Source organism: Corynebacterium sp. HMSC036D03, assembly GCF_001836185.1.
Taxonomy (GTDB): domain Bacteria; phylum Actinomycetota; class Actinomycetes; order Mycobacteriales; family Mycobacteriaceae; genus Corynebacterium; species Corynebacterium simulans.
The window spans coordinates 1-53,812 of record NZ_KV827739.1 but is presented as its reverse complement, the minus strand read 5'-3'; the positions used below and the strand labels follow the sequence as shown (position 1 = coordinate 53,812).

General features: G+C 59.0%; 64 protein-coding genes, 2 tRNA genes, 1 other RNA gene and 1 pseudogene (1 of these 68 cut by a window edge). 49 read left to right on the top strand and 19 right to left on the bottom strand.

Translation table 11 applies throughout. From position 1 onward, the window contains the following. From HMPREF2692_RS07105 to HMPREF2692_RS07095, 3 genes are all read left to right on the top strand, one after another. Positions 1-64, top strand: the final stretch of a protein-coding gene (locus HMPREF2692_RS07105) for a trimeric intracellular cation channel family protein (protein ID WP_070823218.1). It extends 1,073 nt beyond the left edge of the window; the window shows 64 of its 1,137 coding nt (coding positions 1,074-1,137); the start codon falls outside the window, past its left edge; the stop codon is at positions 62-64. A 131-nt stretch (positions 65-195) separates the two neighbouring features. Then, the gene (locus HMPREF2692_RS07100; protein ID WP_070823215.1) at positions 196-1,782 is read left to right on the top strand and encodes a peptide ABC transporter substrate-binding protein; all 1,587 of its coding nucleotides are present in this window, start codon (positions 196-198) and stop codon (positions 1,780-1,782) included. 58 nt (positions 1,783-1,840) lie between these two features. Further along, a complete protein-coding gene (locus tag HMPREF2692_RS07095; RefSeq protein ID WP_070823212.1) occupies positions 1,841-3,454 on the top strand; it encodes a mechanosensitive ion channel family protein in 1,614 nt (537 codons plus the stop codon). 153 nt (positions 3,455-3,607) lie between these two features. On the opposite strand, the gene HMPREF2692_RS07090 is transcribed toward HMPREF2692_RS07095, so the two are convergent. Further along, positions 3,608-5,314 (bottom strand): alkaline phosphatase D family protein, encoded by a 1,707-nt coding sequence (locus HMPREF2692_RS07090; protein ID WP_070823209.1) that lies wholly within the window; start codon positions 5,312-5,314, stop codon positions 3,608-3,610. Between the two features lie 129 nt (positions 5,315-5,443). Here HMPREF2692_RS07090 and HMPREF2692_RS07085 point away from each other — a divergent pair, with 129 nt between their 5' ends. Continuing rightward, positions 5,444-6,247 carry a serine hydrolase domain-containing protein gene (locus HMPREF2692_RS07085; protein WP_070823208.1) on the top strand — a complete coding sequence of 268 codons (804 nt, stop codon included), beginning with the start codon at positions 5,444-5,446 and terminating at the stop codon, positions 6,245-6,247. Positions 6,248-6,506: 259 nt separating this feature from the next. After that, positions 6,507-6,905 (top strand): hypothetical protein, encoded by a 399-nt coding sequence (locus HMPREF2692_RS07080; RefSeq protein ID WP_070733112.1) that lies wholly within the window; start codon positions 6,507-6,509, stop codon positions 6,903-6,905. Between the two features lie 16 nt (positions 6,906-6,921). On the opposite strand, the gene HMPREF2692_RS07075 is transcribed toward HMPREF2692_RS07080, so the two are convergent. Further along, the gene (locus HMPREF2692_RS07075) at positions 6,922-7,704 is read right to left on the bottom strand and encodes an HAD-IIA family hydrolase (protein ID WP_061923793.1); all 783 of its coding nucleotides are present in this window, start codon (positions 7,702-7,704) and stop codon (positions 6,922-6,924) included. Between the two features lie 2 nt (positions 7,705-7,706). Next, positions 7,707-8,006, bottom strand: coding sequence for an acyl carrier protein (locus tag HMPREF2692_RS07070; protein WP_062043805.1), 300 nt, complete (start codon positions 8,004-8,006; stop codon positions 7,707-7,709). A gap of 56 nt (positions 8,007-8,062) precedes the next feature. On the opposite strand from HMPREF2692_RS07070, the gene HMPREF2692_RS07065 reads away from it, so the two are divergent. Continuing rightward, complete coding sequence (locus HMPREF2692_RS07065; protein WP_070823205.1) at positions 8,063-9,073, top strand: alpha/beta fold hydrolase; 1,011 nt, start codon at positions 8,063-8,065, stop codon at positions 9,071-9,073. A 348-nt stretch (positions 9,074-9,421) separates the two neighbouring features. Here the strand turns inward: HMPREF2692_RS07065 and aceE are convergent, their stop codons facing one another. Beyond that, positions 9,422-12,178, bottom strand: a complete 2,757-nt coding sequence (gene aceE / locus HMPREF2692_RS07060; RefSeq protein WP_070823202.1) for a pyruvate dehydrogenase (acetyl-transferring), homodimeric type — start codon at positions 12,176-12,178, stop codon at positions 9,422-9,424. 196 nt (positions 12,179-12,374) lie between these two features. On the opposite strand from aceE, the gene HMPREF2692_RS07055 reads away from it, so the two are divergent. Together HMPREF2692_RS07055 and HMPREF2692_RS07050 are read left to right on the top strand one after the other, a co-directional pair. Further along, entirely contained in the window at positions 12,375-12,800 is a 426-nt protein-coding gene (locus tag HMPREF2692_RS07055) for a DUF3052 domain-containing protein (protein ID WP_061923928.1), read from the top strand. A gap of 65 nt (positions 12,801-12,865) precedes the next feature. Continuing rightward, positions 12,866-12,941: transfer RNA gene (locus HMPREF2692_RS07050), tRNA-Val, on the top strand. A 200-nt stretch (positions 12,942-13,141) separates the two neighbouring features. On the opposite strand, the pseudogene HMPREF2692_RS13545 reads toward HMPREF2692_RS07050, so the two are convergent. From HMPREF2692_RS13545 to HMPREF2692_RS07040, 3 genes and pseudogenes are all read right to left on the bottom strand, one after another. Continuing rightward, a pseudogene (locus HMPREF2692_RS13545) lies at positions 13,142-13,243 on the bottom strand (rhodanese-like domain-containing protein); the annotation flags it as partial. Positions 13,244-13,398: 155 nt separating this feature from the next. After that, entirely contained in the window at positions 13,399-14,388 is a 990-nt protein-coding gene (locus tag HMPREF2692_RS07045) for an SURF1 family cytochrome oxidase biogenesis protein (protein WP_061923781.1), read from the bottom strand. A 9-nt stretch (positions 14,389-14,397) separates the two neighbouring features. After that, positions 14,398-14,886, bottom strand: coding sequence for a low molecular weight protein-tyrosine-phosphatase (locus HMPREF2692_RS07040; RefSeq protein ID WP_070823200.1), 489 nt, complete (start codon positions 14,884-14,886; stop codon positions 14,398-14,400). A 115-nt stretch (positions 14,887-15,001) separates the two neighbouring features. On the opposite strand from HMPREF2692_RS07040, the gene HMPREF2692_RS07035 reads away from it, so the two are divergent. The 5 genes from HMPREF2692_RS07035 (at position 15,002) to HMPREF2692_RS07015 (ending at position 19,645) form a co-directional block, all read left to right on the top strand. Next, the gene (locus HMPREF2692_RS07035; RefSeq protein WP_061923775.1) at positions 15,002-15,832 is read left to right on the top strand and encodes a Nif3-like dinuclear metal center hexameric protein; all 831 of its coding nucleotides are present in this window, start codon (positions 15,002-15,004) and stop codon (positions 15,830-15,832) included. 34 nt (positions 15,833-15,866) lie between these two features. After that, positions 15,867-16,580 (top strand): zinc ribbon domain-containing protein, encoded by a 714-nt coding sequence (locus tag HMPREF2692_RS07030; RefSeq protein ID WP_061923772.1) that lies wholly within the window; start codon positions 15,867-15,869, stop codon positions 16,578-16,580. After that, entirely contained in the window at positions 16,580-17,758 is a 1,179-nt protein-coding gene (locus tag HMPREF2692_RS07025) for a bifunctional RNase H/acid phosphatase (protein ID WP_061923769.1), read from the top strand. Before HMPREF2692_RS07030 ends, HMPREF2692_RS07025 begins: the two co-directional genes overlap by 1 nt. Positions 17,759-17,773: 15 nt before the next feature. Continuing rightward, an RNA gene (gene rnpB / locus HMPREF2692_RS07020) (RNase P RNA component class A) lies at positions 17,774-18,214 on the top strand. Between the two features lie 27 nt (positions 18,215-18,241). After that, complete coding sequence (locus tag HMPREF2692_RS07015; protein WP_061923766.1) at positions 18,242-19,645, top strand: ribonuclease catalytic domain-containing protein; 1,404 nt, start codon at positions 18,242-18,244, stop codon at positions 19,643-19,645. 23 nt (positions 19,646-19,668) lie between these two features. Here HMPREF2692_RS07015 and HMPREF2692_RS07010 read toward each other — a convergent pair whose 3' ends face one another. Continuing rightward, positions 19,669-20,937, bottom strand: coding sequence for a galactokinase family protein (locus HMPREF2692_RS07010; RefSeq protein WP_070587742.1), 1,269 nt, complete (start codon positions 20,935-20,937; stop codon positions 19,669-19,671). A 201-nt stretch (positions 20,938-21,138) separates the two neighbouring features. On the opposite strand from HMPREF2692_RS07010, the gene HMPREF2692_RS07005 reads away from it, so the two are divergent. Then, entirely contained in the window at positions 21,139-21,324 is a 186-nt protein-coding gene (locus HMPREF2692_RS07005) for a hypothetical protein (RefSeq protein ID WP_070587739.1), read from the top strand. Between the two features lie 9 nt (positions 21,325-21,333). On the opposite strand, the gene HMPREF2692_RS07000 is transcribed toward HMPREF2692_RS07005, so the two are convergent. Beyond that, positions 21,334-23,100: a CYTH and CHAD domain-containing protein gene (locus HMPREF2692_RS07000; protein ID WP_070587736.1), complete on the bottom strand. Its 1,767-nt coding sequence runs from the start codon at positions 23,098-23,100 to the stop codon at positions 21,334-21,336. Between the two features lie 96 nt (positions 23,101-23,196). After that, positions 23,197-24,282 (bottom strand): DUF2786 domain-containing protein, encoded by a 1,086-nt coding sequence (locus HMPREF2692_RS06995; RefSeq protein WP_062043853.1) that lies wholly within the window; start codon positions 24,280-24,282, stop codon positions 23,197-23,199. Between the two features lie 181 nt (positions 24,283-24,463). Here HMPREF2692_RS06995 and HMPREF2692_RS06990 point away from each other — a divergent pair, with 181 nt between their 5' ends. The 6 genes from HMPREF2692_RS06990 to HMPREF2692_RS06965 all read left to right on the top strand — a co-directional run bounded on the left by HMPREF2692_RS06990 (position 24,464) and on the right by HMPREF2692_RS06965 (position 30,831). After that, on the top strand, positions 24,464-25,795 hold the full coding sequence (locus tag HMPREF2692_RS06990) for a glutamine synthetase family protein (RefSeq protein WP_070456096.1): 1,332 nt from the start codon (positions 24,464-24,466) through the stop codon (positions 25,793-25,795). A 22-nt stretch (positions 25,796-25,817) separates the two neighbouring features. Further along, on the top strand, positions 25,818-28,889 hold the full coding sequence (locus HMPREF2692_RS06985) for a bifunctional [glutamine synthetase] adenylyltransferase/[glutamine synthetase]-adenylyl-L-tyrosine phosphorylase (protein WP_061923750.1): 3,072 nt from the start codon (positions 25,818-25,820) through the stop codon (positions 28,887-28,889). A 59-nt stretch (positions 28,890-28,948) separates the two neighbouring features. Next, positions 28,949-29,308, top strand: a complete 360-nt coding sequence (locus HMPREF2692_RS06980) for a hypothetical protein (protein ID WP_061923747.1) — start codon at positions 28,949-28,951, stop codon at positions 29,306-29,308. A 33-nt stretch (positions 29,309-29,341) separates the two neighbouring features. Further along, positions 29,342-29,767, top strand: a complete 426-nt coding sequence (locus tag HMPREF2692_RS06975; protein WP_061923745.1) for a hypothetical protein — start codon at positions 29,342-29,344, stop codon at positions 29,765-29,767. Positions 29,768-29,883: 116 nt separating this feature from the next. Continuing rightward, positions 29,884-30,102 carry a hypothetical protein gene (locus tag HMPREF2692_RS06970; RefSeq protein ID WP_070432644.1) on the top strand — a complete coding sequence of 73 codons (219 nt, stop codon included), beginning with the start codon at positions 29,884-29,886 and terminating at the stop codon, positions 30,100-30,102. Between the two features lie 9 nt (positions 30,103-30,111). Then, entirely contained in the window at positions 30,112-30,831 is a 720-nt protein-coding gene (locus HMPREF2692_RS06965) for an AAA family ATPase (RefSeq protein WP_070456094.1), read from the top strand. On the opposite strand, the gene HMPREF2692_RS06960 is transcribed toward HMPREF2692_RS06965, so the two are convergent. Next, positions 30,828-32,129: an MFS transporter gene (locus HMPREF2692_RS06960; RefSeq protein WP_061923739.1), complete on the bottom strand. Its 1,302-nt coding sequence runs from the start codon at positions 32,127-32,129 to the stop codon at positions 30,828-30,830. The two genes, HMPREF2692_RS06965 and HMPREF2692_RS06960, sit on opposite strands and share 4 nt — an antisense overlap. A gap of 38 nt (positions 32,130-32,167) precedes the next feature. On the opposite strand from HMPREF2692_RS06960, the gene thrC reads away from it, so the two are divergent. The 5 genes from thrC to HMPREF2692_RS06940 all read left to right on the top strand — a co-directional run bounded on the left by thrC (position 32,168) and on the right by HMPREF2692_RS06940 (position 37,125). Continuing rightward, positions 32,168-33,616 carry a threonine synthase gene (gene thrC, locus HMPREF2692_RS06955; protein WP_070456118.1) on the top strand — a complete coding sequence of 483 codons (1,449 nt, stop codon included), beginning with the start codon at positions 32,168-32,170 and terminating at the stop codon, positions 33,614-33,616. A gap of 21 nt (positions 33,617-33,637) precedes the next feature. After that, entirely contained in the window at positions 33,638-33,790 is a 153-nt protein-coding gene (locus HMPREF2692_RS13150) for a hypothetical protein (RefSeq protein ID WP_162839576.1), read from the top strand. A gap of 28 nt (positions 33,791-33,818) precedes the next feature. Beyond that, positions 33,819-34,718 (top strand): trypsin-like serine protease, encoded by a 900-nt coding sequence (locus HMPREF2692_RS06950; protein WP_246815615.1) that lies wholly within the window; start codon positions 33,819-33,821, stop codon positions 34,716-34,718. A gap of 48 nt (positions 34,719-34,766) precedes the next feature. Then, positions 34,767-35,297, top strand: coding sequence for an NUDIX hydrolase (locus tag HMPREF2692_RS06945; RefSeq protein ID WP_061923922.1), 531 nt, complete (start codon positions 34,767-34,769; stop codon positions 35,295-35,297). A gap of 193 nt (positions 35,298-35,490) precedes the next feature. Beyond that, positions 35,491-37,125, top strand: a complete 1,635-nt coding sequence (locus HMPREF2692_RS06940; protein WP_070456092.1) for a CTP synthase — start codon at positions 35,491-35,493, stop codon at positions 37,123-37,125. Positions 37,126-37,620: 495 nt separating this feature from the next. Here the strand turns inward: HMPREF2692_RS06940 and HMPREF2692_RS06935 are convergent, their stop codons facing one another. From HMPREF2692_RS06935 to HMPREF2692_RS06910, 7 genes are all read right to left on the bottom strand, one after another. Continuing rightward, positions 37,621-38,850: a hypothetical protein gene (locus tag HMPREF2692_RS06935; RefSeq protein WP_070823197.1), complete on the bottom strand. Its 1,230-nt coding sequence runs from the start codon at positions 38,848-38,850 to the stop codon at positions 37,621-37,623. Then, a complete protein-coding gene (locus HMPREF2692_RS06930; RefSeq protein WP_070823194.1) occupies positions 38,847-39,404 on the bottom strand; it encodes a DUF4365 domain-containing protein in 558 nt (185 codons plus the stop codon). The genes HMPREF2692_RS06935 and HMPREF2692_RS06930 overlap by 4 nt, the downstream gene beginning before the upstream one ends. Before the next feature lie 514 nt (positions 39,405-39,918). After that, positions 39,919-41,085: a tyrosine-type recombinase/integrase gene (locus tag HMPREF2692_RS06925; protein WP_070823192.1), complete on the bottom strand. Its 1,167-nt coding sequence runs from the start codon at positions 41,083-41,085 to the stop codon at positions 39,919-39,921. Between the two features lie 188 nt (positions 41,086-41,273). After that, positions 41,274-41,438, bottom strand: a complete 165-nt coding sequence (locus HMPREF2692_RS13145; RefSeq protein ID WP_168168026.1) for a hypothetical protein — start codon at positions 41,436-41,438, stop codon at positions 41,274-41,276. 74 nt (positions 41,439-41,512) lie between these two features. After that, positions 41,513-41,902: an ImmA/IrrE family metallo-endopeptidase gene (locus tag HMPREF2692_RS06920; RefSeq protein ID WP_246823434.1), complete on the bottom strand. Its 390-nt coding sequence runs from the start codon at positions 41,900-41,902 to the stop codon at positions 41,513-41,515. Continuing rightward, positions 41,892-42,350 carry a hypothetical protein gene (locus HMPREF2692_RS06915; protein WP_070823186.1) on the bottom strand — a complete coding sequence of 153 codons (459 nt, stop codon included), beginning with the start codon at positions 42,348-42,350 and terminating at the stop codon, positions 41,892-41,894. The genes HMPREF2692_RS06920 and HMPREF2692_RS06915 overlap by 11 nt, the downstream gene beginning before the upstream one ends. Before the next feature lie 238 nt (positions 42,351-42,588). Continuing rightward, positions 42,589-42,924: a hypothetical protein gene (locus HMPREF2692_RS06910; protein ID WP_070823183.1), complete on the bottom strand. Its 336-nt coding sequence runs from the start codon at positions 42,922-42,924 to the stop codon at positions 42,589-42,591. Positions 42,925-42,992: 68 nt separating this feature from the next. On the opposite strand from HMPREF2692_RS06910, the gene HMPREF2692_RS06905 reads away from it, so the two are divergent. Genes HMPREF2692_RS06905 through HMPREF2692_RS06895 form a run of 3 tightly spaced genes read left to right on the top strand, consistent with a single transcriptional unit; the run spans position 42,993 to position 44,278 of the window. Further along, positions 42,993-43,217: a hypothetical protein gene (locus HMPREF2692_RS06905; protein WP_070729969.1), complete on the top strand. Its 225-nt coding sequence runs from the start codon at positions 42,993-42,995 to the stop codon at positions 43,215-43,217. A 53-nt stretch (positions 43,218-43,270) separates the two neighbouring features. After that, a complete protein-coding gene (locus HMPREF2692_RS06900) occupies positions 43,271-44,032 on the top strand; it encodes an antA/AntB antirepressor family protein (protein WP_070823181.1) in 762 nt (253 codons plus the stop codon). After that, on the top strand, positions 44,033-44,278 hold the full coding sequence (locus HMPREF2692_RS06895; protein ID WP_070823178.1) for a hypothetical protein: 246 nt from the start codon (positions 44,033-44,035) through the stop codon (positions 44,276-44,278). An 82-nt stretch (positions 44,279-44,360) separates the two neighbouring features. Here HMPREF2692_RS06895 and HMPREF2692_RS06890 read toward each other — a convergent pair whose 3' ends face one another. Next, complete coding sequence (locus HMPREF2692_RS06890; protein WP_070823176.1) at positions 44,361-44,840, bottom strand: hypothetical protein; 480 nt, start codon at positions 44,838-44,840, stop codon at positions 44,361-44,363. A gap of 328 nt (positions 44,841-45,168) precedes the next feature. Here HMPREF2692_RS06890 and HMPREF2692_RS06885 point away from each other — a divergent pair. From HMPREF2692_RS06885 to HMPREF2692_RS06790, 21 genes are all read left to right on the top strand, one after another. Further along, positions 45,169-45,241, top strand: a tRNA-Lys gene (locus tag HMPREF2692_RS06885). Between the two features lie 175 nt (positions 45,242-45,416). Then, entirely contained in the window at positions 45,417-45,611 is a 195-nt protein-coding gene (locus HMPREF2692_RS06880) for a helix-turn-helix domain-containing protein (RefSeq protein WP_070823174.1), read from the top strand. A gap of 79 nt (positions 45,612-45,690) precedes the next feature. Further along, positions 45,691-45,912, top strand: a complete 222-nt coding sequence (locus HMPREF2692_RS06875) for a hypothetical protein (protein ID WP_070823171.1) — start codon at positions 45,691-45,693, stop codon at positions 45,910-45,912. Continuing rightward, positions 45,891-46,154, top strand: a complete 264-nt coding sequence (locus tag HMPREF2692_RS06870) for a hypothetical protein (protein ID WP_070823168.1) — start codon at positions 45,891-45,893, stop codon at positions 46,152-46,154. Before HMPREF2692_RS06875 ends, HMPREF2692_RS06870 begins: the two co-directional genes overlap by 22 nt. 5 nt (positions 46,155-46,159) lie before the next feature. Continuing rightward, positions 46,160-46,351 (top strand): hypothetical protein, encoded by a 192-nt coding sequence (locus HMPREF2692_RS06865; RefSeq protein ID WP_070732700.1) that lies wholly within the window; start codon positions 46,160-46,162, stop codon positions 46,349-46,351. Beyond that, complete coding sequence (locus HMPREF2692_RS06860; protein ID WP_070823162.1) at positions 46,329-47,249, top strand: YqaJ viral recombinase family protein; 921 nt, start codon at positions 46,329-46,331, stop codon at positions 47,247-47,249. Before HMPREF2692_RS06865 ends, HMPREF2692_RS06860 begins: the two co-directional genes overlap by 23 nt. A 10-nt stretch (positions 47,250-47,259) precedes the next feature. Then, the gene (locus HMPREF2692_RS06855; RefSeq protein ID WP_070732601.1) at positions 47,260-47,874 is read left to right on the top strand and encodes a DUF1281 family ferredoxin-like fold protein; all 615 of its coding nucleotides are present in this window, start codon (positions 47,260-47,262) and stop codon (positions 47,872-47,874) included. A gap of 18 nt (positions 47,875-47,892) precedes the next feature. Next, positions 47,893-48,831, top strand: coding sequence for a hypothetical protein (locus HMPREF2692_RS06850; RefSeq protein ID WP_070732604.1), 939 nt, complete (start codon positions 47,893-47,895; stop codon positions 48,829-48,831). After that, positions 48,831-49,070 carry a hypothetical protein gene (locus HMPREF2692_RS06845; protein WP_070732606.1) on the top strand — a complete coding sequence of 80 codons (240 nt, stop codon included), beginning with the start codon at positions 48,831-48,833 and terminating at the stop codon, positions 49,068-49,070. The genes HMPREF2692_RS06850 and HMPREF2692_RS06845 overlap by 1 nt, the downstream gene beginning before the upstream one ends. Continuing rightward, positions 49,067-49,489 carry a single-stranded DNA-binding protein gene (locus HMPREF2692_RS06840; RefSeq protein ID WP_070823160.1) on the top strand — a complete coding sequence of 141 codons (423 nt, stop codon included), beginning with the start codon at positions 49,067-49,069 and terminating at the stop codon, positions 49,487-49,489. Before HMPREF2692_RS06845 ends, HMPREF2692_RS06840 begins: the two co-directional genes overlap by 4 nt. 9 nt (positions 49,490-49,498) lie before the next feature. After that, entirely contained in the window at positions 49,499-49,672 is a 174-nt protein-coding gene (locus HMPREF2692_RS13140) for a hypothetical protein (RefSeq protein WP_168166296.1), read from the top strand. A 70-nt stretch (positions 49,673-49,742) separates the two neighbouring features. Continuing rightward, positions 49,743-50,015, top strand: a complete 273-nt coding sequence (locus HMPREF2692_RS06835) for a hypothetical protein (protein WP_070823159.1) — start codon at positions 49,743-49,745, stop codon at positions 50,013-50,015. Beyond that, positions 50,012-50,155, top strand: coding sequence for a hypothetical protein (locus tag HMPREF2692_RS13135; protein ID WP_168166297.1), 144 nt, complete (start codon positions 50,012-50,014; stop codon positions 50,153-50,155). The genes HMPREF2692_RS06835 and HMPREF2692_RS13135 overlap by 4 nt, the downstream gene beginning before the upstream one ends. Before the next feature lie 496 nt (positions 50,156-50,651). Continuing rightward, positions 50,652-50,969, top strand: coding sequence for a hypothetical protein (locus tag HMPREF2692_RS06825; RefSeq protein WP_070823153.1), 318 nt, complete (start codon positions 50,652-50,654; stop codon positions 50,967-50,969). Between the two features lie 205 nt (positions 50,970-51,174). Beyond that, positions 51,175-51,357: a hypothetical protein gene (locus HMPREF2692_RS12970; RefSeq protein ID WP_141755989.1), complete on the top strand. Its 183-nt coding sequence runs from the start codon at positions 51,175-51,177 to the stop codon at positions 51,355-51,357. A gap of 10 nt (positions 51,358-51,367) precedes the next feature. Continuing rightward, entirely contained in the window at positions 51,368-51,775 is a 408-nt protein-coding gene (locus HMPREF2692_RS06815) for a hypothetical protein (protein ID WP_070823147.1), read from the top strand. After that, a complete protein-coding gene (locus HMPREF2692_RS06810) occupies positions 51,772-52,203 on the top strand; it encodes a hypothetical protein (protein WP_070823144.1) in 432 nt (143 codons plus the stop codon). The genes HMPREF2692_RS06815 and HMPREF2692_RS06810 overlap by 4 nt, the downstream gene beginning before the upstream one ends. Further along, positions 52,200-52,409 (top strand): hypothetical protein, encoded by a 210-nt coding sequence (locus tag HMPREF2692_RS06805; RefSeq protein WP_070823141.1) that lies wholly within the window; start codon positions 52,200-52,202, stop codon positions 52,407-52,409. The genes HMPREF2692_RS06810 and HMPREF2692_RS06805 overlap by 4 nt, the downstream gene beginning before the upstream one ends. 4 nt (positions 52,410-52,413) lie before the next feature. Next, complete coding sequence (locus tag HMPREF2692_RS06800; RefSeq protein WP_070823139.1) at positions 52,414-52,950, top strand: hypothetical protein; 537 nt, start codon at positions 52,414-52,416, stop codon at positions 52,948-52,950. Further along, positions 52,947-53,372 carry a hypothetical protein gene (locus HMPREF2692_RS06795; RefSeq protein ID WP_070823136.1) on the top strand — a complete coding sequence of 142 codons (426 nt, stop codon included), beginning with the start codon at positions 52,947-52,949 and terminating at the stop codon, positions 53,370-53,372. The genes HMPREF2692_RS06800 and HMPREF2692_RS06795 overlap by 4 nt, the downstream gene beginning before the upstream one ends. Continuing rightward, entirely contained in the window at positions 53,369-53,713 is a 345-nt protein-coding gene (locus tag HMPREF2692_RS06790; RefSeq protein WP_070823133.1) for an HNH endonuclease, read from the top strand. Before HMPREF2692_RS06795 ends, HMPREF2692_RS06790 begins: the two co-directional genes overlap by 4 nt. The last annotated feature ends 99 nt before the right edge of the window (positions 53,714-53,812 follow it).

The following is a 53,812-nucleotide window of genomic DNA, read 5'->3' as shown; positions in this document are numbered from 1 at the left end:
GGATGAAAAGCTGACCGATGAGTTGGTGGAGCACTTAGTCCAGCGCCATAAGAAGCAGAATTAAAAAGTGGGTAATTAAGTGTAAAAACTCACCTTTTCTTCTGCTTTAGCTGGGCACTCATATAAGCTTATGCGGTGGAATCTTTCAGGATTTTCCGAGGCGATTCCTTATATAAGTGGAAAGGGGGAAACGTCATGTTAAAGCGCGTATTTAGCGTTAGCGCAGCCGCCACCCTGGTATTGGCATTATCGGCGTGTGTTCCCCCGGACCAAACCCCGGATATCTCGGGCGTTGACTTCATCACCACTGACGGCGCTGAGCCGCAGAACCCGCTGTTGCCAGCGGATATCAACGATGTGCCGGGCGCGACCATCGTTAATCTCATCTACTCCGGCTTGGTTTACCTCAACGAGGAAGGCGAGGCGGAATACGACGTCGCGCAGAAGATTACCCAGACCTCGCCTACTGAATACGACGTCGTCTTGCGTGAGGATGCGAAGTTCTCCGACGGCTCTTCAGTTCGTGCGCGTGACTTCGTGGATTCCTGGAACGCAGCTGTTCAAAACAACATGCTTTCCTCCTACTTTTTCAAGCCGATTCTGGGATTTGGGGAGGGCGAGCCCACCATGCGTGGTCTTAAGGTAACAGGCGATAGAACCTTCCACATTGAGCTGGCCGAGCCTACCGCGGACTTCGTGAAACGTCTAGGCCATTCGGTCTTTTTCCCCATGCATCCTTCAGCCAAGAAGGGCTATGACGCATATGGCATGAACCCCATCGGCAACGGTCCGTACCGCCTAGCGCGCTGGGATAAGGATGAAAAGATCAACCTCATCCCAAACGCGGAATACGCCGGCCCGCGAAAGTCCCGTAACGAGGGGCTGGAGTTTCGCTTTTATGAGACCGAGGAGGAATCCTATGCTGCCCTGCGGCGCGGCGAGCTGGACTTGGTCACGGATGTGCCGATCACGCATATCCACCGCTTTGAGGAGGAACTGGACGGGCGAAGCTTCAACGAGACTTCCGCCATGTTCAGCTTCATCACCATCCCGGCCAATGACCCGATGTTCCGCGGAGAGGCCGGCGCTTTGCGACGCCGCGCCATCTCCATGTCCTTCGATCGCACCCGCATCGCGCACGAAGTCTTGGACGATACCGTCACTCCGGTTACATGTTTTGCCACCCAAAAATATTGCCCTGAGATGGGGATGATTCCGGGTCAGGAAGTACTGGTTTATAACCCAGAAAAGGCACGCGAACTGTGGGCAAAGGCTGACGCCATCTCGCCGTGGACGGGGCCATTCCTTCTGGGATATAACGCGGATGGCGGGCATGCGGAATGGGTCGATGCGGTAACTGAACAGGTTTCAGAGACACTTGGTATCGAGGCTTATGGCCGTGCTTTTACGACCTTTAAGAAGTACCGGCAAGCCGTAACGGACCGTCAGATGCGCGGTTCCTTCCGTTCCAGCTGGCAGGCCGCGTACCCCTCGGAGGTCAACTTCCTGGAGCCGGTCTTTGCATCTAACTCGTTGCTCAACGAGTCCGGCTTTAATAACCCGGAATTCGACAGGCTGTTCAAGGAAGCCAATTCCGAACTCGATAAAAAGGTCCAAGACCAAAAACTGGTGGAAGCACAGTCCATCCTTTTGCATGACCTGCCGGCGCTGCCGCTGTGGGAATCCAACGTGGTTGGCGGCTATGACACCGATATCGCGCGTCCACATTTCAGCTGGAAGGGAAAGCCGTTTTACTTTGAGCTGACTCGCGACAAAGGCTAACAGCGCATTTTTAGCTTTTAGCCGGTTGTCGTTGCGGAATCCTGGCTAATCTAAAAATATGAACCTCGTTGGCTACTTCTTTTATCGGATGTGGCAGGTCGGAATCGACCATGTCCTGCCGCTCGTCGCGTTGTTGCTGCTGGGCATGTTGGTGCCGCGGCTGGGTCGGCTGGCCATCCGCGTCCTGGAATCGCGGCTCGATGAAGGCGAAGAGTCCACGAAGGCGCGCCTGGCCTTGGGCGGCGCTTTGGTCTACGTATTGCAGGCGGTGGCTTATTTCCTGCTCGTGCTGGCCGCACTCTCGAACGTGGGCGTGCCGGCGCTGGGCGCGGCAATCCCGGCGACTGTGGTTTCTGCCGCCCTTGGTTTTGGCGCGCAGAAGATAATCGGGGACTTCCTCGCGGGCTTTTTCATCCTTTCGGAAAAGCAATTCGGCGTCGGTGACTACGTGAGCTTTGAGGGGACAACGGGCGTGGAGGGAACCGTGGTGGCGCTGACCTTGCGCACCACGAAGGTACGCACGCCCACGGGCGAGGTGGTCATGGTGCCCAATGGCTCGGCGGGCGTTATCACCAACTTCTCGCAGGATTGGTCCCGCGCTGTAGTGGACCTTTCGGTGCCGCTTCACGAGGGCGAGACCCTTGAGGAAATCACTTCTCAGGTGCGCACGATCTCCCAGCAGGCCATCAAGGATCCGGCCATTGCTGGCGACGTCGCCGGCGAGCTCGAGATCCTTTCTGCCACCGGCATCGTGGAGCCAACCGTGGCGGGCCAGCCTTGGCAGGTTAAATACCGCGTGCTCGTGCAGGTCAACCCTTCGCGGCAGTGGGCGGTTGAGCGCGCAATCCGCTCCGCGCTGCTCTCGGCGTTTTGGGATCACTACAACCTTCCCGGCAACGCGGCCGGCGTATTTCCTGCAGGCCTTTCCAGCTCCGCGGAAAAGCCCGGTATCGAGCGCAGCCCTGAAACCGCGGCGGAAAAGGGGCTGGGCGCGGCAGTGGCAGCGTCGGCAAGCGCAGATGGCGCCGCAGCGCGCGCTAGCGCCCACAACGCAGACAATGACGACACCTCCCTGGAGGAAGTTGCCAAAGCCAAGGACCATGGCCCCGGCAAGCCCGCGAGTGCGGATGCGGAAGAGAAGGAAAAGTCGGCCACCGGCATCTGGCGTACGGATACCCCAAGCAGCAAGTTCCAGTACGTGTGGACTGCCGGTGGGCGCGTGCGTTCTTCTACCACCACGCTGCTGGCGGCACTTGCGATTACCGGACTGCTCATCTTTGCCTCCTGGAATCCGGAGGACGCCGGCACCGGTTGGCTAAACCCTGCCTACTGGTCACAGCGCGACGCAGCAACCTCGGAAGCGCCCGCCCCAGTCGCGCCGGGGGAGGAGGCCGCCTCCTCGGCGGAGACCCCGCCTGCCGCGGGGACCACCACCCCGACCGAGGCCGCGGAGCCAACCACAAGCGCGGAAAGCTCTGCCGATTACGGCTCCAGTGAGGACGGCTCCAGTGAGGAAGGCTCTCGGGCGGACTCGCACTCGGGCTCCTCGGGCGCTGACTCCGACGCCGCCACCACCGCACCTGCTGAAACAGCAACGCAGAGCGCGGTGCCTAGCGCGGAGCCCACTGCGGCAGAAGAAAGCGCCGCCGCTGGGGGAAGCGACGGCGCTTGAGAGATAGGGAGGATAGGGCAATAAGTGAAGGGGAATAGGGCGAGATTCCCAACGGCGCCCGCGCGCCGCGTAATGGATATCGAAACGCGCGGGGAAACGTTAACAAGCAACCAGATTGGGGGTAATCGGGGGTAAATTCCTTATTTAAAGCCCTTATTTGAAGCCCTGCCCCTTGCGCCACGTCATCGTGAGGCTATCGCGAACTGGCGAGCCGGGAGTCAAGATGTCATCTACGCGCAGCCAATGCATCTCCGCTTCCTCGCGGCGCACGGTGACGAAAGAATAACCGTGGTTATCCAAGTCCACGTGTTTGCAGTGCGGGTTGGCGCTGCGCAGGATGTGCTCGGCGGCGTCGGAAAGCGCGTTATTTTGCGGAAGCTTCAACTGCTCGTTGATATTCGGTGCCGTAACTGAAGCGCACACCAGCTCCGCGCCGATGATGTTGCCTTGGTGGGTGATGTTGTGTGCCCACTCGGTGTGGATATCGCCGGTGACGAAGAGCGCCTGGGAGCCCTTGGCGGCCAGTGCCTCGATGACGCGGCGCCGCTCAGCGCTGTAGCCATCCCACTGATCACCGTTGACGGGGATGCCCGTGATATTGGAAGAAAGCGCCGAAGATACCTTTTCGGTCTGCGGATCCTGCTGCAGCGTAATCAGGTTAAGCGGGGAAAACATCACAGAATTGCCCAGCATATTCCACGCGGTCTGCGAGGTTTCCAGCTTGCCGAGCAGCCATTCATATTGCTCGGAGCCCAGCATTGTGCGGTCCTCCTTCGCAAAGCCCGCCGGGTCCCAGGAAAGCTCCTTGTCGCGGTAGGTACGCAGATCCATCATGGTCAGCTCCACCAAATCACCGAAGGTTAGTGAACGGTAGATGTGGCCATCTTGCGAAGGATTCGTCATGCGTACCGGCATCCATTCGAAGTAGGCCTGCATCGCGCCGGCGCGCCGGGAATTCCAGTCGCCCTCGGTTGCCGGATCGTGGTTCTCGGCGCCGCCGGCCCAGGAGTTATTGGCTGTTTCGTGGTCATCCCACACCACAATCCAAGGCAGTGCGCCGTGGGCTGCCTGCAACTCTGGGTCTGTGCGGTAGCGGCCGAAGCGCACGCGGTAATCCTGCAGCGAAACAATCTCGTGCGCCGGGTGATGGTGGCGCACCGGCCCAAAGCCCGAGTACTTGCCGACGCCGTATTCATAGATGTAATCGCCCAAGAAAATCATGTAATCCAGCTGGCCGGCGCGCGCCCGCTTGGCGATGTCCGTATAAGCACTGAAAAAGCCCGACTCCCAGTTAGCGCAGGAGCCCACACCAAAGGTCAGCTGCTCCGGGGAAGCGTTCGCCGCTGGGGCAGTCTTCGTGCGTCCGACCGGGCTTGCCTTGCCCGCGTGCTCGCCGTCGGTGACGCGAAAGCGGAAGAAGTACGTGGTCTCGGGGTTAAGCCCGTGCGGGTCCACGTTGACGGTATGGTCGCGCTCGGCTGTGGCTACCACGCTGCCACGCTGGACGACGTCGCGCATCTCCTCATCCGTCGCCACCTCCCACTCGAGCGTGACGTCGGGGCCCACGCCGGAGCCCGGCATTGCCTCAGGGGAGGCGGTAACACGGGTCCACAGGATGACGGAATCCGGAATCGGATCGCCGGAGGCCACGCCGTGCAGGAACGGTAGCTCGCCCTTTGGCGGCTCGATGAGCTGGCGTTTGTTGCCGGGAAGTGAGCTCTGCGCGATGGCCGGGCTAAGCCCGCCCGCGGTCAGCGCTGCGGCGGAGGCGACGCTGCTGGTTTGGAGGAAGCGGCGGCGGTTAAAACCGCGGCGGGCAGGCGCATCATTCTGAGAGTTGTTTCGCGGAAAAATATTCATGTTCCCCAAATATTCTCCGGTTTGAAACGCTCGCAACTCGGGGAGAAAGATTTATTTTTGCCTTTACTTGCGGTTTACGTAGCGTTTTTCTGGCCTTTCAGAAGGGTGGGGCTGGGTACGCTGGAATGCATGAGTGAGTTCTCCAAAATTTCCGAATGGCCGGCTGACAATATCGCTGGGGCACTGCTGCATCGCGGCGAAATCGTTGAGTCGGTGGGCGCGCTGGACAGGGCCTTCTCCGTCGCATCGGTGACCAAACCGGTGGTGGCCTATGGCGTTGCCATGGCCGTGGAGGAAGGCGCGGTGGACCTCGATATGCCCGCCGGACCGGAAGGCTCGACTTTGCGGCACCTGCTGGCGCATGCTTCGGGCGTGAAGTTTGATTCCCGCGAGCAGCAAAAGCCGGTGGGCGAGCGGCGCATCTACTCCTCAGCCGGCTACGAGTGGGTGGCAGAGGTGGTGGAAAAGGCCACGGAAATGCCTTTTCCGGAGTATCTGCGCGAGGGTGTGTTTGCTCCGCTGGGGATGGGCTCGACGCGCCTTGAGGGCTCTGCCGGCCACGGTTTGGTGACCACGGTCAGTGACCTTGCGGCCTTTACCGCCGAAGTCGATTCGCCGCAGCTGTTGCACCCAGGCACTGTGGCCGAGATGCGCCGCGTGCAATTTCCTGGCCTGCGTGGAATTGTGCCGGGCTATGGAAGCTTCAAGGATTGCACCTGGGGCTTGGGCTTTGAGATCCACGGCGAGAAACAGCAGTGGATGGGCGCGCTGCCTTCCAGCGCTGTAGGCCACTTCGGTATGTCCGGAACCTATCTGTGGCTGGCGGGGGATTGGGCCATGGTGGCTCTGACGGATCGCGATTTTGGCGACTGGGCCAAGCCTTTGTGGGCGGAGGCGAACACAGCGATTTGGAAGGAGTGTCAGGCGCGATAGGCATTACTAGTGGGGTTTCTGAAAACTCTTGTTAACTGCTGTTTCTGGTATGAATTTTCAACCTTTGGTTGAGGTTTATTAAACGGGGGTTGAAGTGGTTGTTTAGGGTTGATGGGACTCATGTGACGCGGGAGAATCGGCCCCAACGCGCAGACAGTTCGTTGGGGAAGACGAAGCTCGTCTGGCAGCACTTGGAGGCCGCCCCCTTTTTCGGGAGGTCTGCGAAGCGCTGCTTTAAACATGTCGAAGGAGAATCGGCGTGAATACTCGCGTTCACGAAGCCGTCGCCACTGCAACGGCACCCAGCGCCTGGCCGCACCGCAATGCCGGTCAGGTGCACACCGCCGTGCTCACCATTGCGGGGATGCCCCGCAAACTGCGCCCGGCAGTAGAGCGTGCCATGGCACGCTGCATTACCACTGAGTCAGAGTTCATCGTCCCCGGCGACGACCCACTCACCGCCCAGTGGTGCACACGGTGGTACCGGGACATGCCCGGTGACGCCGAACTTGTGCGCGCCGTCGTACCGGCACGCGTGGGTATCGGCTGCCGCCAAGTCATCACCGGCACGCAAAAAGAGCTCGCCGCCCTCGAAAGGGAAGTCGAGCTCTTATCAACCGAGCACGCATTCAGCGCGCGCGTTGACGTTACAATCTAGCCCTAGCTCCGAAGAACTAGTCCTCGGGGAAGGGGCTAGTGACGCGATCAGCCAAATCTGCCACCGAATCCAGCACCTGGTTCGGGCGGAATGGATAGCGCTGGATTTCGCGATCGTCGCTAATGCCAGTGCGCACCAAGATGGTCCGCAGGCCGGCCTCCAAGCCGGACTTCACATCGGTGTCCATGCGGTCACCAATCATGACCGTGTTCTCGGAATGCGCGCCGATGTTATTGAGCGCCGAGCGCATCATGACCGGGTTTGGTTTGCCCACGTAATAAGGCTCGCGGTTGGTTGCCGCGGTAATCAGTGCCGCGACCGCACCCGTTGCCGGCAACACGCCCTGCGGCGCCGGGCCCGTGACATCAGGGTTGGTGGCAATAAAGCGCGCGCCGCTGCGGATGAGATTAATGGCGGTGGTAATAGCCTCGAAGGAGTAGGTGCGCGTTTCGCCCAAGACCACGAAGTCTGGGTCGTTGTCGGTGAGTACCCAACCTGCTTCATGGAGGGCCGTCGTCAAGCCGGATTCGCCCACCACATAAGCCTTGCCCTCGCCCGTCTGGGTGGTCAAAAATGCTGCGGTGGCGGTGGCGGAAGTCCAGATGCGCTCGGCCGGAATCTTCAAGCCCGTGTTGTGCAGGCGCGCGGACAAATCGCGCGGGGTGGACATCGAGTTATTCGTCAGCACCATGAACTCGATGTCATTGTCATAGAGCGCCTGGATGAACTTATCGGCACCGGGCACCATCTCGCCCTCTTTGATGAGGACGCCGTCCATATCGGATAGGTAAGAAATCAAAGCTAAACCTCCATATGCTTATCTAGGTATTCGGTCAGTTGGCCGACGGTGTGGATGTCTTTCATTGCGGCCTCGTCAAAGCGCACCTTGAAGCGTTCCTCGGCGCGCACAGCCAGCTCGATGCGCTCGAGCGAATCCACGCCCAAGTCCTCGAGGGCGGCCTCACGCTCTACGTCCTCCGCGCTGCCAGTGACTTTCTTGATGAGCTCAGCCACCGCGCCGAAAGTGTCTTGGCGCTTATCCTCCTTTTCAGGGGCTTGGTTGAAGCGAGCTTGCAATTGGGCGGAAAGGTCGTTTGCCATGCGTCCTAGTCTAGTATTCTTCCGCGAATGGGTGACCGAGTAGTATTGGTGGAATCATGGTTCATAGGGCTCGAGCAAAGACGATTGCGCGCAGTTGGGCGCGCCGTTTGCGGCCGACGCGTCGCAACGAACAGCACCTCATGTACGAGTCCCTGCACAATCACACGGACGAGCCTGGGCTGACTGGAATCGATTCCTTGGGCACCGTGCGCAACGATGGCCTGGACATCGCGTGGTACGAGGTCGGCCCGCAGGACTCGGACATCACTGTGGTGTTTATCCACGGCTACTGCCTGTCCGCGGAGGCCTACTACAGTCAGGTGGACTACATGCGCCGGCATTTCCCGGAGATACGCTGCCTGCTTGTCGACATCCGCGGCCACGGCCTTTCCACCGAAGTCACCCCCGCGCAGTGCACGGTGGACGCCGCGGCTGACGACGTCCTCGCTGTCCTTTCCAAGCGCGCCTCCCGCGGCAAGCTCGTGGTCGTGGGGCACTCTTTGGGCGGAATGGTGGCGCTCAATGTGATTCGCCGCGCGCCGGACGAGGTGTACCAGCGCGTTGACTCGGCGCTGTTGATCGCGACGTCGATGCGCCGCTTTGCGGCGAAGGGTGTGGCGCAGATTCTCGAGTCGAAGGCGCTGGGCAGTTTGTATAACGCGTGCATGCGGCTGCCGGGGCGGATGGACCGCATCCGCTTTGAGGTCGCGCAGTGGGTCGCGCCGCTGTTTGCTGCTTTGCTGGCGGGTTTTCCGCAGATGGAGAAGCTGCAGTTCCATGTAGCCATGCTGATGGATACGCCGCTGTCCAGTTACACGGGCTTCTTTGACGACCTTCTCGACCACTCCGAGTATGCTGCCGCCGACCGACTGGCCCGCCTGCGCGGTGAGGTTATTGTGGGTTCAGCCGACATCGTGACCCCGCGCAGCCAGTCGGACGTCATCTTGGATCACTGGCCGGCCGCCCGGCTGACTGAGGTGGACGGCGCAGGCCACATGGTCATCCTCGAGGAGCCCGAGGCCATCTCGGAGGCGCTTGGCCGACTCTTGGTTCCGTTGGCGGACTAGCGTTGCCGCGGCCGCCGGCCCTTTGCCGGCCCTCTACCGACCACCGCGCGCCTCCGCTTGTTTCTCAGAGCCCCCGCTGGTTTGGTCCCATTCGTTTGGTCCCTTTGCGGGGTAAAGGGACCACCAGCGGCTTCTGACCGGAACCGGTTACTCGTAAAACTACCCTTAGTAGGGGACCCAACTAATGGGACCAGTTGGCCGGTCGGCCAGCGAGCTCGTTGTACGACAAGCCTGCGCCCTTCTGTGCCTTTCTGTGCCCCGGCCGCGCCGCAAAACGAGAAGACCGCCCCTCGGCGCCCAGCTAGGAGGGCAACCGAAGAGCGGCCTAAACCGTCCTAGAGCGAGTTCTTAGTCCTCGTCGCTGGAGGTGGACTCGGTGGCGGTCGGGTCATCGAGCTTCAGCTTCTTCGCTGCTTCCTCGACGACGGAACGCTCCACCTTGCCCTCGCGTGCCAGGCCCTCGAGGACTGCCACGACGATGGACTCAGCATCGATGTTGAAGAAGCGGCGAGCGCCCTCGCGGGTGTCGGAGAAGCCGAAGCCGTCTGCGCCCAGAGCGATGTAGGTGCCCGGAACGTAAGGGCGAATCTGCTCCTGCAGGTCGGTGGTGAAGTCGGAAACACCAACGAACGGACCATCGAAGCCCTTGAGCTGCTTGGTAGCAAACGCCTCGGTCGGCTCGACGCCCTTCTGCAGCGCCTCCTTGTTGCGGCGCGCGCCGTCGCGAGCCAGCTCAACCCAGGAGGTGACAGAGAACAGAGATGCCTTGACGTCGTAGTCCTTAGCCAGGATGTCCTGCGCACGCAGTGCCTCGTGCACGCCCACACCGGAAGCCAGGATGTTGGCCGGGATGGAGCCGGACTCAGCGGTGTTGTAGTGGTAGATGCCCTTGTGCAGGCCCTCGACGTCGAGGTTCTCCGGCTCAGCTGGCTGGGAGACCGGCTCGTTGTACACGGTCAGGTAGTACATGACTGCCTCGGAGTCCTCGCCGTACATGCGGTTGATGCCGCGGTGGATCAGGTGAGCCACCTCGTAGCCGAATGCTGGGTCGTAGGAAATAACAGCCGGGTTGGTGGAAGCCAGAACCGGGGAGTGACCATCCATGTGCTGCAGACCCTCACCGGTCAGGGTGGTGCGGCCTGCGGTAGCGCCGATGATGAAGCCGCGGCCTAGCTGGTCGCCGGCTGCCCAGAAAGAGTCGCCGGTGCGCTGGAAACCGAACATCGAGTAGAAGATGTACAGCGGGATCATAGCCTCACCATGGGTGGCGTACGAGGTTGCAGCCGCGGTGAAGGACGCAGTAGCGCCTGCCTCGGAAATGCCCTCGTGCATGATCTGGCCGTCGGTAGCCTCGCGGTAGGAGAGCATGAGCTCGTTGTCCACTGGCACGTAGTTCTGGCCGCGTGGATTCCAGATCTTCATGGTTGGGAACCAGGAGTCCATACCGAAGGTACGAGCCTCGTCCGGGATGATCGGAACGATGCGCTTGCCCAGCTCCTTATCACGCATGAGCTCCTTGAAGGTACGCACAAGCGCCATAGTGGTGGCAACGTTCTGCTTGCCCGAGCCCTTACGCACGGAGCGCAGCTTCTCGATGCCCGGAGTGACCAGCGGGGTGAACTTGTCACGGCGCTCCGGCAGGAAGCCGCCGAGTTCTTTACGACGCTCCAGCATGTACTTGATTTCCGGTGCGTCCTCGCCTGGGTGGTAGTACGGCGGTGCGTAAGGATCCTGCTCGAGAACTTCGTCGGAGATCGGGATTTCCTGCTTGTCGCGGAAGAGCTTCAGATCCTCCAGAGTCAGCTTCTTCATCTGGTGGGTTGCGTTGCGGCCCTCGAAGTTGTGGCCCAGGCCGTAGCCCTTGATGGTGTGAGCCAGGATGACGGTCGGCTTGCCAGTGCCCTTGTTGGACAGTGCCTTCGCGTAAGCAGCGTAGATCTTGCGGTAGTCGTGGCCACCGCGGCGCAGTGCCCAGACCTCGTCATCGGAAAGATCCTCAACCAGCTTGAGGGTGCGCTCGTCGCGGCCGAAGAAGTGCTCGCGGACATACGCGCCGTCGTTTGCCTTGAAGGTCTGGTAGTCACCATCCGAGGTGGTGTTCATGATGTTGACCAAGGCGCCTTCTTTATCGGCGTCGAGAAGCTTGTCCCAACCGCGGCCCCAGATGACCTTGATGACGTTCCAGCCAGCGCCGCGGAAGAAGGACTCCAGCTCCTGGATGATCTGGGTGTTGCCGCGGACCGGGCCGTCGAGACGCTGCAGGTTGCAGTTGATAACGAAGGTGAGGTTATCGAGCTCATAGAGCGCGGCGGTCTGCAGGAGGCCGCGGGACTCTGGCTCGTCCATCTCGCCGTCACCCAGGAAGGCCCAGACGTGCTGATCGGAGGTGTCCTTGATGCCGCGGGTCTCCAGGTACTTGTTAAAGCGTGCCTGGTAGATAGCGTTCATCGGGCCGATACCCATGGAAACGGTTGGGAACTCCCAGAAATCAGGCATCAGGCGTGGGTGCGGGTAGGAAGGCAGGCCCTTGCCTTCGCCGCGGGAAACTTCCTGGCGGAATCCGTCGAGGTCTTCTTCGCTGAGGCGGCCTTCCATGAACGCGCGGGCGTACATGCCCGGGGAAGCGTGACCCTGGAAGAAGATCTGGTCACCGCCGGAAGGATCGTCCTTGCCCTTGAAGAAGTGGTTCAGGCCGACCTCGTAAAGCGGGGCAGCGCCCGCGTAGGTGGAAATGTGGCCGCCGACGCCGATGCCTGGGCGCTGCGCGCGGTGCACCATGATGGCTGCGTTCCAACGGATCCAGCGGCGGTAGCGCTTCTCCAGCTCTTCGTCACCTGGGAACTCCGGCTCCATGTTGGTCGGGATGGTGTTGACGAAGTCAGTGGAGGTCAGGGCAGGCATCGGAACGCGCTTGGCGGTCGCACGCTCGAGCAGGCGGAGCATGAGGAAGCGGGCGCGTTCTGGATCGGCGTGATCCAGCAGGCCGTCGAGGGATTCCATCCACTCGCGGGTTTCCTCGGGATCGCTGTCGTGCAGGTAAGAAGCAACTCCGTCGCGGACGATCGGGAAGTTGGACTCATCCTTTACGGCGTCCTGGTCGGCCATTTAAACCTCCTAGATTGGTTTTACACAGTTTGCATCCCAGGATACGCGCACCCTGATCATCTGTGTGTGTGAAGGGGGTCAATTGCCGTACGCGGCCGGTGAAAGGCGCTATTTGCTAACTTTGCAAAACTGCTGTGTGCAGTAAATCTCCTGTGTAATCGCGAAAACTACTGTGCAAGGCGTTATGATCTTGCTCATGCCAGAAAATGGAAGGAATAAAGCAGTGGCTGATGCGGCCAGCAAGCTCGGAATCACCGAGGGGCAGATTGCCCTTGAACTCGGGTGGGACGAGGATTGCGATTCCAGCATCTCCGAATCTATTGAGGATGTCCTTGGAGAGGATTTTCTCGATGAAGAAACTGACGAGCTTTGCGACGTCGTGCTTCTTTGGTGGCGTGCCGAAGACGGCGACCTCGTCGATGGTCTCGTCGATGCAACCCGCCCGCTAGGGGACTCTGGCCGGATCTGGCTTATGACCCCAGGAGCAGGCAAGCCGGGCAACCTCGCGCCGGGTGACATCTCCGAGTCCGCTCAGCTCGCAGGCTTGGTGCAGACTAAAGCGGAGCGCCTAGGCGAGTGGCAAGGTTCTTGTTTGGTTGCTCGCGGATATACCAAGAAATAACTTTTACCAGGCGATTTGTTAGCTAACGCTTGTGTGGGCTAATCTTATGCAAGCGTTAACGCAATGCGGCTTTAGCTCAGCTGGAAGAGCAACTGGTTTACACCCAGTAGGTCGGGGGTTCGATCCCCTCAGGCCGCACCATTGTGAAGTCTCGAGACATCGTTCCTTTGGATGGTGTCTCGAGATTTTTGTTTCCTTCAAACGCGCTTCGCACCGCCAGGCGTGGTTTCATGTACCGATGTATGTAAATAGCGGCCAGAAACCTGGTGATTCAGGCACGCTATATACACACAGAGGTACATACGCCGTGGACTGTCTTCGGTGTCCTTAATATGGGGCGCCTACGCGGTATTCTGCTCCAGCCATGCGTTGATGCCGCCGCGCAGGGAGTAGACCTCTCTAAAGCCGCGCTCGCGCAGTGCGGCGACGGCTTGGGCGGAGCGGCTGTCTGGGCGGAAGCCCGCAAATGGTGAGGAGGGATGGGTATATCCAGGCTACTCGCGTCACACTGGTTGCTTTGAGAATCAAGAGTTGCGGGGCGACCTCACCATTTGGATGCAAAGGGCGCTAAGCCGCCGTAAATGGTGAGGTCGGCGGCTTAGAAGCGTTCCTGGCCGCGTTCGCGGATCTTTTCATAAAAATCCGGCTTGGAGTCGCCGTAGCGGGAACGGCTGCGACGCGAAGGCGTCGTGTCTGCACGCGGGGTGGATTCCGCGGCGGCCGCGGGCTCCGTGGTTTCCTTGGTGGAATCCGTGGAAGGGCCTGCAGCGAGGGCAGAGTCTGCAGCAGAGCCAGGGCCTGCAGTGGGGGCAGAAGCGCCATCTGTGCTGGTGGCAGCCTGCAATGCCGCTTCTTCCTCGCGGGCCCGGCGGCGTTCGCGGATTTCGGACCACACGAAGTAGCCCAAGCCCAGCGGCGCCATGATGCCGAAGGCAATCCACTGGTAGCCATAAGACAAGTGGTTACCGCGGTCGAGCTGCGGGACCTCCAAGGCGGTCAGCTCACCCGGCTGCTCAGGCGAGAGCTGGATGTAGTCGTGGCCCAACTTTGTATCGGTAAGCGAGGCCACCTCTTCGGTGTGAATTGAGTAGACCTGCTCGTAGCCTTCTTGATCAATCGGCGCAGAGGCGTGCTTCGGCTCGTCCGCGCGAATCATGCCGACAATTGTGGTCTCACCGGCAGGAGCCTTAGGAATCGAGGGCACAGTGTTTCCCTCACCAGCGGCAATCCAGCCGCGGTTGACCAGCATGGTCAGGCCAGAGTCTGTGCGGAAGGGTACCAATGACTGGTATACCGCACCCGAAGAAACTGGACGCAGGCGCAGTAGCACTTCCTCATCAGCCAAGTAGCGTCCGTGGAGGGTAGCGCGGGACCATTCATCATCTGCGATGGCACCCTCAGAATCAACGACCTCAGAAAGCGGGCGTGGGTCCGCCTCATAAGCCTGGGCGATTAGGTGATTGCGTTCCACAATTCGGTCATCTTTGCCCAGCTGCCAGGGCGCTAGCACCGTGAAAGCAAAGTAGGAAAAGGTCACCACGAAGATGAGCAGCAGAACCCATCCCGGCTTGAGGAACGTCTTTAACATGCCCTTATCCTAGACCTGCTGCTCGCGAATCCAATCCAGCAGGCCAGGCACGGCTGCTTCAATTTCCTTACGGGTTCGTGCGAAGTCTTCCACCGTGCCGTAGTAAGGATCCTCCACGTTGAGCTCCTCGGCATTCGGGTCGAAGCTGCGCATCAAACGAACGCGTTCCGGGTCGATACCTCGCTCGATGAGGGCGTCGCGGTGGCCGGAATCCATCGCGATGAAAAGATCCGCATCCATGTGCTCAGGGCCGAGCTTCGTCGCGCGGTGGGTTGCGCCGTCGTGGCCGCCGCTGCGCAGCTCCGCGATGGCGCGCGGGTCCGCGCCCTGGCCCACATGCCAGCCGCCCAATCCACAGGAAGAGGTACGGGCGACGAGATCTAGCATGTCGGTCTCCATGGCATCGCGAACGATGATTTCCGCCATGGGGGAGCGGCAAATATTGCCCGTGCAGACGAACACGAGGTGCAATGCGGAGGGGTTGTCCTCAGAAGTCATGGGGGTTTAGACCTCTTATAAGCAAATAGAGCGATTTCTGAACGAAAGCTAGGATAGTGCAGCAGCGCGCAGAGAGCGAAAACATAGCGAATAATGCATTAAGGAGCCTTAAGCCATGGCGCAGACAACCGTTGGTGATATCCGCCGCGTCCTCGAGGAAGCCTATCCGCCGCACCTGGCCGAAAAGTGGGATGCCGTGGGCCTTATCTGCGGTGATCCGGAAGACGAGGTGGGAAAGGTGGCCTTCGCACTCGACTGCACCCAGCAGGTTGCAGAAAAGGCAGTGGAGATGGGCGCGCAGATGCTAGTTGTGCACCACCCTTTGCTCCTGCGCGGGGTGACTTCCGTGGCAGCGGATACGCCAAAGGGCAAGGTCATCCACACCTTGCTCAAGGGCGGCGTCGCCTTGTTCGCAGCACACACTAATGCGGATAAGGCCCGCCCGGGCGTTAACGACAAGCTCGCCGAGCTGGTGGGCATCGAGCCGGGACGTCCGATCATTCCGCACGCGCTTTCCGACGCCGAGGTCACCGAGACCAGCCTCGGCTTGGGGCGCATCGGCGAGCTGCCCGAGCCAATGACTCTGCGCGAATTTACGCAGCAGGTCGCGAACGCGCTTCCGGAGACGGCCTGGGGAATTCGCGCGGCGGGTGACCCAGATGGCATCGTCAAGCGCGTGGCGGTCTCGAGTGGCTCCGGTGATTCCTTCCTGGATGCCGCTCGTGAGCTGGACGTGGATGTGTATGTGACCTCGGATCTGCGCCACCACCCCGTGGACGAGCACTTGCGTGCAGGGGGACCTGCCGTGGTCGATACTGCCCACTGGGCCAGCGAATTTCCATGGACTATGCAGGCGCGCGATATCGTGGAAAAGGCTTACAAGGTGGATACTGAAATCATCGAGCTGCGCACCGACCCGTGGACATTGTCCGTCCACGGAAAATAATCGCCTCGGGAAGACCTGCCATAAGGAGAACTAAATGAAACTGTCGAAGCAACTGCAGCCTGTCCTGCTGGAACTTGCCAACCTCGAGCGTTCCCAGGGCGTTACGGGAGAAAAGACCATTCCGGAGCAGCAGGAGTACGAAAAGGCACAGCTTGAGCACAAGCGGCTTGTCGACGCCGCCGGTTCCGCCCAACTCGCCGTCGACGACATGGAGATGGAAATCCTGCGTATCCAGGCCGATGAGCGCAAGCTGCGCCAGCGCGAGCGCGACGATAAGGCCCAGTTGGGAGCCGAGGTTGACCCGGAGCGTCGCAAGGACTTGGAGCATGACCTGTATGCGGCAAAGTCGCGCATCGCAGACTTGATGAGCGAGCTGCAGGAAGCTCACAATGAGATTCACGCGCTGCGCTCGAACCGCGACGTGCACGGTGCGCGTGTGGATGAGTCCCAGCGCAAGTTGGAAAAGCTCGCGCGTGCTGCGGAGGCGGCGCAGGAGGCAGTGGATAACCGCCCGGATCCGGCAATCCGCATTGCGGAGCTGCGCGAGCAGCTGCCTGCCGACGTCCTGGATAGCTACGATTCCGTGCGCCACGAAAACGGTGTCGGTGCGGCGGCCTTCAAGGGGCGCGCATGTGGTGGCTGCTTCATCGTGCTGCCGCCGGCAGAGCAGAATGCGGTGCGTAACGCCCCAACCGAGGTCCTGCCGCAGTGCGGCGATTGCGGCTCCTACCTGGTGCGCCCGGCCTAATGAAGCTGGTTATTTATGCCGATGGCGGTTCCCGTGGCAATCCGGGAATCGCGGGTTCCGGCACCGCTGTCTATTCCGCCGACCGCCAGCAGCTGCTGCGCGAAATCGCATATGTCGTAGGTAAAAAGTCCACCAATAACGTGGCCGAGTACCACGGCTTGCTGCGTGGGCTCGAGGCCGCGGTGGAGCTAGGCGCCGACGAAGTTGATTTCTTCATGGACTCTAAGCTCGTGGTCGAGCAGATGAACGGGCGCTGGAAGATCAAGCACCCAGACATGCAGGCCCTGGCGTTGGAGGCGCGCAAACTCATCGACCAAATCGGCACGTTCAACCTGAGCTGGGTGCCGCGTGCCAAGAACAAGGTCGCGGATGCGTTGTCGAACGTGGCGATGGATGCCGCCGCCGCGGGCGAGCCGGTGGGTTTTGTCGGCGATACTGAGCAGGCGGATCAGGCTCCTGCGGTGCAGGAGACCGCCAGTGTGGAACCGGGAGAGCCGGCCGCTGCGAGCCAGCCCAGCGATTGGATGGCCGAGCAAGGCCCGGTCACGCGTTTCATCCTGGTTCGCCACGGACAAACCGCGATGTCGGTGGCCAAGCAGTACTCAGGCCATGCCGATCCAGAGTTGACCGAGTTCGGCCGCAAACAGGCACTCGCAGCTGCCCAGGCGCTGGCCGATACGCCAGTCGATGCCATCGTCTGCTCACCACTCAAGCGCTGCCAGCAGACCGCACAGGCGATTGCGCGCAGCGTGCGCCCGGCCGGAGCTGATAAAGATGCTCTTGAGGTGGAAACCGTAGCGGGCTTAATCGAGGTCGACTTCGGGCTGTGGGAAGGCAAGACCTTCGCCGAGGCCCACGCTGCCGATGGCGAGCTGCACGGCCAGTGGCTAGAGGATGCCTCCGTGGCCTGCCCCGGCGGCGAGTCCTTGCAGCAGGTTCACCGCCGCGTGCGCAAGACCCGCCAGGAGTTGCAGGAAAAGTATGCGGGCAAGACCGTCGTGGTGGTCTCGCATGTCAATCCCATCAAGTCCTTTATCAGGCAGAGCTTGGACGCAGGTCCGGTGACTTTTAATCGCCTCTTTTTGGACTTGGCGTCGATAAGCATTGCGGAATTCTGGGACGGCGGCTCGATGCTGCGCGGTTTCAACGATGTGGGCCATTTGCAGTCACTGGGCTAGACTGTAACGCGCGAATGAGCCGACCGGGTGAACGCGTCCTTTCCGAACCAACCTCCACGAGGGGCAAGGCGGGGGACGAGGAAAGTCCGGACTCCACAGAGCACAGTGGTTGCTAACGGCAACCCGGGGCGACCCGCGGGCAAGTGCAACAGAAAGTAGACCGCCGAACGACTTCGCTACGCCTCGTCGTACGAAGATTCGTGAGGTAAGGGTGAAACGGTGAGTTAAGAGCTCACCAGCACCGTCAGTGATGGCGGTGGCTGGGTAAACCCCACTGGGAGCAAGGCATCATGGCCGGCATTTTTGCGGGCTTGATCAGGCGTTCGAAGGCTGCTCGCTTTAGCCTGAAGGTAGCTGCTTGAACCAACTGGCAACGGTTGGTCTAGATGGATGTTCACCGCCGCACGCTTGATGCGTGCGGGAAGACAGAATCCGGCTTATGCGTCGACTCATTCGCCCATTTTTCTGGAACAATGGGGTGGCATGAAACTCTATGCCGCCCCATTAGATTTCCGCTCCGTCGCCGCCGAATTCGGTGTGCCCACCGACTTTAGTGAGGAACTGTGTGCGGCGGCCGCGGCCGCGCAGGATCGTTTCGCCACCTTGCGCCGCGATGCGCGTGATATCCCGCTGGTTACCATCGACCCATTGGGCTCCAAAGACTTGGACCAAGCCGTGTGCATTGAGGCGCGCATGGATGGCTACCGGGTGTATTACGCTATTGCCGACGTCGCGGCTTTCATCGAGCCCGGCAGCGCCCTGGAGGAGGAGACCTTCCGCCGCGGGCAGACCATATATCTGCCCGATGAACCAGCGCGTTTGCATCCCACGGTGTTGTCGGAGGACAAGGCCTCCTTGCTGGAGGGCGTGGATCGCCCGGCCGTGTTGTGGACCATCGACCTCGATGGGGCGGGCGAGGTTCTGGACTTTACTTTGGCGCGAGCATTGGTGCGCTCGAGGGCGCGGCTGGATTATGAAGGCGTGCACGCGGATCTGGCAGCGGGCAGCATGCATTCCTCGATTGCTTTGTTGCCGCAAGTAGGAAAGCTGCGGCAGGCTTCCTCGCTGCGCCGGGAGGCGATTAATCTGCGGCTTCCTTCCCAGAGTGTCGAGGAATTCGAGGAAGATTGCCAACACCGCTATGAACTGGTCATTGAGCCGCGGTACGAGGTCATGGACTATAACTCGGAGATTTCTCTGCTGACCGGGATGTGCGCGGGGCAGCTGATGGAAAAGCACGGCGTGGGGTTGCTGCGCACGCTGCCTGCGGCCACGGCGGAAGCTGAGGAGGAGTTCCGCACTGAGGTTGCGGCCTTGGGCTATTCGCTTGACGACGCCTCGATTACTCAGTTCCTGCAAACACTCGATGCGGATTCGCCGCGGGGCATGGCCGCAATGCGGGAAGCGCAGCGCCTGCTGCGCGGTGCCGGCTACGTGTGGCTGGAGGAATCGCCCGCGGAGGTACACGCGGGCATCGGCGGCTACTACGCGCATGTGACTGCGCCGCTGCGGCGGTTGGCGGATCGATTCGCCACGGAGGTCTGCCTCGCGCTCGCACACGGCGAATCTGTGCCGGAGTGGGTTAGTTCGCGCGCTGGGGACTTAACTCGCACGATGGCCACGACCTCGCAGCTGGCCTCCCAAGTGGATAAAGCCTGTCTGAACCTGACAGAGGCAACCGTTCTCGAGCCATGGGTGGGCACGAACTTTGAAGCGATCGTGGTCCAGGGTGGGCCAACGCGTGAGAAAGCCCGCATCTTTGTGACGCAACCTCCGGTATTTGCGGAGGCTGTCGGGCACCCAGATACGGGCAGTGAGTCTAACTTCTCTCTGGTCAAAGCTGACGTGGCAGAGCGCGACGTGCTTTTTGCGTGGCCTGCTGATTAGTTGTGGTTAGTTCGCTGCTGTGGCTAGAAGGTATTAGCTTGCTCGCCGTCGAGCAGTGGAACCACCAGCAATCCGTCCTCGGCGAGGTCCGCTGCGAAGTTATCGGCCTTGGCCGCCGGCACGAAAGCGATGACAGACTGGGAAGTACCAGCGTGTGCTGAACGCGCAGAGCGTGCGCCGCGCACCGTGGCTAGCTCGGCAATCTTTTCCGCGGAGTGCAGGCTATAAACCGTGGTTAGTGCTTGCTGCGACTGGTTAAGCAGCGGGAAGAGATCGGTGCCGCGGCGCGAACGCAGGGCGCGGGCGAGCTCTTGGGCGCGCTCGGTTTCTTCCGAATAGAACACCAACCACTCGGCGGCTTCGGCCAAGGTGGGCTGGTTGGCCGAGCCATGTACCTTGTGAACTGCCTTCAGCCAATCCAGCACGCGCTGGGATGCGTCGGGCAAAAGCCGCAACGACTCAGCGCCGAAAGCATGGCAGGCATCATCGATGAAACGCTCACGCTGGCGAATCGCGGCGATGCCTGGTGTGGCATCGAAATCGCCGGGGACGGTAACAGCAAACGCGGCAATCTCGCGGGTAACTGGGTGGGGCGCCTGGGTGACGGAGCCATCCGCGTAGTCCACGATTGTTACTGTCTCGCCCACGCCTCGGAGCGCGGCAGTGTGGCGGGCACGCAGGGCGGGGTATTCGCCGAAGGTGCCGACCGACTGGGAGCAGACATCGGCGATGCGTGCGCGCAGGGGAGCGGAGTGAAGATCTTCGGCATCACCGAGCAACGCTAACGCTACAGCGACATCTCCCGCGGCAAGCGCACCAAGACCGGCTGCGAAAGGAATATCGCTAACCACCGTGACGTCCATGCCGGCGGTTTCACGAGAAAGCAGCTGGCGGTTAATCATGGTGTGTGCGATGCCGCCCCAACGGGCTGCGAAGCCACCGACCGGAGCCGCCGGGATGATGGGCTGGCCCTCAGAATCTATTGACGGCAGCTGCTCTGCGGCACGGGATGCCAGTTCGGTGAGACTGATGGCGTCGTTGATGGTCTCGCCCTCGTGCGGAACAAGGTGAACCGCAATGGTGCCGTCGGTACGTGGGCTAACCGCTGCGGCAGCACGCATCTGTGCTAAGCCCATTATGGCGACGCCACCAAAGTGGTCAATGTGCTCGCCAATGAGCGAGAAAGTAGCGGGCGCACTAGCGCAGTGTGCTGGTTCCGTGCCTACTAGTTCGAGGTGGGCAGCGTTGATTCGCTCCGCTGCGGGGGAAGAAGGCGTGGACCACATCGGCATGGTGCGAGGAACTCCTTGGTGCTGCTTTGGGGGACTTTGGACTTTCATAGTCTAGCGTTTACGCGCCAGACGCCTATTGGGATGTGCCTGTAAAGTGGTGGCACCCCTTAAACACCCTAGTGTGGCCGCCGGCCACCGCTACCCGCAACATGGGGTGCGGACAGTAGCAGCAGAAGGGCTAGTTAAGAAAAGGAGCCTTTTATGAGCAACCCAGATGAGCAGTGGTACTACGACACCGCCACCGGCAAGGTAACCCAGGGCGCTGAAAGCAGTTGGGATAACCGCATGGGCCCGTACGCCACCCGCGAGGAAGCAGAGCACGCTATCGAGATTGCGAAGGCTCGCAACGAAGCCGCTGATGCTTACGACGCGGAAGATGACGCTTAAGACTCGATCCTATTTCTTGAGCTTCTTGCTCAGCGGCTTGAACGCGGACTTGATGGCCTTGAAGGATTCGGCATAATCGTCAAGTGCTTCGAGGCCAATATTGCGTTCACGCTGGTAAAGAAGGCCGTAACCAAAAGTGTCTTCACCGCGGCGGCGAGCGGTGTTGGCCAGCTCTAGGAGCTTGTCACGGGAAGTGACGGAGTCTTGGAAATCACCCAAGACCGATTGCATTTGCTTGCAAGCCTTGTACAGGCCCTTGGTCTTTAGGTTCGTCGCAGAACCGGCAGCCTCTGCTGCATAACGCAGCTTCTTAGCGGCCTTGCGCATGTCGTGGAAGTAATCCTCACGCTCGTGCAGCGATAGTTCTGGGTTATCCCAGTTCTTGATTGCCTTCTCATGACGCTTGACCAGCTTCTTGTACGCCTCGTTGAGGTGCATCGCCATGACCTGGTCCATGGACGGAGCTTCCTGCTTCTTGGCGGCAGCGTCCTTCTTTTTCTTCGGCGCGGTGTCCGTAGCCTCTGCTTCTTGGGCGGTCTCTTCCGAACCCGAGGCCTCAGCAGCGTCCGCGGCTTCTGCAGCTGGAGTAACGGTGGAAACTACTGTGGCGTCTTCGGTCTCTTCGGCATCATCTGCAGGCGCTTCCTCGGAGTCCTGTGCTACTGGTGGGTTGGCTAGTAGCTCATCAAGCGAATCCAGCAGCTCCAAGTAGCGCTCCGAATCGAGTGCGGCAACCACGTGGCGGTGAGCGCGGCGGTATGCGGTGCCCATGTCGCGTGAGATGTGCTCGCGCGTTGCCTCGTCCAATGTGTCGGAATCTTCGGAGGCAAGCAAGCTCTGCCAGCGTTCTTCAACAACCTCAGCGTCGCGTGCTACGCCTAGGATGCCGGCGAGAAGCTTTAGCTCAGATTCGATGCGCTCGATTTCCGGGCCAACGACAATGCCGTGGAAGGTTTGAATGTGGCTGCGCAGCTCGCGGGTAGCCACGCGCATCTGGTGGACAGAATCCCATTCGTTGCGACGGACGCGGGGGTCGTAGTCGACGAGCTTGTCACGGTTCGCCTCCAGCGCACTGACCACCGCGGCGGCAGCGGAATCCGGTTCCACGCTCGAAGTCTGCAGTGCTGGAGGAAGGGGCGCGTTGCGGATGGAATCGCCCAAAGCGGACTTCAGCTTGGACGGGGAGGAGGAAACGCGTGCGCCGGCGCCGATGAGGAGGGACGTGGCTTCGCGGATGAAGCGGCTTCCTTCATTGGTGCCTGGTAGGTCGCCGGCGAGCTCCACTTCCCACTCACGCCAGGTATGCTGACCGCCTCCTTGCAGGAAGGAGAAAGCGGTGACGTGGTCATCGCAGAATTCAGCAACCGGTTTTCCCTCGGCGTTAGCAAGAACCATCTCAGTACGGTTGTTATCAACCTGGGCGATGGGGGCAAGCGGGTGATTGCGGATAACGGAGCGAACCTCGTGGAGAAGCTCTGCTGGGACCTCGTAACGGCCATCTACTGGCTCGCCGAGCTCGGCATGAATCTCCGTTCGGCCTTGGCTGCCCGGAATCTTAATGTGCCAGCCATCATCATTTCCGCCCGTACGACGACGCAACGTGATCTTTGCATGGGTCAGACGCAGGTCTTCGGTGTCGTAGTAGATGGCAGAAAGTGCGTGGTGGTGGGTTTCAGCGATGTGGTCCACGCCAGCGAGCCGGGTGAGCTCAGGCAATTGGATGGATTCAGCGACTGCGAACTTTGCTTCGACTTCGAGGAAAGTCTTCGTAGACATGCACACACCTTTAATCAATACGTATTTAAGGAAAGAAGAGTTACTAAACGAAAGCCTACCCGTCAGCGTAGGTTAATGGGGCAGGCTTTCCAGACGTTAACTGGCGATCTGCCGCTGGCTGCTTGAGCCTATGGAATCGCCTGCAAGATGCGATTTTTCAGCCGCACTTGCACCATCGTGTACCCCGGCCCAACTACTGGCAGAAAGCGTCATTGCGGAAAGGTGAGGGAACAAGCGGTTGCGGGCTTCCTCGGAACCAACCTGGCGCTCATACAGCGCCGGGATTGCCTGCCGGGCAAGGCTGCGGCCATCGGCCTCATTGCCGGTTTCTGCCGTACGGGCATCTGCTGCTTCAGACATTCCGGTGAAGTTAGCTTCATCGAGCAACTCCGAGATGCGGGCGGCATAGGACAACCAGAAACTACGGCGGTAGGCGGCGGTCTCGCCGCGGCTGCGCGCCTGGGCCGCACCGTCTCCGGAGCGCATGTACCAGTCGCATTGGCGGCTCAAGGAATCGAAGAGCTGGGCCACATGCGCGGAATCTTCCGCCGTGCCAACAACGCAGGCGATGCCCTTTTCGTGCGCGAGGATTGAGGCGCAACCATTGTGATAGGCCACAACGCCCAGCAAACTCGCTTGGTGCTTTACATACGGGGCGTGGATATGCACGCGCCGAGCAAGGAAATCTGGAGCGTGCCCAGCAAACACATCTTCCACACGGTAGCGCTGTTGCAGGGACTGCGCCTTGGCAATGAGCGCATCCGCTTCATTCTCAAAGGGAGTGGATTCCGCCTTGCGCAGGAGGTTGTTTATCTTCTCGCGAATCTTCGCTTGCTTCGGATCAATATCCGCTTGGCGGTCCTTCGCGGCCGCGACCAAAAGCTCAGTATCACGCAGCTTAGGCAGTCGTAACAGCTCCAGGCTTAGCTTGCGAAGTGTTTCCTCCGGGAGAATCAGCGAGCCCGAACGTGGTGGCGCTAATTGCAGCCATTGCTTGCGCAGTACCGGCGAAGAAATGCGCGCCGGGACGCGTGGTGCGGCGCGATAGAGCAGGGGATGGACCTTAGGACCTAGAACGTGGAGGATATCGGCCGGTGCCCAGCCTTTCTCGGCGGCCCAGACAGCGTTGATGAGAGCTTCGTTGTGGAGAGCGCGGTGGGAGTGGTCAGTGTCTTGGTACATGGTTTTCCTCTCGGCTGTGTTCGAATGTGTGTTCAGCAAAGCACGCCGCCCAGACATCCCTTCCACGCATCGCCCCCACCTTTTGCCCCCGAGATACTTTGCTGAAATGGTCAAACGCCGCCCAAAGTAGTGTCTAATAGAGTGCGCAATTTACGCGTGTATCGCAGGTAAGGTTTAGAGCATGAACAGCCAACATGAATTCGTCCTCCGCACAGTCGAAGAACGCGATATTCGCTTCATCCGCCTGTGGTTCACCGACATCTTGGGCGCACTCAAGTCCGTTGTCATGAGCCCCTCCGAGCTGGAATCAGCATTCGAGGAGGGCGTAGGTTTCGACGGTTCATCTATCGAAGGTTTTTCCCGCATCGCCGAGTCGGATACTCTCGCCCTGCCAGATCCTTCGACCTTTCAGATCATGCCTTTCGACCAAGATGAGCCGGAGATTGCTTCGGCGCGCATGTTCTGCGATATTGCCCAACCAGACGGCCAGCCTTCCATGGTGGATCCGCGCCATATCCTGCGTCGCCAGGTCACCGAAAGCGCCAATGAGGGCTTTACCTGCATGGCTGCACCAGAAATCGAGTTCTACCTGCTGGAGCAATCGCCGGATAATACAAATCTCATCGCGACGGACAATGGCGGTTACTTCGACCAAGCCACCCATGACCGCGCGCCGAGCTTCCGCCGTCACTCCATGTCGGCGCTAGAGGCCTTGAGTATTGCCACGGAATTTAGCCACCATGAGACCGCGCCGGGCCAGCAGGAAATCGATCTACGCCATGCCGACGTGATGACCATGGCCGATAACATCATGACCTTCCGCCACGTCATAAAACAGGTGGCTGCTGACCAAAAAGTCCAGGCCACGTTCATGCCGAAGCCTTTTGAACACTTGCCAGGTTCTGGCATGCACACCCACTTGAGCCTGTTTGAAGGAGAGCACAATGCTTTCCACGATCCCGACGATGAATTTTCCTTGTCCCAAACCGCCAAGCAGTTCATTGCGGGCATTTTGGAGCACTCCGTTGAGTTGACTGCTGTGACCAACCAATGGACCAATTCCTATAAGCGCTTGATGTTCGGCAACGAGGCGCCGGGCTCAGCAACCTGGGGCGTTTCGAATCGTTCTGCGCTCGTCCGCGTGCCTACCTACCGTCTGGGCAAGGCGGAGTCGCGTCGCGTGGAGATCCGTTCGCTGGATTCTGCGATGAACCCATACTTGGGTTATGCCGTCTTGCTGGCAGCAGGCCTGCGTGGCATCAAGGAAGGCTACGAGTTGGGCGATCCCGCAGAGGACGATGTCCATCAGCTCACTCGCCGCGAGCGCCGCGCTATGGGCTACCGCGACCTGCCCGTCAGCTTGGACCAGGCCCTGCGTGAGTTTGAAAAGTCGGAGTTTATGGCGGAAGTCCTAGGCGAGCATGTCTTCGAGTATTTCTTGCGTGCCAAGTGGGATGAATGGCACTCCTATCAGCAGCAAATCACCAGCTTTGAGCTCAACCTCAACTACTAGTTAGGCACTTTAAAGGATTTTGATGCGCCCTATTGCAGTTCCCTCGCCGGCCACCCTAGGCCTTACTCGAGCGACGGCAGCTAAAGATCTTGAACAACTGGGCTGGGATAATCCCGAGTCGCTAGAGCTTTTGTGGACGCTCGCAGCTTCGGGTGATCCGGACCTTGCGCTGAACACGCTAATCCGCATGTATGAGGCTGTTCCCGAGCTCGATGGGCAGCTGCGTAGCAGCGAGGAATTGCGCGTGCGCACCTTAGCTTTGCTCGGGGCGTCGACAGCATTTGGTGATCACTTGGCTGCTAATCCCGAGCTGTGGCGGGAGCTGGCCAAGCCCTTGCCCACGCCAACTGAGATGCTGCAGGAGATTCTTGGCGCAGTGGGCGCTCAACCTGCAGATTTTACCGAGGACGCGCAAGAGGAACGCCCCGATACAGCCACGCCGGATTTGAACACGGCCGGCACCTACCGAGCCGCCGCAGGGGACCACAAGGCGGTGCTTAAGTCCACCTATCGCACGCTCATGATGCGCATCGCCGCTCATGATCTTGCGGGTACGTTTTTCTCCCGCAAGGGGCAGTCTGCGCCGCAGCCGCGCTTGGAGTTCCAGGTTGTCACGCGGCTTTTGACTGCGCTTGCCGACGCCGCCCTTACTGCCGCGCTCGCCGTCGCCATCCGCAACGTCTACGGCGACGACCCCGTCGACGCGAAACTGGCAGTCATGGCGATGGGCAAGTGCGGAGCTGGCGAGCTGAATTACATTTCCGACGTCGATGTCATCTTCTTATCCGACGTCGTTACGCCGAAGATTACGCGGGTGGCCTCCGAGTTTAATCGAATCGGCTCGGCCTCCTTCTTCGAAGTCGATGCCAACCTGCGCCCCGAGGGAAAGTCCGGCGCGCTGGTGCGCACCTTGGAATCCCACGTTGCTTATTACAAGCGGTGGGCAGAGACTTGGGAGTTTCAGGCTCAGCTCAAAGCACGTCCACAGACCGGCTACTTGCCGCTCGGCGAGGATTACCTGGCCCAGATCGGTCCTATGGTGTGGACCGCATCCCAGCGTGATTCGTTTGTGGAAGATGTCCAAGCCATGCGCCGCCGCGTGCTGGATAATGTGCCAAAAGAGTTGCGGCAACGCGAGCTGAAACTGGGAGAGGGCGGGCTGCGCGACGTCGAGTTTGCGGTGCAGCTGCTTCAGCTGGTGCACGGCCGCTCCGATGAGACCCTGCGCGTTCTCTCTACGGTGGATGCGCTCACCGCCCTGGTCAGCGCTGGATACGTGGGGCGTGAAGATGGCACGCAGTTGATCGAGGCCTATGAGTTTCTCCGCTTGCTAGAACACCGTCTGCAGCTTGAGCGCTTCCGCCGCACTCACGTCTTGCCTCCCGCCGATGATAAGCAGGCCCTTAAATGGCTTGCCATCATCTCCGGGTTCACCCCGCAGGGCAATAAGTCCGCCGCCGAGCGCTTGGACCAGTACCTGAAGACCACGCGCTTGCGAATTCAGGATCTCCACTCCCGCCTGTTCTACCGGCCGCTGCTTAATTCGGTGGTCTCCATGTCCGCCGACGAGCTCAAGCTTTCTCCGGAGGCGGCAAAGCTGCAGCTGGCAGCACTTGGCTATGTCTATCCCGACCGCGCCTTTGAGCACCTGACCTCCTTGGCTGCGGGCACGTCGCGAAAAGCTAGGATTCAAGCCATCTTGCTGCCTACGCTCATGGGTTGGCTTTCCTCGACCGCAGACCCAGATATGGGCCTGCTTAACTATCGCAAGCTCTCTGAGGCTGCGTATGACCGGCAATGGTTCCTGCGCATGCTGCGCGACGAAGGCATCGTGGGGCAGCGTCTAATGAGCATCTTGGGCACCTCGCCCTTTGCTTCGGACCTCATCATTAGCGCTCCCGACGTCGTCAAGCAGCTCTCCGACGGCGCTTCGGGCCCGAAGCTGCTGGAAACCAAGCCCGAGCAGGTATCGAAGGCGTTGGTTAATTCCACCAAGCGTCATGCAGACCCCGACAAGGCGGTGGCGGTGGCCCGTAGCTTGCGCCGCGTGGAATTAGCGCGCATTGCCGCGGCGGACTTGCTCGGATTTATGTCAGTGCAGCAGGTGTGTTACGAACTATCCACGATTTGGGATGCCGTGCTGGAGGCAGCGCTGCGCGCGGAGATTCGTGCTTGGCTTGGCGACGCCGCGCAAGAGGAACCGCCCGCACGCATCGCCGTCATCGGTATGGGGCGCCTGGGCGGAATGGAGCTGGGCTTTGGCTCTGACGCCGACGTCATCGTGGTGGCCGAACCTAGCGAGGGTACAGACGAGACGGAAGCGGTCAAGTGGGCAATCGGGATCGTCGATAAGCTGCGGCGTCGGCTTTCTAAACCTTCCGGCGATCCGCCGCTCGACGTTGACCTGGGGCTGCGCCCAGAAGGCCGTTCCGGTGCCGTAGTGCGCACGATTGCCTCTTATGAGCGTTATTACCGCGAGTGGGGCGAGGCCTGGGAGATGCAGGCGCTGCTGCGTGCGGCCTTCGTCGCTGGCGATCGCAGCGTGGGGGAGAAGTTCCTAGCTATGGTCGATGGTTTCCGCTATCCCGATGATGGCGTTAGCGAAAAGACCTTGCGCGCGATTCGTCGTATGAAAGCTCGCGTGGATAACGAGCGTCTGCCGCGCGGTGCTGATCGCAACACCCATACCAAGCTGGGGCGCGGCGGGTTGTCCGACATCGAGTGGACCGTACAGCTTTTGACCATGATGCATGCCCATGATTACCCGGACCTCCACGATCCTTCGACGTTGCGCGTGCTGGACGCGGTGGAAAAACACGAGCTGATTCCGCCGGAGAAGGTTCAGGTGCTGCGGGATGCCTGGCTGCTGGCAACCGACGCCCGCAATGCCTTGGTGCTCGTGCGCGGCAAGCGCGTGGATCAGCTGCCGACGCCGGGACCACAGTTGGCCCAGGTGGCCGGTGCTGCCGGCTGGGCACCGGAGGACAACCAGGAATTCCTGGATACCTATCTCAAGACCACGCGGCATGCCCGCAAGGTGGTCGACGAGGTCTTCTGGGGTGAGGCGGAGACCTTCGAGCACGAAAATGCCTAGGCTGGGAAGGCAGAGAATGAAAACTGTCCCAGCATTGAGCTTAAAGAATTGAGAAAGCCATGTCTTTGAATTTGTCGCTTGATATCACCACCGCCACCTTGGCTGACTTGGAGGCCTTCCTAGCCGCCGCTCGGGCAGCCGGGGCCACAGGCAGCGACGCGCTAGAGCTGGAAGACGCGCAGCTTCGCGTAAGCATCACGAAGCCGAGGCCAGAAGAAAATATTCACGCCCCGGCAGATGAACCAGCCACCACACAACCAACGCAGCCGCAGGCTCCGCGTCATTCCCAGCAGCCGCGCAGCGCGTGGGAGCGCACCTTGGGCGATAATGCACTTCGCTCTGTCATCGATATTCTTTCTGAGCGTCTCGACCCACCACGTGGCGGCAGCTCATTTGGTAACTTCGGCCCAAGTATTTAGAACCGCTCTTAGCCAGGATTAGACTTCAAAACTGTGTACCGCAATAAGATCGTCGCCGTGTGGGCGATTGTGGCCGTGTTGGCTATCCTCGCACTGGGCATTGGCGTGTTTGCCACCACTCGAGATAATCCACCGGCTGGTGCGCAGACCGTGGCAGAGGCCATCGGTGGCGGTGTGCTGCAAAATGACAATTCGGCAGCGCCGTCGAATATCGATGAAGAGCGCATGTACTCGCTGGCTGAAGCGCTTGGCATTCCCCCCGAGTCGATGCCGCGCGACATGCTCGAATCCGCGAATCGCTCCGAGTCCCGCGGAACCATGATCCAGGTTTTGCGCAAAGCAATCGAGCAAGGCGTCCTCAATGATGAGGAGGCCGCCGTTATCCTCAAGGCCTTTGATCTGGGCCTGGTCAACCCGGCCGTCGATACCATCGTCGCGGAAAGTTCCCCAGCGCAGTAATCACAGGAACACACAGGTGCCGTGCAGGCTCACGCGAAGCATCTGGCAGGTGCCAGACTTAATGTAATCCTCGTAAATATAACGAATGCATAACGCATTGCGTGTGGAGGAGGAACATGAACTGGCGCGAGAAACTTGGCACCGCGATCGGCGTTTCATTGGCCGTAGCAATTCCGGTCACTGGCGGACTCGGCGTTTCCTATGCGGTCAATGCCATGCCGATAGAATCCAGTGCGGAAATTCCCATTAACTCTGATGAAGTTTCGCAAAGCCCGTTGAAGGAGCCCGGCCAGGAACTCGGGGAAGCGTTGCGTAGCTTCCATCCCGGCCTATAGTGGGCGAGTATGTTGCTGCGCTCCGTCTCGATAAAGAAACAGGAACTGGATAGCTACCTGCTCCAGCTGCCCATGGTGCAATACCTGCAGGACCTGCCTTACTTCGAGTTCACCTCGCCCGTGACCTGCTTGGTGGGTGAAAACGGGGCGGGCAAGTCCACGCTTCTAGAAGCAATCGCGCTGCGTCTGCGCTTTTCGCCCTTTGGCGGGCGCTACGACGACGCCAAGCGCATCCGCGCGCCTTTTCGCGGCCTGTCCGCGGGGTTGAACTGTAAGCTCGACGAGAATCTACAACGTGGCTATTTCTTACGCGCCGAAACGCATGAGTCCGTGCTTGAGGCGGCTAATAGCCCAGACGAGCGCGCCGGGCGTAATACCTTGCCGCGCGAGGTGGACTTGGAGCACCGCTCCCACGGCGAGTCTGTCTTCGACGTGCTGGGCGAGCATATCGACGGCCGCGGGCTTTATATCCTTGACGAGCCCGAAGCCGGATTGTCCGTCGTGCGGCAGATGGCGCTCGTGGCCGAAATTCATCAAGCCGCAGAACGCGGCGCCCAGTTCCTCATTGCCACGCACTCGCCGATTTTGCTTGCCGTGCCGGGCGCGGACATCGTCGAGCTTGGCGACGCCGGTTTCGAGAGGATTTCCTTCGACGCCGCCGAGCCCGTGGCGGCTACCCGGGAATTCTTGGAGGCGCCAGAGGAAACGATAAAGTTCCTGATTACCTAGGAGACGCTGACAACCTTGACCTTCGGGCCAGTGCCTCCGCCGCGCTTGCGCAGGAAGTGCGTGACAGCTACGCCGAGCATGCCCGCAAGCCAAATGATGAGGGAAGTTACAGCGGCCGCGTGGAAGTCGCCCAGTTCGTAGTGTGGAGCGTGGCCACGGCTATCGAGCACCATGCCAAAAATTTGCGCTGCCACCATCGAAGAGATGAATCCACCCATGTTGGCCAAGCCTGTTGCCGTGGCCACCACACTGCGTTCCATGTTCTCGCGCACGATGTCGAAGCCATAGTTCGAGCACGGAGAGCAAAACGAAATAGCCACCATGAGGATGAAAAGGCTGAAGAAGCTGTTGCCCCAGAGGAAGAAAGCCGTCCACGACATTATGTTGAGTGTCGTGAAAAACAGCGCCATCCAGTCGCGGAAACCCTGCGCACGCGAGGAAATCTTGCCGTGGATTGGTCCTAACGCAAACATGCAGATCGTATAAAAGGTCAGCACCGTTCCGGCCTGTACCTTGGAGATTCCTAGTCCCTCCGTCATGAACGGCATTCCCCACAACATGACAAATACAGTCGCACCCAAAAGGCCACAGAAGTGGATGAAAAATCCCTGCCATGCAACGGGGGAACGCAGCACCATGGCCAGTCTGGTGGCCAAGGAATGCGCCTGCGAATTGGGCTGCTCGGCGGGAGTTTCGATGATGCCTAGAGCTTCAGGCGTGTCCGCTACGGCAACCGCCGCAGCTAGTGCGATGAGAATGCCCGCCGCACCCAAAGCTACAAAGGCCGTGGTCCATCCGGTCCACCCCAAAAGCGCAGCGAAAGGAATAGCGGAGACGAACTGGCCGAGCTGACCCAACGACGAGGTCACCTGGGTAAACATTGGCGTGCGGTGCAAAGGGAACCAATATGGCAGGATGCGCATCACGGATAAGAAGGCCGTGGCGTCGCCCGCGCCAATCAAAAGCCGAGCGGCAATAGCCATCCAATAATTTGTGGTTAGGCCCAGTGCTACCTGCCCCACGCCCATGATGACAGCGCCAATAACGAGCAGTTTGCGAGGACCATACTTATCAATGAGCACACCCGTAGGAATCTGTGCGAACGCATAGATACCCAACTGCACTGAGGTGAAGACCGCAATGCGAGAGGCATCGACGTCGAAACGCTCCATCGCTTCCAGCCCCGCCACACCAAAAGAGGTGCGCCCGGTAATCGCCACGATGTAGACAAGAATCGCGGCAACCCAAATGGATAAGGCTTTGGTGGTCACAACTTCCCGTGGATTTGGCACAGACATGGCTGATACTTTACGCGTGCCCGACTATGATGCAGGGGGTGAAGTACATTTCTACGCGCGACGCTAACCGTCAGCCTGCTTCTTTTACCGATATTCTCTTAGGTGGGCTTGCCCTTGACAGCGGCCTTTACCTGCCGGAATCCTATCCGCAACTAAACGGCGCTGTGCTCAATGAATGGCGTCAGTTGCTCGCTGAGGAAGGCTACGCGGCGCTTGCGGCAGAAGTACTCAAGCTTTTCGTGGATGATATTCCAACTGATGATCTGGAGGCCATCGCGCAGCGCGCGTACACCCATCCTAAGTTCGCGAGCGAGGAAATTGTCCCCGTGACCGCGCTGGGTGATGGCCTTTTCATCGGCCACCTCTCCGAAGGACCTACCGCTGCCTTCAAGGACATGGCCATGCAGCTGCTCGGCGAGCTCTTCGAGTACGAGCTGGGCCGCCGCGATGAAACCCTCAACATCCTGGGCGCTACCTCGGGCGATACTGGCTCTTCTGCGGAATATGCCATGCGCGGGCGCACCGGAATCCGCGTCTTCATGCTGACCCCGGCGGGCCGCATGACTGCTTTCCAGCAGGCTCAGATGTTCGGCCTTGATGATCCGAATATCTTCAACATCGCGCTCGACGGTGTCTTCGATGATTGCCAGGATGTGGTTAAGGCAACCTCCAATGATGCCGGATTTAAGAAGGAATTCCGCATTGGCGCCGTTAATTCCATCAACTGGGCACGCCTTATGGCGCAGGTCATTTACTACATCAACTGCTACCTGAAGGTCACCTCTGACAACGAGCAGAAGGTCTCTTTCTCCGTGCCCACCGGCAATTTTGGTGATATCTGCGCCGGCCATATCGCCCGTTCGATGGGGCTTCCCATCGACAAACTCATCGTCGCCACCAACGAAAACGACGTGCTCGATGAGTTCTTCCGCACCGGCAACTACCGTCCGCGCCCGGCGGAGGAGACCTTCAAGACCTCCTCGCCGTCGATGGATATCTCCCGCGCCTCGAACTTTGAGCGTTTCGTCTTCGATTTGCTTGACCGTGATGCCTCGCGCACCGCGGAGCTCTTTGGCCCCAAGCTGAAGGAGGGCGGTTTCCAGCTCAGCACTGAGGAACTGCGTGCAGCCCGGGATGAGTATGGCTTTACTTCTGGTTCCTCCACGCATGCGGACCGCCTGGCCACCATTGCATCGGTCAAGGAAAGTTATGACTACCTGGTGGATCCGCACACCGCGGACGGCATCAAGGTCGCCCGCCAGGTGCAGAAGGAAGAGGACATCAAGACCCCGATCATCTGCCTGGAGACCGCCCTGCCGGTGAAGTTCTCCGAGACCATCGTCGAGGCTATCGGCACCAAGCCAGCAGTCCCGGAGCGTTTTGCTGGCATCATGGATGTGCAAAGGCATGTCACGGATCTGCCCAATGACGTCGCTGCAGTCCAAGACTTCATTCGCAGCTCCATCGCACAGACCGACGTGAAATAGCACCCCAGAGGAGCATAAAAGATGGCACAGGAACAGTTCTCCGGACCGGAATACTTCACCGAGTTCGATCCAGAGAAGTTCATCCGCGATCTCAAGGAGATGGCGGAGATGGAAAAGGAAAACAAGCAAGCTTCCGAAGCAGACAAGAACACCGATGGTGATGGCACGGTCTAGCTCGCGGGTACCACAGATAGCAGCCGCCGTGGCTTTAGCAATTGGCCTCGGCGGCTGCTCTTTGATCCCCACGCAGACGGTGCAGCACGCGCTTGGCGACGCCGCGGCCACCCTCACTGGCGAATCCGCCGCACCGGAGGCGTCGGAAAGCGATGCTCAGGTAAACAACGAGGGTGACGCGGAAGCCACGCCAGCGCAGCCGGAAAACCCCGCCGCGAGCCCCGGTACCTCGCGGCCTGCGCTCTCGCCCATGCCGGCGGGAACCGCGTTGGATATCTCCGCCCAGGAACCGAAACCAGGAGAGTATTTTGACTTCCAGATGTGCACCGCAGCGTGGTCTTTCTCGCTGGAAGATGGCCGCAACTTCGCGGTGACCGCATCGCACTGCGGCAAACCCGGCGACCGTGTGTGGGCCGGAAACGCGCATCGCACCTTTACTTTCCCGGCAGAACCAATCGGGGAAGTGGTCTATTCGGACTTGTATTCCGATACCACCCACGGCCTCGACTTCGCGCTCATCGAGCTGCATGCCGACGTGGGTTACTACACGCCGAAATACATGGAGGCCGGCGTGGCCACAACGGGCGAGCTCCCACAACAGCTGTGCAAGCTAGGGCGGATCACTGGGGAGACCTGTGGCGAGCTAAGCCATGGCCCGGAAAAGGGCGGGCTGAAGTCCGGCGAGATCCGCATGGAAACCACGGCCGCTCGGGCGCGCCTGTGCGGTACCCAAGGCGATTCCGGCGGGCCGATGTACGCCCAACTGCCAGGAGGACCCGCAATCGTCGGCGTAGTCTCTGGCACCACGCAGGAGCTAAAAGGTCAGTGCGCCGAAGCGTCGGACATGGAGCTTTCCTTTACCCCTGCAGCCGATATCGTAGCGCTCATCCCGGAGATTTTGGGCTCTGAAATAGCGCAGGCGGCCTAGCGCGGGCGCGGCCAAAAGCGGACAAAGAAAGCGGCTAGGGTAGTAGGCATGGCAACCCCTGAATACATCCTCAACCTCCGTGAGAAGGTGGGCCACCAGCAGCTATTCCTGCCAGCGTGCACCGCAGTTATTGTCCGCGATGTTCCCATGAACGCGGCGCTATGGGAAGTCCCATCGGTGCTGCTGGTGCAACGCGCCGATAATGAGACCTGGGCGCCCGTCGAGGGCATCTGCGAGCCTGGCGAGGAAATCACCACCACAGCCATCCGTGAGGTCAAGGAAGAAGTCGGTCTCGATGCCACCGCGGAAGCGCTGCTTGGCGTGGGGCAGGTAGGCCCTGTCACCTACGACAATGGCGACGAGTGCATGTTCATGTCCACCGCACTGCGGCTTTCGGTTCCAGAAGGCGCGGAGCCGGTGGTCTCTGACGAGGAAAACCTTGCGGCGCAGTGGTTCTCCGTGGCCCAAATGCCGGCTTCGGTAAGCGCCCGTAACCGTATGCTGATCGGTGATGCCGTGGCACAAATGAAGCATCCGAAGGGCTTTCGCCCCCGCATGGGATTTGTAAAACGCAACTAGCAATCGCGTATGCCCAAAACCACCTCCAACCTGGATTTCTGTCAGCTAATTGTTTCTATTTGATGGCTGGTGATAGTCTGAAGATCCGTAGGTCGCCGCGCGAGGCGTCCCGCGGATTTTTTGATCTTCAAGGGGTGTCTCGTTGCGCTGAGCTTGCCGCATCAGCAATCAAATTCCTCGAAAGGTGCATTCCATGCCACCTCGTTCCAACCAGAACACCAAATTCATTTTCGTCACCGGAGGAGTTGTCTCCTCCCTGGGCAAAGGCTTAACAGCGGCATCGCTGGGTCAGCTGCTTTCTGCCCGCGGACTCTCGGTGACCATGCAGAAGCTCGACCCATATCTCAACGTCGACCCAGGCACCATGAACCCGTTCGAGCACGGCGAAGTCTTTGTCACCGAAGACGGTGCCGAGACCGACCTCGACCTGGGCCACTACGAGCGCTTCTTGGACCGCAACCTCACGAAGAACGCGAATGTGACCACGGGCAAGGTGTACTCCTCGGTCATCGCGAAGGAGCGCCGTGGCGAGTACTTGGGCAAGACCGTGCAGGTCATCCCGCACATCACCGATGAGATCAAGGATCGCGTGCTCGCGATGGCCGCGCCCGATGCCTCCGGCAATGTGCCGGACGTGGTCATCTCCGAAATCGGCGGCACCGTGGGCGATATCGAATCGCAGCCCTTCCTGGAGGCCGCACGGCAGGTACGTCATGCCGTCGGCCGCGAGAATATCTTCTTCATCCACTGCTCGTTGGTGCCATACCTCGGCACTTCGGGGGAGCTGAAGACGAAGCCGACCCAGCACTCCGTGGCGGAGCTGCGCTCCATCGGCATCGTGCCGGACGCAGTGGTGCTGCGGTGTGACCGCGACGTTCCGGATGGCTTAAAACACAAGATTGCGCTGATGACCGACGTCGAGGAAGAAGGCGTGGTGTCCTGCCCTGACTCGCCGTCCATCTATGACATCCCGGAGGTGCTCTACCGCGAGCACCTGGACACCTTCGTCATCCGCAAACTAGGCCTGCCTTTCCGCGATGTGGATTGGACCCAATGGGGCGAGCTACTGGATCGCGTCCGCAACCCGCGTCATGAGGTCACCGTGGGCATCGTGGGCAAGTACATCGACCTCCAGGATGCGTACCTTTCCGTGGCAGAGGCAATCCGGCATGCGGCCTTTGCTCACCACGCGAAGGCGAAAATCAAGTGGATCACCTCGGATGACTGCGAAGCAGACTCAGCCACTCCGCTGGGCGATCTCGACGCCATCGTGGTGCCAGGCGGCTTCGGAGTGCGCGGCATCGAGGGCAAGATCGCCGCGGTGAGCTACGCCCGAGAGAACAAGATTCCTTTCCTGGGCCTGTGCCTGGGTCTGCAGTGCACCGTGCTGGAGGCGGCCCGCCAGGCAGGCATTGCCGACGCCTCCTCGACAGAGTTTGACCCCGAGACCTCTGCGCCAGTCATCGCCACGATGGAGGAGCAGCAGGCGGCCGTCTCCGGCGAGGCGGATCTCGGCGGCACCATGCGCCTGGGCGCTTATCCAGCTGTGCTCGCTGAAGACTCCGTCGTGGCGAAGGCATACGGCACCACTGAGGTCTCTGAGCGCCACCGCCACCGCTACGAGGTCAACAACGCCTACCGTGCGCAGATCGAGCAAGGCTCCGGCCTGGTCTTCTCCGGCACCTCGCCCGACGGCAACCTGGTCGAATTCGTGGAGTACCCTGAGCACCCATTCATGGTGGCCACCCAAGCCCACCCCGAATACAAGTCGCGCCCAACGAAACCGCACCCGCTCTTTGACGGGCTGATTGCAGCGGCGCTGAGCTAGCACTAGGCGAGAAACCTGCATTCGAACCATCGAAGTCCTCTAAACCGGCGATTTCGCGCCGCTTCGATGGTTCGAATGCAGGTATACCACTCTCAGCCGTGCTAACTGCTCACATCGGGGCACTAAAAATAGTAGATCCCTCTGGAAAGCTTTCGTCTCCAGAGGGATTTCATTTGCGCTGGTTGATTTACGTTCTTTTAAAACTTGCAAGCGATCATTCTAGGGACGGGGAGTCAAGACACGCCCCACTTCAAGTCCATGTTGACGAGATTAGGTAAGTGCTAGTCCAAGTAAAGACGGACTTTTCCCTCTCTTGTGCTGCTACTAAGAAATGGTCGAGTTAGCGCGGTATTGCATGCTCAGAGCGTGCCGTAAACGATATGGTGCATCCGTAATGCAGCTATTTAGAATTCGTACGATCGGCTTATCGTATGCTGCCTCAATTTTACTCTAGGCCGTTAGTCCTTCAGACGTTAGAACGCAATTCTTTAGTGATTACTGGTGGCGAAAGTCGAGAAGCTCAAGTTGCCCAGGGGCTTCGCCGGTTTTCCGGCGGCGACGGTTTTCCTTGTCTTCGCTGACGGATGCGTTTGTTACCCGTGCTCCTTGTACCTTCACAAAACGTCCCTTCTCGGCAAGACCTTTGACCTCGAAAAGAAGTTGCTGCTGGTGTGCTTTCATTGCCCTATCGTAGTCGGCTTCGTTCAAATGCACAGTGTAAACCCGTAACTTTCCCTTAGGGCCTTTTCCGCGCATTTTTATTCGCCGTGAATTTGGTTCGTCCCATTCCCTCATAAGTCCAATGACTTCACCCGTAACTCTCAGTTCGGTCGGCCGAGGTTGTTTCTTCAACGTCGAGACCCCAACCTCTAATGCTTCCCGAAGAGTCGGCTCAAATACAACCGAACTTTGGCGCGGTGAGCTTTTGGCTTTTTCAGCTCCTAGCCGCATAAACTCCACTGAGAGTTCGGTTTCCTCGGCATTAACTAAGTTTTTGACCCCGCTTAGCATTTCCACGGAGACACCCTGGGTCGCTGCCCACTCGAATGCCTCGGGGTTGTGGTGTTCGCTAAACTCCTCGAGGACCTCTTTTGTGGCTTGAACTGAAGCAAGCACGATTTCGGACACTTCACGGGTGCTTATTTGTGATTGCTTCTTTGCTTTCTTGCTGTTGCTTACCGCTACACTAGCCTGTGCTGGTATAAACGCCTTGACAATGTAGCTTCCCACCTCGGTTTGGCCCATGAAACAAGAATCAAGATAGTTATTGGCGATGACATTGCTTGCTCCGCTGTACCAACGTAAATTTTGATGTGCTGCACGAGCACCAGAGGAAAGGACTTCGCTGAGTCCAGTGACGAGGTTTGCACCTACTCGCCAGCCGATAACGCCATTACGAACAGTCGGTCCGTCTGTTGACACGACGAACTTGTCGAGGGCTCGCTCAAGGCGTAATTGGGAGGTTGCGAGCTCTTCTAGAACGTTGGCTGCACTGAGCTCTATCAATGCGGCTAACGCGCGTTGGGCTATTCGTTGGAAATCGGGTGCTTCTGGGTTGCTGGGAAGAAAGATTCCTGCTTCGTCTCGATTTACCGTAGGCTCAAGTTTCGCAGTGGGAGACGGTACCCACAAAGACACGTGCGGATTTTCACCGGTTTGCTGTTCCCATGCGAGCTCGGCCAATGTTAATTCAAGTGCTTCGAAGTTGAGGAGCGTGTTGTTCATAGCGGAAGCTCCCCTTTGCGGTGTAGGGCAAACAGTTCAACGAGTGCAGCATCGTCGAAAACATTTTCAGTCGGGACCTTTACAGTAACGTCACCATTACCGGCTATTTTAGAAGCACTTTTACCGGTGAGGTTTACCCAGTAGTTGCGGGCGCTAAAGTGCGTCAGCGAATTGGCATGGCCAACCCATTCGTCCACCTCAGAGTGGATGAGCTGGGCGACAAGTATCAGAGGCTCATGTTTGCCCTCGTATCGGTAGTCGTCATATCGCCGCTTAGGCACGCGAACTTTCACGAAGTCGTCGTTGCTGTTGCCACTTTCGGTGCATTTAAGTTGCAGGTTAATTGTTAGTCGGTCGCGGGGACCGGCTATTTCGTGGGTGATAGTGACATCAATTCCCGAATCGATAATCTCTGTTTTGGCTACACAGCCGGCGGCCCCTGCAATGGCGTGAATAATTCCTGCTTGAAACACTTCTTTAAGTTCAGTGCAGCGGGTAGGACGACCGCGAACCCATACGTCCTCGTATCCAGGTTTGATCGCCAATGTAGCCATATTTGAGAATTCTAGTAGCCACTTAGTTCTTTGGTGGGGGATTGAGGTATTAAACTTGTTTTCCGTTGGCGCATCGAAAATTACCTACCGATGACAATATGCACGTAATGCTCGCCGTAACTTCTGCTTCAAGCCTCTTGGAGAAGAACCGTATCAGTGGATCTTTAAATTTGCTATGTTTCACTATTGAGCGAAATTAGTGCTGTGGCAGCATGACTGGATCCGAAAAGCTTGACGTGTCGATCACGGGATTCAAGAACCCGTATAGACCTCAACTCCGTTGTCATTTGTGAGCCTGCAAAGAGCTCGAGCGCCTATTTGGTTCGGTTGCTGAAACTGTTACCTATCGAGGGGCCTTCGGGGCTCGACGGAAAATGAACCCATCTAATAGGAGAAACCCAGACTGCTCAAGCGAGGAGTCTGGGTTTCGTATAGGTTCGGGGATCTACAAGCAGCTTCTGCTCAGAAGTACAATTTCCCGCCGAATTAGCAGTCGTAGTACACCCACAACCCACTAAACGCCCCCGCTACCAGCACGAACGCCGTCCCCAGCGCCCTCGTCACCACCCGAAATCCCGCACAAATCCCGCACTTGAGGCACCATCCCGCGCAGCCCCTCACCAGCACCAGGAAACAGGTGCGAGTACACATCCAACGTCATCGACGCCGACGCATGCCCCAACGCCCGTTGCACCATCACCACCGACGCCCCCGCCCCAATCAACGACGACGCATAAAAATGCCGCAACCCGTGAAACGTCGTCGCCACACCAGCAGCCCGCGCTAACCTCCTAAATTGAGCCGACACACTCGACGACGACAAGGGCCTACCCACCCTGGTGCAAAACACCGTCTCCTCCGGGCCACGCGGCACCCGCCGCAACTGCTCCTCAATCACCGCCACCGTGGCAGGCCCAATCGGCACCACACGCCTAGATGCCTCCGTCTTCAACGGCGCGAACTCGCCAGTGCGCTGATTAATCTGCTCCACCACATGCACCTCACCACGCAGAAAATTCACATTCCGCACCCGCAGGCCACACAACTCCCCGGCACGCAGGCCAGTTTCCGCCGCGACTTGAATCATCGCCGCCAACGTCAAATTCGGGGCACGCCCCACACCAGTGCCACGCGCCGCCCGAATCAGCGCTTGCACATCCTCGACCGTCGGAATGTCCGCACGCTCAGCGCCGACCTCCTTACGTGGAATCTTCACCCCGCGCATCGGATGACGCCCCACCACATCATCAAAAACCGCCTGAGAAAACACCCCGTGGAGAATCGCGGCCAGCATGCTGATAGTTGAGGCGGCCAGCGGCCTATCATCAGCCCACGGCCGGCCCTTCTCCAGCACCTGCATCCACTCCCGCACATGCGACGGCTTCACCGACAACACCGGCATGTCTCCCAAATCTCCCAAGTTGGCCAGCAACATGCCACGCCCATTCCGAGTGGACTTATTCACCGCCTGCTGCATCCGCTCCTGCACCAGCTCCTTGACAGTCACACCAGTATCCTCGATGTACTCACCGCGCCGCACCGCACGCTCCATATCCTGGACGTAGGCCTTGGCCTGCCGCGCGCGGGGAAAGCTTTTAGAGTGTTCCTTACCTGCGGGGTCGCGCCACCGGGCGATGAAAACCTCTTTACCGGCCTTGTTGAGACGTTTTTGGATGGCCATTAGATACACTGCTCCTGTCAGGTCATTACTTTGTTGGTCTGATGTCACCGGTCCTTGGTGCTCGCGACTTCCACATGTTGAGCGCCAGGGGCCGGTTTACTTTATGATGACTGTGGCCCACATTCCCCCCGTTGGGCCTAGGGTGCCTTCGCGTATTGAGCTCAGCTCCGCGAAGGCATTCCTACGTTTTAGTTACTCGACAGTGCGTCTACCAGTGGGTCAACGCCGAGGTAGAGGGCGAGACCAACGACGAAAATGCCGATAGCGGCGGGGACCATAGTTGCACCTGGTAGTCCAGTGGCTTCGGCCCATTCGTTCATGTTGTAGTCGGCGATGTTCTGAAGAATATCCATGATGGAGTTCCTTTCGGAGAATTTGGGGTGGTCAAGTTTAAGGACGTTGGCGTGGGTGCTGTGGTCCAGGCGGGTTAGGCGGCGCGCATTTGTGCCGCCAGGTAGTGGTTCAGGAGGTGCTGGGTGACCTCTAATTCGTCGGCTAGTGATGGGATGTGCCAGCCGTGCCAGGCGACTGCGGCGGCTAGGTCGGCGGGGTGGACGAGCAAACCGGCGGCAAAATCCCATGCGCGCTTTTCTTGACGCTGGTCGTAGTACCCATTGCCGGTGCGCTCGTCGCCGTAGTGGGCGTGGCCGAGCTCGTGTGCCAGCGTGGAACGGTATTGATGGATGCTCATGCCGCGCCGCGTCGAGATGGTGCGCGTCGCGTGGTCGTACCATCCTTTCTTGCCGCCGTTGTGCCGCCGCAGAGTGACCCCCATCGACTCAGCGAGCCGGTGGAGGTCGACGGCATTAATCGTCAAATGGATCACCTCGCATTTCATCTTCATCCGGCGAATCATCCGCGACCGCCGACTCAGGCATTGAATCATCCGGGGTGGACACGGTCTTTTGCTGCTTCGAACGTCGTCGCGCCTCAACTTCATTGATGTCGGTAGTGAACTCGTCGGTCTTGAGGCCGCGTTTCATGCGGCGCAGGACCTCGTCAGCTAACTGGTCCTCGGTGACACTGCGTAGGGCGGTCATGGGGTCGACCGTGCGCGCGTACTTCTCATCCAAATAGCCGGTATCAACCAGGGCACGAACCGGGTGCGCGCCGTAGGCGATGGCAATGGCAATGACGTTTTCGGCGGAGATTTCTCCGCGCTCCACCTGGCGGGCGAATGTGCGGGGGACGATTTTTGCGCGCTGGGCGATGGCGTGAACCGCGCCATCCTTTGAAATCTGATTGAGCCATTCGGTGTGTTTCATAGCTACATCGTAACCCACCCTTGCCATATTGGCAAATTGGCTACCTGCGGAAACGTGAAAGTTTTTTAAACAACTTGACAAAGCGGCAACCCGCTTGCCATACTGTCAAACATCACGTCAAACAGGCAAGGAGGTGAATATGAACCGCGAAAACAAGGAAACCCCCGGCGCTGGCACGCCGGAGGTGACCGTGAATCTTCCGGGCAAGAGGTACTACACCGCGAAAGAAATTGATGACCTACTTCGAGAGGTCACCGCTGGGGTTAAGGGACTCGCCGTCGGGCGTGGCACTCGGATTGATGCTCGCAGCCGGGTCGCCGAAGCGGAGGCCGCTCTCAACGAGGCGCGTCTCAAGGCCAATGACGTAGAGCTGCGTCGACTCCATCCGCTCTTCCAGGTCGGCAATCGACTTCTTCGCCGTCTCCAACTCGGCAATCACCTTAACCAGCGCAAGAGCTAACCCGGGTGCCGGGTCGCCGCCCTCAGCACGGGCTTCCCGAATGGAATCAATCAGATCTTCGGCCGGGGCAACACCCTCAACATTCAATCCGGTTATGTGCTCGAACTTCAACATTTAAATCACCTCACTTTCCAGGGCAGCAGCCCTGAAGAAAGTGAACCACAACCACCAGGGAGGTGAACATGATTCGACTTAATCCCGCCGTACTTGACAAAGCCATCGAGCTAACCGGCTCCCGCTCCGATGACCAGCTAGGTCAAGCATTCCTGAACCTCACCGGGGTAACCATCCGCAATTACCGCGCCGGCAAATCCGCGCCGAGCATCGCCACCCTCATGCGCCTGAAGCAACTCACCGGAATCCCCCTCGACCGCATGGTCATCGAAACCGCCGAAGCCGCCGCATAAAAGAAAACCCCGCCGAAGCGGGGCATCCAAAAACCTACTTAGGAGAATACACCATGAGTGAACTAATCCCCATTCAAGACCGCGACGGCATTCAGGCCGTCATGGGCCGCGACCTACACGCCTTCCTGGGCATCGGTAAGGACTATACGACGTGGTTCAAGGACATGACCGCGTATGGCTTTGTCGCAGGTCAGGACTTTTCCCCAATTTCGGGGAATACTTCCCCCGCAGGTGGTCGCCCACGTATCGACCACATCGTGTCGCTGGACATGGCTAAGGAAATTTCCATGATTCAGCGCACCGAGAAGGGCAAGCAGGCCCGTCAGTACTTCATCGAATGTGAACGCCGGGCTAAGGAACCAGCGCAGCTGTCACCAGAAGAGCTCATGGCCCGGGCTATCAAGGTTGCTGATAACACGATTAAGGAGTTGGAGGCTAAGACTCGGGAGTTGGAGCCTGCGGCGAAGTCGTGGACGTATTTGGCTGCGCCTGGTGGTGATTACAGTGTGGCTGGTGCTGCTAAGACGTTGAGTCGGGATCCGAATATCAGTATTGGGCGGAATAAGCTGTTTGCGTTTATGTGTGAGCAGCGGTGGATTTTTCGCACGGCGGGTAAGCGTGCTCATTGGGAGGCGTACCAGGATAAGGGTATTAATACTGGCCGGCTGGTTCATAAGTTGTCGTCACCGTTTATGAATGAGCGTACCGGCGAGTGGGAGCAGCCAGCACCGACGATTCGGATTACACCGAAGGGGCTGCATGAGCTTCACAAATTGTTGGGCGGCTCTGACCAGATCCAGCTGGAGGTGGTCTAGATGCGAGTGAAGTACGTCGGTTGTAGCGAACACGATGGTTTCGCCAGCGTGCATTCCTATGAGGTTGTCGCAAATGGCAAGACCTGGCTGGCGGATTTGCATCTTTATGACGATGGCGAGTGCGTCATGGCAAACGTGCGGATCGTGTGCAAATACACGGGCGCGGTGCTGGGAATGGAAACGCCTTTGTACGAACAGATTTCCAAAGCTGTCTACTCGGAATTTTCCAGCAAAGTTGCTGCTTAAGAAAGGAATTTACTCATGGAATTGATCACATTGGTTTGTTTCATTGTCACTGTTCTGTCAGCTATTGGCACGATTTGTTGTCTTAGCTACGTGGTTTGGACGGGACGAACCCATTCCAAACACGAGGCTCCGTTTCCGACGGACGCCTCCATTCAACAACGATCCGATGCCCGCAGTTCATATCCGCCACGTACATAAATGAAACTTCGTCTCCCGGCGCGAGCCTTTCGTACGCGTGAGTTTCTCCGACGGTGACGGGGCTGTCGGTTCCGAACTTGACGTCGAGTGCTTCCTCGTCTGAGGCATTTCGAAGTGTGTATGTATCGCCTTTGAAGTGCTCCACCTCCCAAGGAGTTGAGTACTTGGATTCCATCTTCTCCAAAACTGCAGCGATGCGTTCTTGAGATTTTGAGGCCAATTCTGCGGCATTAAGTGATCGTTTGGCAGATTCCGCGGATGACTTTTGCGACTTGTGAGCTAAATGCGCTTGCCAAGCGGAGGCGATAAAAGACCCAAAGGCGATAAGGGCAGCAGCAATAGCAATCCAATTTTCTGTGGTCATTCCGCAATTTTAGCCCGACTAGCAGGCAGCGACGTGCAAGCCGTCGCCCGGGCACCAGGCCGCGGATCTTCCTCACTTGGGGATAGATGAGGAAACCGTAGGCCGTGTTGACTGAAAACTGAATAGTGGAGCGATTTTCCTACTAGCTCACCAACCGCTCGTTGATGTTGGTGTTATAGATGCCTCGCCGCTGGTGCGGTTTATGTCGGGTTCGATTCCTGGCCGGGGTACTTGGGGGCATGTTAATGGGGTTTCTACATTCGCCCTAAAGCGCGCTCATGACTTTGCGCTCCTGTCAGCAAAGAGGCGTTGCTGCATGCCCCCTTTTTCTCCGTTAGCTCAATGTGTAGAGCAGTGGACTTTTAATCCACGGGTTCCGGGTTCGAGTCCCGGGCGGAGAACGCGGAAAGTGGTTAACCGCGTGTGCCTAGACACGTTAAGCAAGCCCTATGGCGCGGTATTGCATTGCCCCGCGCTGGCGCGCTGCCACTTTCCCCATTCAATCGACGAGACCCCGGGTGATACCAGCACCCGGGGTCTTAGTCATGCCCACTCGAAACTTGAAAAGAGGACGCTATGAATCCTAGCAAACAGGCCCGAACGTACTCCGTGGCCGAAACTTCCGAAATCCTTGGGGTAAGCACCCGCACGCTTTATCGCCACGTGGTGCAAGGGAAAGTCGATCACCTTCACCCCATCACTGTTGGCGCCCGGGTCGTATTCCCGCGCCGGGTCATCGATTCCCTAGTGGAGCCGGCAGGTGTCGCATGAGCCACCTCAAGGACTACGCGCTCGGAGCGGTATTCGGTACCGCCGTATTTCTCGGAATTCTTATCGAGGGATGCGTGCTATGACCTCCCAGCTTTCAACTACGACGCGTGAGGACTTGCTGTCTATCGCGCGCGGTAAGCGGATCCGCAATAAATCCCGCCTGCATGAACTCGAACGCCTCGGGCTCGTGGCCCTGACGACTGTGAACCATGAGCTTCGCGTTCGCGAAATCACCAGCGAGGGCATGGCGGCGCTTACTGCGATGGGGAAGGAGGGGCGATGGATGCCGCGCAAATTCTAGACACGCTGGTGTGGGCGGCATTGACTCTTGTCTGCCTGCTGAACTGTCTGCTCATCCGCCGCGTATCACGTGATCTTGACGCCCTGTGGGACTACCTCGGGCGACAACACCGACTCATGGCGAACTTGATAGCCCCAAGCGAAGAACCGAGCGCCGAAAAGACGCCGAAGCCTACCGTGCAGGCGGGCCACTTTGACGAGCTTTTAGACAAACTCAACCAGCAGAAAGGCCGCCGCGCATGACATGCATGACGCCTATCCGTCTTGAAAGCAAATCCATTTTGGTTGAGGAATTCAACTTTTTGCGCAGCTGTGGCGACCCGGTCGCTGCTTCCATCTTCCACCTCGCCAAGGTCTACGGCCTGACTTATTCGACTGTTGAGACCTACCTCAACCGCAATCGAAAGAAACTTCATTATGACATCACGTATTCTCGCTAACCCACCCAAGCCCGGCACGCCGGAGTGGGCGAAAATTGTTACCGCGTCGAAAGCGCCGGCGCTGCTCGGCGTCTCGCGTTTCACCTCGCAGTATGCCGCGTGGCACCAGCTCGCCGGTCTGATTGACGTTGACATGATGGACCCGGATCGCGCCGCTTGGGGGCATATTGCCGAGGCTTCCCTGGCTGATTGGTGGTTGCATAAGCACCCCGGCTGGCAGTTGAATGTTGCCCGCCGTGGCACGCGGGAAATCGCCTACACGAACGACGATCTCCCATTCCCGAACCTCGCTACTATTGACCGGCGCGCGCTGAACCGCAAGAAGGGAATGAGCAGCCCCGACCGCTTCCACATCGTGGAGTGTAAGACCGCGATGACGCTGGATGATTGGGGCCGCCCGGGTGAGGAAAACGCGGTGCCGGCTGATTATTTCACCCAGGTGCTGTACCAGATGGGTGTGAGCGGTATTCACCAGGCGTCGATTGTGGTGTTGGGGCCTTTCTCGGAGCCGGAGATTCACGAGATTGAATGGCGTGAGGATCTCTTCGCCGCGCTGGTTGACCAGCTGGCAGAAATCTATGTGTCCACCAAGACTGGTGAAGCCCCCGAGCTAGATGACTCGCTGTCTACCTATGAGACGGTGCGCGGTTTGCACCCGGATATTGACCCGGAGGCTGAAGTTCAGTTGGACCACGCGCAGGCGGTGGCTTGGCTCGACGCCATCGTGGGCGCCGATGAAGCTGTACGCGCCGCCCAGCTGGCAAAGACCGAACTGGCGGAGCTCATGGGCAATGCGAAGTATGCCCGCGTGGGCACAACCAAGATTGCCGACCGGCGCTCGCGCAGCGGAAAGACGCCCTATGTCCAGTTCAACAAGAAAGCCGACCTCGCGGTCTAAGGAGAAGAATATGCCGAACTGGATTACTAACCGGATCCGCGTCAACCCGGCGCACTTCGCCGAAGTGAAGGAAATACTGCTCGATGATGAGGGGGAGGTTGATTTTAATCGCCTCATCCCAATGCCCCCATGGATGGATACCCTCAGTATCTCGATGATGGAGATGGAGAACCCGCGTAAATGGTTTGAATGGTCGCGCGCGCACTGGGGCACTAAATGGAGCGCGAAGCACACCGTCGTTAAAGACGAGCTGTGCGAGATCGCGTTTGATACCGCCTGGCAGCACCCGGAGCCCATCATCGAAGAGCTTTCCCGACTGCTTCCACGCGTGACCTTCGCGGTCATCTACGCCGAAGAAGATCTCGGATACGGGCAGCGCGGGGCTTACTACATCCGGAACCTAGAAAAGGTCCCATCCCCGGCCGCTCTCATGGCTGACGATGGCGCCTGGGTCGCGAACTGGGACTGCCTCGTCATGCGGGGCGAGCCGCTGGAATATAGCGAGGATTTCCCAGCCTCGGAGAACGATTCCCGTGATTATGACCCCTTCGATATTCTCCCCGGCTTTGCTCACCTAATTGGTGACGAGCCTACTTTTGACCCTTTTTGGCTTGACGCCAACTAACCACAGAAAGGACTAAGCATGTCTGAAATTGCTACCTACGAGCCGACTAAGGCTGAAATCCAAACCGCAAAGACTGACTTCGCTAACGCGTCGATTGATGCGATTGACCGCGAGTTGGAAGTCATCGAAAAGGCCGCCCGCGTGGTACCCACCTTGATTAAGGGAGGCATGGTGCCAGACATTTACCTGCCTACGCACCAGCCGAAAAAGAACGGCCCCGCCCAGGGCGAGGACGTCGCAATCGCTAAGGCGATGGCCGCCGCCGTATTCGGCGCGTCTCTCGGATTCGGCATCGCCAAATCCTTGCAGAATGTGTTCACGGTTCATGGCCAACCTTCCATCTATGCTCGCACCGCTGTAGCGCTCGTACAGTCCCGCGGGCATGAAGTATGGGTAGGCGAGGAGACCACCAATTCGGTAACAGTCTACGGGCGTCGCCGAGGCTCGGATAAAGTCTTTGATTCCACCTGGGACATTGAGCGCGCGAAGGCCGCCGGGTTCACGTCTAATCCGAAGTACAAGTCGCAGCCGCAGGAGATGCTCTACGCTAAGGCTGCGATGGCGGTATGCCGCCGCATGGCTGCCGACGTACTCGAGGGTGTTCCGATGTCGGTTGAGGAGCTGCAGCTCGAAGATCGGCCAGCAACTGTGAAGGCGAAAGCTACTCGCACGGATCGTCCAGGCCGTGGAGCCGATGGGCTACAGGCCGCGCTCGGCCGCTCTACGGCTCGTGAAGAGGCTACGGAGGAGCAGCCCGCTGAAATTGAATCCCAGCCTGCTACTTCGCCGGACGATGATCAACTACTCGCGGACTTAAAGTCCGCCTTGGCTGGGCTCACCACCACCGACCAAGTTAACGCCTTCGCGGAAGAGCTCAAGCAGGATCCGTCCGTTCCGGATGAGGCTCTGCGGATGGCCCGCGACCGCTGGAACGAAATCGCAGGCGGTGAACGGTAATGGCCGAGGTGATTGATGCGTTCGATGTCAACGTCCATTCCGAAAAGCTGGGAAGTATTTCCAGCGTCACCGTCTGCGCAGACGATGAAGTGACTAGAGGTCAAGCAGCAGGTGCATTATTGAGAGCCTTTGCCACAATCATCAACGAAAACGAAAGCCCGGAGGTGTGGTCGAAACACGTATCTCTGGCGTGGTCTTTCCTCATGGAGCAATGCATCTATAAGGAGGACGAAAAATGATTGATTATGAATACCGCTCCGGTCACCTCGCGGCGGATCCGGATCTGCGCTACACCCCGTCTGGCACACCGGTTGTGAATTTCACGCTGATTCAATCCTCGAAGTACTACGACCAGCAGCAGGCAACGTGGGTGACCTCCGCGCGCTCTGTCGTGGACGTGGTGCTGTGGGATAAGAAGTTCGATAACGGGGATGTCATCCCGTGGACCGCGTGGGCAACCGAGGTGCTGCGAAAGGGTTCGCACGTTGTTGTGCATGGCCGCCTGCTGCAGCGCTCTTGGCAGAACCAGCAGGGCGAGAATCGGTACAAGACGGAGTTCCGGGCGGAGAGTGTCTTTGCCTCGCTGGCGGAGGTTGCAACTTCGGACGCGCCGCCTTCGGCTGGTTTGTCTACTGGCCCCAGTGAGCCGCCGTTCTAGGTGGAGCCCATGACTAATCCCGATGCAATGGCGGCTATTACGCGCCTGCCTCGTGAGGCCACCGCCGGTGTATCCGCCGAGGAAATCCTGGCTTTTGCCGACGATAACGGCGTGAAGCTGACTGGCGTGCAACGCGCGCGGCTTCGCCGCATGTTCCCAACCGAATCGCCCGATTCTGACTGATTTTCGCCCCGCTAGGACCCCAATAGTCCACAGCGGGGCTTTCCTATTAGCCCCTATGAAAGGACCCTTTATGACTTACGGCGAGCCGAACCCCAAAGTGGTCAAGAACCCAAACTCCGTTAATGAATGCCGCCGGACTATCCCACGCGGTTTGCGAACAATGATCGCTATCAAGCGCCCGCTGGATGATATGCCTGATGCCGCGATTCGCTGGTTACAACGCCATGAGCTCATCCGCCCCAACAAGCGGGCTAGCGAGCCAGGGCAGAGCACCTGGACGTACACCACGACCGGAAGACGCCTCGAAGGCGAACTCGTCAAAGAAGCTACGCGCGCGGCATGAATATCCAAGACCACGCCTACGTGGCTATTGCCTGCGCGGCACGCCACGGTGTGGTGATTAACCCCGCCGTGGTCCTGGCCATCGCAACGATTACTTACAAATTGGAAGGAGGGGAGGAAAATTACTTGGTTCAAAGTTGATGATGGTTTCTATGACCATCCGAAGGTGGAGAATCTTTCTAATGCGGCTATTGGGCTATGGGTGAAGTCTGGTTCCTGGTGCTCGAAGCATGAGACGGATGGGGTGATTCCGGCGTCTCGTGTGAAGGCGTTGAAGGGCACTCCTAGTCAGATTCGTGCGCTAATTGAGTGTGGTTTATGGGTCGAAACACGATCCGATTTGGGTGCGAAATGCTACTCATTTCGATCATGGCTTGACTACCAACCGAGTCGCGAAGAGCGTGAGGAAGAGCGCGCAGTTTGGCGCGAAAAGAAACGCAAATCGCGCCGCCAAAAACTCGATAACCAGCGCAATCGCCAAAATGTCCCCGGGGGAGTCCCCGGAATGTCTACCGAGGGGACATTTGAGGGAGTCACCGAAATGTCCGGTACCATACCCGTCCCGTCCCGTCCCGACCCGACCAATATAGGGGGTACAGGTAGCCAGCCAACTTACGGTGATCAAGGGGATGGGCAAGTGGCTGGCAGCCTAACTCTCGACGGGCTAGCGGACGCTACGCGCCGCGCCCGCCAAGCGGGAATCTCCGAATCCGCCATCGCCACCGGAACCCGAAAATTCAATGCCCGCCCCAACCCCAAAGGCCCCGGGCTGCTCCGCACCCTCATCAACGACGCCTGGGAAACCGAACAAACCACCCACACCAACGCCGAAGCCAAGACCCAACGCCGCGCAGCCATCGACGCCTGCACCCAATGCGACGACCTCGGCTACGTGAAGGTCGCTAACGGCACCGTCGCCAAATGCACCCACCAACCCATGAAAGGACCCTTCTGATGCGACGCCTCACCAAGCCACGATTCCTCGTGCGATCCACGATCCGCCACGACGGGACTCGGAGATGGCACATCCTAGAGCGCTCAGGCCTGCTCGCCCTGCCATACGGATTCCCCTTCAACCGCCAGTTCAAAACCTGGCCCGAAGCCCTCCACGCCGCAAACCACCTCGCCCTCAACAACGACCCATACCTGAAAGGACTCAAATGCCTACCACCTTTCCGAGCCTCATCGACCGGCTAGTCACCCGCACCGAACAAGGCCAACTCACCGAAGCCCAACACACCATCGTGGGCCGCGCCTGCGCCCGCCAATTGGGCGCCATACCCGTCAAGCGACATTCAAGCCGCCACCCCTCCAACCCACGCCCCGTATTCCGCTACCGCTAAAGGAACCCACATGCACTTACCAAAAATCACCATCAGCCCCAACCCGCTTTACGCCCCAGCCGGAGCACCATTCCTCGCCTCCGTATGCGGCAGCCTCCCACAACTCGTCGTCCGCAGCCACAGCGACATCGACCTAGAAGCCTGGTGGTTCCTCAACGGAACCCGCTGGCTACGAACCGACGACTGCGACGTTGAAATCATCGCCCCACTCAAGCTGACTAAATCTCCGAAATCTCCAACCGAAAGGCACACAATGACTAACCATTACTGGCCGGGGGCTGACAGCATCCGCGCCGCCCGCCTCGACTTCGATCCAGATGATGACGGGTTCGACTACATCACCTTTCGCGTCCCGACCGGGTACACGTACAACACCGCTCAGCGCTACAAAATCGAACCGCTAGGAGACCACCAATGACTAAAACCATTGAAGTCCCAATCGCGCTAATCAAGGCGGGAGACCTTGACGCAATCCGCGAGTTGCTACCCAAGGAAAATTTGTTTGGCAGGTGGGCAACACACCCAGAGTACGGGCGCGGAATCATTTGCAGCGCATATCCAAACCGAAATGGCTTTGTCCGGGTTGCCATCGAAAAAGACGACAACATCGACGGTGCAAACTGGGAATGGGTAGACCCCGATGACCTCACCATCGACCCGGTAGAACTCACCACCATGAAGGACTTCAGAACAGCGCCAGAGGGCACCATCGTTGCCGCACCCACAGGAAACGCATTCCAAAAAGTTTCCCCCGAGCGCTGGGAAAATCATCTCGACCTACTCGACGATAAGCAAATGGCAATCAGCGGCCCATACAAAATCCTCCGCTGGGGGTGGGGCGAATGAGCGAAATCGTACAAGCAGTAACCCAAGCTCTACATGCCTACGGAGAAGCCGCACGAAACGACTACTACACCCTAGACGGAAAGCAAATCCAGAGGGATATGTGGACGCTTGCCAACGCGCTAGAAAGCAGTGATACCTACACGGTGGGAGAGCTAATCGAGCAGCTCGGAATTACTGAGACAGACCTCGGATATGAATGGATATAACGCAATGATCGATAACACAGAGCGCCTTGCCCGTGAGTGGGCGGAGAAGATTAAGGCTATACCGAGGGCGGATCGCAGAACGGATGTGACCGCCGCGATGGAATACATCTTGGCTAACACAACCCCGCCGACAATGGCGGACGTGGAATGGGACTTCGATAAGCACTACCTAGCCGGGGCCGTAGACCTCGATGGGAACGAGGTAACCATGGTGGGCGTGCGGGATGGCCTTATCCGAGTTTTCGACGTAGCTGATATAAACCGGTATTACGCGCCGGTGCTGGAAAACCCGAATCACCTCACCCCGAACAGGAAGCGATACGAACTCCGCGAAATCAGCAGACCGGAACACCCGGAGACGCTAACCACCGTTGAGGACTACGAGAACGCGCCGTCGGGCACCATCGTGGCGAGCAACATATGTCCCCCTTATATGAAGTATGAGCTGGATAGTTGGACGGACAATTTTGGCACTACAGTCTCCGACGAGGAACTAGCAGGAGGCCCTACCACGGTACTCCGCTGGGGGTGGTACGCATGACCACTCTTGATGACCTCACGCCGCAGGAGCGCGACGATTACGTCGGCGCGTGGGTGAACGTTCCGCATAATCCGCGCCCCGTGATTTATATGCGTGACTTCTACAGCACTGGCGAGATTAAGCATGGCGCGATCTTTCTTGACCCACTCTACGGCGATAACCGTGCGAGGCTTGAAGATTGCGTCACGCGCCCTGACCTGCCCCGCACATGGAACCCAGATGGCACACCATCGGCAGGCGACTGGGAATACGCGGTGCAATACAAAACCCCGGACGGGTGGAAATACAGCCGCCCATCGTGGGAAAATCGCTGGCAGGATAGCGAAGCCGTACAAGAAGTCCGCGCTCTCCGCGACCACCCCGGACAAGAAACACGAATCGTACGACGACTAGTCGGCCAGCCGGAGGTGATGGAACCGTGATTGACCGCGACTTAATCCGCGCAGAGTTCGATGGTCGCTGCGCGTACTGCGGAACGCCGCTAGAACCAGGTAGGCGTGGAGACAACATCATGCAGGTAGACCACGTGCACGCACGCTACCTAGGTGGCACCGATGACCCGGACAACCTCGTCCCCGCATGCCGACTGTGCAACCGATACAAGGTGACCTACACGCCGGAAGAATTTCGCCAGCAGCTCATGCTCATCCCCAGCAGGCTCGCCGCAAAGAACATGACGTTCAGGCTTGCCCAACGACACGGCCTAATCGTCGTGACCGACACTCAACCAACATTCCTTATGGACGGAGCAAATGATGATTAGCGAATCCGAACCGCAGAAACTACTCGACGAGTAGCCCCCATGGGACAACCACTGTTTGCGGTCTTGGACCTGACCCCTGTTTGGTAGACACCTGATATC

Coding starts and splice junctions, on each gene's coding strand:
- HMPREF2692_RS07100 (WP_070823215.1), top strand. CDS start 196: ATGTTAAAGCGCGTATTTAGCGTTAGCGCAGCCGCCACCCTGGTATTG.
- HMPREF2692_RS07095 (WP_070823212.1), top strand. CDS start 1,841: ATGAACCTCGTTGGCTACTTCTTTTATCGGATGTGGCAGGTCGGAATC.
- HMPREF2692_RS07090 (WP_070823209.1), bottom strand. CDS start 5,314: ATGAATATTTTTCCGCGAAACAACTCTCAGAATGATGCGCCTGCCCGC.
- HMPREF2692_RS07085 (WP_070823208.1), top strand. CDS start 5,444: ATGAGTGAGTTCTCCAAAATTTCCGAATGGCCGGCTGACAATATCGCT.
- HMPREF2692_RS07070 (WP_062043805.1), bottom strand. CDS start 8,006: ATGGCAAACGACCTTTCCGCCCAATTGCAAGCTCGCTTCAACCAAGCC.
- HMPREF2692_RS07065 (WP_070823205.1), top strand. CDS start 8,063: ATGGTTCATAGGGCTCGAGCAAAGACGATTGCGCGCAGTTGGGCGCGC.
- aceE (WP_070823202.1), bottom strand. CDS start 12,178: ATGGCCGACCAGGACGCCGTAAAGGATGAGTCCAACTTCCCGATCGTC.
- HMPREF2692_RS07055 (WP_061923928.1), top strand. CDS start 12,375: ATGCCAGAAAATGGAAGGAATAAAGCAGTGGCTGATGCGGCCAGCAAG.
- HMPREF2692_RS07045 (WP_061923781.1), bottom strand. CDS start 14,388: ATGTTAAAGACGTTCCTCAAGCCGGGATGGGTTCTGCTGCTCATCTTC.
- HMPREF2692_RS07040 (WP_070823200.1), bottom strand. CDS start 14,886: ATGACTTCTGAGGACAACCCCTCCGCATTGCACCTCGTGTTCGTCTGC.
- HMPREF2692_RS07035 (WP_061923775.1), top strand. CDS start 15,002: ATGGCGCAGACAACCGTTGGTGATATCCGCCGCGTCCTCGAGGAAGCC.
- HMPREF2692_RS07030 (WP_061923772.1), top strand. CDS start 15,867: ATGAAACTGTCGAAGCAACTGCAGCCTGTCCTGCTGGAACTTGCCAAC.
- HMPREF2692_RS07025 (WP_061923769.1), top strand. CDS start 16,580: ATGAAGCTGGTTATTTATGCCGATGGCGGTTCCCGTGGCAATCCGGGA.
- HMPREF2692_RS07015 (WP_061923766.1), top strand. CDS start 18,242: ATGAAACTCTATGCCGCCCCATTAGATTTCCGCTCCGTCGCCGCCGAA.
- HMPREF2692_RS07010 (WP_070587742.1), bottom strand. CDS start 20,937: ATGCCGATGTGGTCCACGCCTTCTTCCCCCGCAGCGGAGCGAATCAAC.
- HMPREF2692_RS07005 (WP_070587739.1), top strand. CDS start 21,139: ATGAGCAACCCAGATGAGCAGTGGTACTACGACACCGCCACCGGCAAG.
- HMPREF2692_RS07000 (WP_070587736.1), bottom strand. CDS start 23,100: ATGTCTACGAAGACTTTCCTCGAAGTCGAAGCAAAGTTCGCAGTCGCT.
- HMPREF2692_RS06995 (WP_062043853.1), bottom strand. CDS start 24,282: ATGTACCAAGACACTGACCACTCCCACCGCGCTCTCCACAACGAAGCT.
- HMPREF2692_RS06990 (WP_070456096.1), top strand. CDS start 24,464: ATGAACAGCCAACATGAATTCGTCCTCCGCACAGTCGAAGAACGCGAT.
- HMPREF2692_RS06985 (WP_061923750.1), top strand. CDS start 25,818: ATGCGCCCTATTGCAGTTCCCTCGCCGGCCACCCTAGGCCTTACTCGA.
- HMPREF2692_RS06980 (WP_061923747.1), top strand. CDS start 28,949: ATGTCTTTGAATTTGTCGCTTGATATCACCACCGCCACCTTGGCTGAC.
- HMPREF2692_RS06970 (WP_070432644.1), top strand. CDS start 29,884: ATGAACTGGCGCGAGAAACTTGGCACCGCGATCGGCGTTTCATTGGCC.
- HMPREF2692_RS06965 (WP_070456094.1), top strand. CDS start 30,112: ATGTTGCTGCGCTCCGTCTCGATAAAGAAACAGGAACTGGATAGCTAC.
- HMPREF2692_RS06960 (WP_061923739.1), bottom strand. CDS start 32,129: ATGTCTGTGCCAAATCCACGGGAAGTTGTGACCACCAAAGCCTTATCC.
- HMPREF2692_RS13150 (WP_162839576.1), top strand. CDS start 33,638: ATGGCACAGGAACAGTTCTCCGGACCGGAATACTTCACCGAGTTCGAT.
- HMPREF2692_RS06945 (WP_061923922.1), top strand. CDS start 34,767: ATGGCAACCCCTGAATACATCCTCAACCTCCGTGAGAAGGTGGGCCAC.
- HMPREF2692_RS06940 (WP_070456092.1), top strand. CDS start 35,491: ATGCCACCTCGTTCCAACCAGAACACCAAATTCATTTTCGTCACCGGA.
- HMPREF2692_RS06935 (WP_070823197.1), bottom strand. CDS start 38,850: ATGAACAACACGCTCCTCAACTTCGAAGCACTTGAATTAACATTGGCC.
- HMPREF2692_RS06930 (WP_070823194.1), bottom strand. CDS start 39,404: ATGGCTACATTGGCGATCAAACCTGGATACGAGGACGTATGGGTTCGC.
- HMPREF2692_RS06925 (WP_070823192.1), bottom strand. CDS start 41,085: ATGGCCATCCAAAAACGTCTCAACAAGGCCGGTAAAGAGGTTTTCATC.
- HMPREF2692_RS13145 (WP_168168026.1), bottom strand. CDS start 41,438: ATGGATATTCTTCAGAACATCGCCGACTACAACATGAACGAATGGGCC.
- HMPREF2692_RS06915 (WP_070823186.1), bottom strand. CDS start 42,350: ATGAAACACACCGAATGGCTCAATCAGATTTCAAAGGATGGCGCGGTT.
- HMPREF2692_RS06910 (WP_070823183.1), bottom strand. CDS start 42,924: ATGTTGAAGTTCGAGCACATAACCGGATTGAATGTTGAGGGTGTTGCC.
- HMPREF2692_RS06905 (WP_070729969.1), top strand. CDS start 42,993: ATGATTCGACTTAATCCCGCCGTACTTGACAAAGCCATCGAGCTAACC.
- HMPREF2692_RS06900 (WP_070823181.1), top strand. CDS start 43,271: ATGAGTGAACTAATCCCCATTCAAGACCGCGACGGCATTCAGGCCGTC.
- HMPREF2692_RS06895 (WP_070823178.1), top strand. CDS start 44,033: ATGCGAGTGAAGTACGTCGGTTGTAGCGAACACGATGGTTTCGCCAGC.
- HMPREF2692_RS06890 (WP_070823176.1), bottom strand. CDS start 44,840: ATGACCACAGAAAATTGGATTGCTATTGCTGCTGCCCTTATCGCCTTT.
- HMPREF2692_RS06880 (WP_070823174.1), top strand. CDS start 45,417: ATGAATCCTAGCAAACAGGCCCGAACGTACTCCGTGGCCGAAACTTCC.
- HMPREF2692_RS06875 (WP_070823171.1), top strand. CDS start 45,691: ATGACCTCCCAGCTTTCAACTACGACGCGTGAGGACTTGCTGTCTATC.
- HMPREF2692_RS06870 (WP_070823168.1), top strand. CDS start 45,891: ATGGATGCCGCGCAAATTCTAGACACGCTGGTGTGGGCGGCATTGACT.
- HMPREF2692_RS06865 (WP_070732700.1), top strand. CDS start 46,160: ATGACGCCTATCCGTCTTGAAAGCAAATCCATTTTGGTTGAGGAATTC.
- HMPREF2692_RS06860 (WP_070823162.1), top strand. CDS start 46,329: ATGACATCACGTATTCTCGCTAACCCACCCAAGCCCGGCACGCCGGAG.
- HMPREF2692_RS06855 (WP_070732601.1), top strand. CDS start 47,260: ATGCCGAACTGGATTACTAACCGGATCCGCGTCAACCCGGCGCACTTC.
- HMPREF2692_RS06850 (WP_070732604.1), top strand. CDS start 47,893: ATGTCTGAAATTGCTACCTACGAGCCGACTAAGGCTGAAATCCAAACC.
- HMPREF2692_RS06845 (WP_070732606.1), top strand. CDS start 48,831: ATGGCCGAGGTGATTGATGCGTTCGATGTCAACGTCCATTCCGAAAAG.
- HMPREF2692_RS06840 (WP_070823160.1), top strand. CDS start 49,067: ATGATTGATTATGAATACCGCTCCGGTCACCTCGCGGCGGATCCGGAT.
- HMPREF2692_RS13140 (WP_168166296.1), top strand. CDS start 49,499: ATGACTAATCCCGATGCAATGGCGGCTATTACGCGCCTGCCTCGTGAG.
- HMPREF2692_RS06835 (WP_070823159.1), top strand. CDS start 49,743: ATGACTTACGGCGAGCCGAACCCCAAAGTGGTCAAGAACCCAAACTCC.
- HMPREF2692_RS13135 (WP_168166297.1), top strand. CDS start 50,012: ATGAATATCCAAGACCACGCCTACGTGGCTATTGCCTGCGCGGCACGC.
- HMPREF2692_RS12970 (WP_141755989.1), top strand. CDS start 51,175: ATGCCTACCACCTTTCCGAGCCTCATCGACCGGCTAGTCACCCGCACC.
- HMPREF2692_RS06815 (WP_070823147.1), top strand. CDS start 51,368: ATGCACTTACCAAAAATCACCATCAGCCCCAACCCGCTTTACGCCCCA.
- HMPREF2692_RS06810 (WP_070823144.1), top strand. CDS start 51,772: ATGACTAAAACCATTGAAGTCCCAATCGCGCTAATCAAGGCGGGAGAC.
- HMPREF2692_RS06805 (WP_070823141.1), top strand. CDS start 52,200: ATGAGCGAAATCGTACAAGCAGTAACCCAAGCTCTACATGCCTACGGA.
- HMPREF2692_RS06800 (WP_070823139.1), top strand. CDS start 52,414: ATGATCGATAACACAGAGCGCCTTGCCCGTGAGTGGGCGGAGAAGATT.
- HMPREF2692_RS06795 (WP_070823136.1), top strand. CDS start 52,947: ATGACCACTCTTGATGACCTCACGCCGCAGGAGCGCGACGATTACGTC.